This is a genomic window from Pricia sp., assembly GCF_041745955.1.
GTDB lineage: Bacteria > Bacteroidota > Bacteroidia > Flavobacteriales > Flavobacteriaceae > Pricia.
In genome coordinates this window covers 1-51,572 of sequence record NZ_JBGTHY010000204.1, presented here as the reverse complement: position 1 = coordinate 51,572, position 51,572 = coordinate 1, and the positions used below count along the sequence as shown (strand labels likewise).

At 46.2% G+C, this 51,572-nt stretch carries 25 protein-coding genes, 1 other RNA gene and 1 pseudogene; 18 read left to right on the top strand and 9 right to left on the bottom strand.

Translation table 11 applies throughout. From position 1 onward, the window contains the following. Together ACEW8S_RS07310 and ACEW8S_RS07305 are read left to right on the top strand one after the other, a co-directional pair. Positions 1-1,402: alkaline phosphatase family protein (locus tag ACEW8S_RS07310; RefSeq protein WP_373517508.1), on the top strand; the 1,402-nt coding region annotated here is incomplete at its 5' end. A 90-nt stretch (positions 1,403-1,492) separates the two neighbouring features. Then, the gene (locus tag ACEW8S_RS07305) at positions 1,493-1,846 is read left to right on the top strand and encodes a transmembrane 220 family protein (protein WP_373517507.1); all 354 of its coding nucleotides are present in this window, start codon (positions 1,493-1,495) and stop codon (positions 1,844-1,846) included. Positions 1,847-1,865: 19 nt separating this feature from the next. On the opposite strand, the gene ACEW8S_RS07300 is transcribed toward ACEW8S_RS07305, so the two are convergent. After that, on the bottom strand, positions 1,866-3,785 hold the full coding sequence (locus ACEW8S_RS07300) for a DNA polymerase III subunit gamma/tau (protein ID WP_373517506.1): 1,920 nt from the start codon (positions 3,783-3,785) through the stop codon (positions 1,866-1,868). Between the two features lie 99 nt (positions 3,786-3,884). Between ACEW8S_RS07300 and rnpB the strand changes: the two genes are divergently transcribed. Continuing rightward, positions 3,885-4,203, top strand: an RNA gene (gene rnpB, locus ACEW8S_RS07295) — RNase P RNA component class A. A 60-nt stretch (positions 4,204-4,263) separates the two neighbouring features. Here the strand turns inward: rnpB and ACEW8S_RS07290 are convergent. Then, positions 4,264-4,677 (bottom strand): annotated as a pseudogene (locus ACEW8S_RS07290) (RsmD family RNA methyltransferase); the annotation flags it as partial. On the opposite strand from ACEW8S_RS07290, the gene ACEW8S_RS07285 reads away from it, so the two are divergent. Beyond that, complete coding sequence (locus ACEW8S_RS07285) at positions 4,619-4,753, top strand: hypothetical protein (RefSeq protein WP_373517505.1); 135 nt, start codon at positions 4,619-4,621, stop codon at positions 4,751-4,753. The pseudogene ACEW8S_RS07290 and the gene ACEW8S_RS07285 sit on opposite strands and share 59 nt — an antisense overlap. Here the strand turns inward: ACEW8S_RS07285 and ACEW8S_RS07280 are convergent. Then, the gene (locus tag ACEW8S_RS07280) at positions 4,731-5,606 is read right to left on the bottom strand and encodes a DUF3822 family protein (RefSeq protein WP_373517504.1); all 876 of its coding nucleotides are present in this window, start codon (positions 5,604-5,606) and stop codon (positions 4,731-4,733) included. The two genes, ACEW8S_RS07285 and ACEW8S_RS07280, sit on opposite strands and share 23 nt — an antisense overlap. Further along, a complete protein-coding gene (locus ACEW8S_RS07275) occupies positions 5,581-6,234 on the bottom strand; it encodes a hypothetical protein (protein ID WP_373517503.1) in 654 nt (217 codons plus the stop codon). The genes ACEW8S_RS07280 and ACEW8S_RS07275 overlap by 26 nt, the downstream gene beginning before the upstream one ends. Positions 6,235-6,531: 297 nt before the next feature. Between ACEW8S_RS07275 and ACEW8S_RS07270 the strand changes: the two genes are divergently transcribed. The 12 genes from ACEW8S_RS07270 to ACEW8S_RS07215 all read left to right on the top strand — a co-directional run bounded on the left by ACEW8S_RS07270 (position 6,532) and on the right by ACEW8S_RS07215 (position 41,529). Beyond that, positions 6,532-7,971 carry an ATP-dependent RecD-like DNA helicase gene (locus ACEW8S_RS07270; protein WP_373517502.1) on the top strand — a complete coding sequence of 480 codons (1,440 nt, stop codon included), beginning with the start codon at positions 6,532-6,534 and terminating at the stop codon, positions 7,969-7,971. Positions 7,972-8,145: 174 nt separating this feature from the next. Then, on the top strand, positions 8,146-8,718 hold the full coding sequence (locus ACEW8S_RS07265; protein WP_373517501.1) for a DUF4126 domain-containing protein: 573 nt from the start codon (positions 8,146-8,148) through the stop codon (positions 8,716-8,718). Positions 8,719-8,782: 64 nt separating this feature from the next. Then, positions 8,783-9,496, top strand: coding sequence for a 3-deoxy-manno-octulosonate cytidylyltransferase (gene kdsB, locus ACEW8S_RS07260; protein ID WP_373517509.1), 714 nt, complete (start codon positions 8,783-8,785; stop codon positions 9,494-9,496). Then, positions 9,487-10,188, top strand: coding sequence for an HAD family hydrolase (locus tag ACEW8S_RS07255; RefSeq protein WP_373517500.1), 702 nt, complete (start codon positions 9,487-9,489; stop codon positions 10,186-10,188). Before kdsB ends, ACEW8S_RS07255 begins: the two co-directional genes overlap by 10 nt. Positions 10,189-10,192: 4 nt before the next feature. After that, on the top strand, positions 10,193-11,323 hold the full coding sequence (locus ACEW8S_RS07250; RefSeq protein ID WP_373517499.1) for an iron-containing alcohol dehydrogenase family protein: 1,131 nt from the start codon (positions 10,193-10,195) through the stop codon (positions 11,321-11,323). 7 nt (positions 11,324-11,330) lie between these two features. Further along, positions 11,331-11,867, top strand: a complete 537-nt coding sequence (locus tag ACEW8S_RS07245) for a 1-acyl-sn-glycerol-3-phosphate acyltransferase (protein WP_373517498.1) — start codon at positions 11,331-11,333, stop codon at positions 11,865-11,867. Positions 11,868-12,445: 578 nt separating this feature from the next. Further along, complete coding sequence (locus ACEW8S_RS07240; RefSeq protein WP_373517497.1) at positions 12,446-34,672, top strand: malectin domain-containing carbohydrate-binding protein; 22,227 nt, start codon at positions 12,446-12,448, stop codon at positions 34,670-34,672. A 282-nt stretch (positions 34,673-34,954) separates the two neighbouring features. Continuing rightward, positions 34,955-35,410, top strand: coding sequence for a hypothetical protein (locus ACEW8S_RS07235; RefSeq protein ID WP_373517496.1), 456 nt, complete (start codon positions 34,955-34,957; stop codon positions 35,408-35,410). Between the two features lie 2 nt (positions 35,411-35,412). Continuing rightward, the gene (locus tag ACEW8S_RS07230; RefSeq protein WP_373517495.1) at positions 35,413-36,771 is read left to right on the top strand and encodes a DUF5458 family protein; all 1,359 of its coding nucleotides are present in this window, start codon (positions 35,413-35,415) and stop codon (positions 36,769-36,771) included. A 310-nt stretch (positions 36,772-37,081) separates the two neighbouring features. Continuing rightward, a complete protein-coding gene (locus ACEW8S_RS07225; protein ID WP_373517494.1) occupies positions 37,082-37,906 on the top strand; it encodes a DUF4138 domain-containing protein in 825 nt (274 codons plus the stop codon). After that, positions 37,903-38,442, top strand: a complete 540-nt coding sequence (locus ACEW8S_RS07220; protein ID WP_373517493.1) for a conjugal transfer protein TraO — start codon at positions 37,903-37,905, stop codon at positions 38,440-38,442. Before ACEW8S_RS07225 ends, ACEW8S_RS07220 begins: the two co-directional genes overlap by 4 nt. Before the next feature lie 195 nt (positions 38,443-38,637). After that, positions 38,638-41,529, top strand: a complete 2,892-nt coding sequence (locus ACEW8S_RS07215) for a PKD domain-containing protein (protein ID WP_373517492.1) — start codon at positions 38,638-38,640, stop codon at positions 41,527-41,529. Between the two features lie 32 nt (positions 41,530-41,561). Here the strand turns inward: ACEW8S_RS07215 and recG are convergent, their stop codons facing one another. Next, the gene (gene recG / locus ACEW8S_RS07210) at positions 41,562-43,667 is read right to left on the bottom strand and encodes an ATP-dependent DNA helicase RecG (RefSeq protein ID WP_373517491.1); all 2,106 of its coding nucleotides are present in this window, start codon (positions 43,665-43,667) and stop codon (positions 41,562-41,564) included. A gap of 192 nt (positions 43,668-43,859) precedes the next feature. Here recG and ACEW8S_RS07205 point away from each other — a divergent pair, with 192 nt between their 5' ends. Together ACEW8S_RS07205 and ACEW8S_RS07200 are read left to right on the top strand one after the other, a co-directional pair. Continuing rightward, positions 43,860-46,022, top strand: a complete 2,163-nt coding sequence (locus ACEW8S_RS07205; protein WP_373517490.1) for a M1 family metallopeptidase — start codon at positions 43,860-43,862, stop codon at positions 46,020-46,022. Positions 46,023-46,137: 115 nt separating this feature from the next. After that, positions 46,138-47,049, top strand: coding sequence for a patatin family protein (locus ACEW8S_RS07200; protein WP_373517489.1), 912 nt, complete (start codon positions 46,138-46,140; stop codon positions 47,047-47,049). A gap of 58 nt (positions 47,050-47,107) precedes the next feature. Here the strand turns inward: ACEW8S_RS07200 and ACEW8S_RS07195 are convergent, their stop codons facing one another. The 4 genes from ACEW8S_RS07195 to ACEW8S_RS07180 form a co-directional block, all read right to left on the bottom strand. Then, positions 47,108-47,626 (bottom strand): hypothetical protein, encoded by a 519-nt coding sequence (locus tag ACEW8S_RS07195; RefSeq protein WP_373517488.1) that lies wholly within the window; start codon positions 47,624-47,626, stop codon positions 47,108-47,110. A 116-nt stretch (positions 47,627-47,742) separates the two neighbouring features. Beyond that, a complete protein-coding gene (locus ACEW8S_RS07190; protein ID WP_373517487.1) occupies positions 47,743-48,513 on the bottom strand; it encodes a hypothetical protein in 771 nt (256 codons plus the stop codon). A 222-nt stretch (positions 48,514-48,735) separates the two neighbouring features. After that, positions 48,736-50,469 carry a phytoene desaturase family protein gene (locus ACEW8S_RS07185; protein ID WP_373517486.1) on the bottom strand — a complete coding sequence of 578 codons (1,734 nt, stop codon included), beginning with the start codon at positions 50,467-50,469 and terminating at the stop codon, positions 48,736-48,738. A 54-nt stretch (positions 50,470-50,523) separates the two neighbouring features. Next, positions 50,524-51,213, bottom strand: coding sequence for an SGNH/GDSL hydrolase family protein (locus tag ACEW8S_RS07180; RefSeq protein WP_373517485.1), 690 nt, complete (start codon positions 51,211-51,213; stop codon positions 50,524-50,526). Positions 51,214-51,572: the final 359 nt, after the last annotated feature.

The window sequence follows — 51,572 nt, the reverse complement described above, 5'->3', positions numbered from 1 at the left end:
TTTTGAACAGCCCCCTAGAACCCTATTCATGAAAAAAACTGTAGTCATAAATGTGGTGGGCCTCACCCAACGCCTTATCGGTGAGCATACCCCCTTTATCGAATCTTTTTTGAAAAAGGGCAAATCCGCCTACATCCATCCCGTACTACCGGCCGTTACCTGTTCGGCGCAGTCCACGTATCTGACCGGCAAACTGCCTTCAGAGCATGGCATCGTCGGGAATGGATGGTATTTTAAGGACGAATGCGAGGTGAAATTCTGGCGGCAATCCAACAAACTGGTACAGGGGGAAAAGATTTGGGAAAAGCTTCAGAAGGCGGATCCCCATTTTACCTGCGCCAATATGTTCTGGTGGTACAACATGTATTCCACAGCCGAGTATGCGGTAACTCCACGGCCCAATTATTTGGCCGACGGACGTAAAATCCCCGATATCTATTCCCATCCTGCGGAATTGCGGGATACCCTACAAACGGAATTGGGCCAGTTTCCGTTGTTCAATTTTTGGGGGCCGAAAACCTCCATCAAAGCCAGTAAATGGATTGCCGATGCCGCCATACGCACCGATCAAATTCATAATCCGACCCTATCTTTGGTATATCTGCCCCATTTGGATTACAACCTGCAACGCCATGGTATCGATTTCCAGAAAATCAAAAAAGATCTCAAGGAAATCGATGGTGTGGTAAAGCAACTGGTCGAACACTTTCAAAAAAGGGATACGAACATCATATTATTATCCGAATACGGAATCACCGACGTTAAAAATCCCATTCATTTAAATCGGATTTTACGTTCAAAGGGCTTCTTGGCGATTCGTGTGGAAAGGGGATTGGAATTATTAGATGCCGGTGCTAGCCAAGCATTTGCCGTGGCCGATCACCAGATTGCACATGTGTACCTAAAAGATCTGTCTGTTAAACCAGAAGTAAAAGCCTTGCTCGAAACCGTTTCGGGCATAGAAAAAGTGCTTTCCGGCGAAGCGATCATAGCAGCCGGTCTGAACCACGAACGCTGCGGCGACCTAGTGCTGCTTGCGGATGCCGATTCATGGTTTACCTACTATTTTTGGCTCGACGATGCCAAAGCACCCGACTATGCCCGTATGGTAGACATCCATAAAAAACCTGGATACGATCCCGTTGAAATGCTGACCGACCCGAAAGATTATCTGGTGATGGCGAAAGTAGGGGGAAAGCTGCTAAAAAAGAAACTAGGTTTTAGGACCGTTTTGGACATCATCCCCTTGGATGCCACCCTGATAAAAGGTTCTCACGGGCGCGTCCCGGAAGACAAAGCCGATTACCCAATCCTGATTACCAACGACACTACCGCCGACTTTAAGGATGAAATCGATGCGACGGATGTTTTTGGAATTTTGGAGGCGCATATTGTGAAATAGTTGATCAGGTTAGACGATAATTTGCCTATATTCCGTGCCATAAACCAAAAGATTTTTTGATGGACCTGTAAGCGCTACAATTTGAATCCTATGAAAACTTTCTTTAAAATCTTCGCAGTCATTTTTACAATACTGTTCACGTGGTCAGGTTATCTGCAAAACAACGACCCCGATGCCCTGTTATGGTATACCATTTACGGGGTGGCCGCGCTGGGATCATTATTGTTCGTACTCGGTCGCTTGCCCCATATAGCCGCCGCCCTTTTATGCTTGGCCTATTTGATCGGAGGTTTCATATCATGGCCCGAAACTTTTGAGGGCTTTGAAATCGGTGCGGGGGATATCGTAAACATCGAACGTGGGCGAGAGGCTTGTGGGTTGCTCATTGCTTCTGCGGTGTTTTTGGTGTATGCGCTGAGGATTCGTTACAAAAAACGCTTTTAGCTTAACGTAACACTGAATATCACAAATCCAAATCAAAAGTCTGTCGCAACAGGTCAATAACGGGATTTTTCTCCCGTAATTTTTCATACTTCTCCTCGGGGGTAAAGGCGAACTTTTTGGCGGTCTCTTCGTTTACGGTAATACGTAGGGATATGAAGTGGTTTTTTAACTGGTGTTTGAGATGTACCATCAGGTCGTATTGTTCCCTTTCTACCTCTTTTTTCATGGTGTCGTTGGGCAGTTCTATCCAGATAGTGGTTTTGTCGAACATTTTGGGTACATCGGTGGTAAGGCTCGAAGCTAATATTTTCTGGCCATCGCCATATATTTTTTCCACGAAATCTGCCCAATGCTTTTGCATTTCTTCTTCGGTAAAGGCCTCATTGGGCAACTGACTTTCGTCGATTTTTTCGTCTTTTTTTGAGAGTTGATGCTCTTTTTTTGCTTTAAGGCTTGAAATGGATAGGGCCGAGACCCTCTTGGAAGCCAAATCAAGTTGTATTTTTTTTAGGGGATCGGCCTTTTTGATTTCTGTTTTTAACGAGGGTTCGGCAGTCTGAACATGGGATTCATTGAAAACATCTTGCGTGCGCTCTACCCGGATCTCATTAATTTGTTCCGACGTTTCATTGGCTGCAACTTCGGTGTGCTTTTCAGATTGCTCCGTAATTTGCGCTTGGGGCGCATTGACGGCAACTTCCTTGTCGTTTTTTTCCTCTTCCGTAGCTTGCTTTACCGATTCATTGGCAGCGATTTGAGTGTCTTTTTCCTGATTTTCCGCACTATTCCCATTTTTTCTATCTTTAAAATAGGAAGCGGGAACAATAGTGTCAACCCCAGAACCACCGGATGCTAGGTATTCAGGATTTTTTTTTTGCCCATCGAAATCGATGGAGGCCAATTTCATTAGCGTAAGCTCGACCAAAAGCCGCTGGTTCTTGCTGGTCTTGTATTTTAGGTCGCAATCGTTGGCCAGATCCAAAGCCTTCAGAAGAAAGGGGTTGGCGGTCTTCTTGGATTGCTCTAAATAACGTGCTTTGGCAGTATCGCCTACTTCCAGCAAGGCTATGGTGGCCTGATGTTGGCATACCATGAGGTCGCGGAAATGCGATGCCAGTCCGCTTATAAAATGGTGGCCGTCGAAGCCAAGGGACAAGGTCTTGTTGAAAAGTAATAATAGGTCGGGAATATGATGCTGCAAAATAAGGTCGGTCGCGGAAAAATAGGTATCGTAATCGAGTACGTTGAGGTTTTCGGTAACCGCTTTTCGGGTCAGTTGCTTTCCTGAAAAACTGACGACCCGGTCAAAAATGGAGAGGGCATCGCGCATGGCACCATCCGCTTTTTGGGCGATGATATGCAGGGCATCGTCCTCGGCCTCGACCCCTTGTTCCTTGGCGATGTATTTCAGGTATTCCGCCGCATCATTGACCGTAATCCTTTTAAAGTCGAATATTTGACAGCGGGATAATATTGTCGGTATGATTTTATGCTTCTCGGTGGTGGCCAAAATAAAAATGGCATGTTTCGGAGGCTCTTCCAAGGTCTTTAAAAAGGCATTGAAAGCGGATTGCGATAACATATGTACCTCGTCGATGATGTACACTTTGTATTTGCCGACCTGTGGGGGAATACGGACCTGATCGGTCAGGTTCCGGATATCGTCGACGGAGTTGTTCGAAGCGGCATCCAGTTCAAAAATGTTAAAGGCAAAATCCTCATCTTTTTTTTGCTCGGTACCGTCTTGGTTGATCTGTTTGGCCAAGATCCGCGCGCAGGTAGTCTTACCTACCCCACGGGGGCCACAGAACAGTAGGGCTTGGGCCAAATGGTGTTGTTCGATCGCATTGGTGAGGGTATTGGTAATAGCCTCTTGCCCCACTACATCCTTGAAGGTCTGGGGTCTGTATTTCCGTGCCGATACGATAAAGTGTTCCACTGGGCTTGTTTGTTGCAAATATAAAAATAGCCAGCCTTCTACAAGGGTATTTCAAGGGGATTAAATCCTTTTTTATCAACAATTGGGCTACCTTTGCCATAAGCAGGCCGCCCTATCGCGGTGACCTTAGCGGTCAACGAGGAAAGTCCGGACACCATAGTGCGGCATAGCGGGTAACACCCGTCTCCCGATGCTACATCGGGACGGACCAGTGCAACAGAAAGAATGTACAGGTTATGCTGTAGTGAAATCAGGTAAACTCTATGTGGTGAAACGTCATGTAAATCGGTGTTCGAGGGCTGCACGTCCGAGCCGATGGGTAGGCGGTTAGAGCCTTTGGGCAACCAAAGGCCTAGATAAATGATAGGGGCTACGCTCTCTGTGTAGCACAGAATCCGGCTTATGGCCTGCTTTTATTAAAAAAACTAAAAGAACTCCCCCCGTACTTTCGCGTCTCGCTAAAGTGATCGAGCCGTGACAGATCCATCCGGCTGGTGTGTTCTATGATCAAAGTGCCATTTTCCAGTAGCAGGTTCCGCTCGAATACCAATCCCACCATTTTTTCGAAATCCTTCTCGACCATATCGTAGAACGGGTCTGCAAAAATAATATCCGCTTTGGCAGTCGATTTTTCCAAATAATCGAAAACATCACTTTTGAAAGTCGTAATACCCAAGTCCATTTCCTCCGAAATACTATCGATAAAACGTATGCATCCCGAATCGGCATCCACAGTGGTGATATGTTCCGTGCCTCTTGAGGCAAATTCGTAACTGATGTTGCCAGTGCCTGCAAAAAGGTCGATGACCGAAATATCCGCAAAATAGTAGCGATTGTTCAAGATGTTGAAAAGGGCCTCCTTGGCCATGTCGGTAGTGGGGCGTACGGGCAGTTTTTTAGGCGCCGAAATGCGTTTACTCTTGAATCGACCGGATATGATGCGCATCAAAGGGCGTTTAGTACTGTGAAATCAATGCTTTCTTTGTGTGAATCCGGCAGAGAATACGCTAGGGCGTGAGGAGCGAAAATGGCCACGTTTCGTATATACTGGTAACACAGCTCATAGATATCGTCATCTTCCTCGATATCGCCGAAAAGTTTAACGGTGATGGACGCGGTATCAAGTTGCAGCTGCTCTAGGGTAAAGAGTAGGTAGTATAGAAAATCTTCTTTGGTGACGAAACTAAAATTGTTGTACAGCAGTAGTTTGTTCTGGCCGATGACGGTAACATCCATCTGTCGTTCGAAAACATACACATAGCAGACCGGTTCTTTGCCATGGACCTGCCTATCAGCCAGGTGAATCGGTTCGCTGCGCAACCGGGTGTGCTTGTTCAGCAGCGATTCAACCATTACGGTGCCGTGATGTTTAAAGGTAAACGCGCCGAAAAGTCCATAAATGTAATTATTGATGTTCACAAAGGGAACATATACATTGACAAGACCGAAAGGGTGTATTTCATCGTAGGCTATGTGGTCATTGGCCAGTATCTTGGTGTTGAACTTTACGTAGTTGGCCAATTCACCGGTATCAAAAAAATGCGCTGGCACGAACCCGAACAGGTTGTTCCGATGTACCACGACAATTTCAGGAAACTGGCTTTGGTCTATCTTATGCTCCTGAAAAAGCTGTTGCAATCGTTTTAGGATGGCATAAGGGGTAAGCTGTTTCGCAAAAACCACGCTTTCGGACTGGATCACGGTATGCCCGGTAGTATCCAGAATACAAAAAGAAAGTCCATTCAAGCTGACCTGAATGGACAATTTAGTATGATTTTCCACTGGGATGCCCCTATTATTGTTGATCTCCTCTTCCGTCATAGATAGGTGGCCAATTTCCGCTGGTACTGACTTCGGAAAGTGATCCGACCGTGATCCAGTTTCCGTTCACCTCGTCCACACCGATTTGTGAGTTTTCGTTATCCAAAAGGGTTTTGGGCTGATCGTATAGCACCACCTTTTTTTCGACCTTGGCCTCGAACACTTGGGCTTGAAAGCCACTTTTATTAACTACGTTGGCCTCCATTTGAAATTCTGCATCACCTTCCGCGCCAGGTACTTTGGCAAGGTTCTTATAACGTCCGTCTTCCCCGAAGAGGGAATCCTTTACGGACACCGTACCCAAGGTATCGATGAGCCTGACCTCCTTCAACATATCGATCTGATAGGTCTTGTCATATTCCATATATGACGAATCCCTTTGTTGGGTGATGGTGTAATTTGCCGTATCGATAAATTTGATCAGGCTATTGAAGTCTTTGGCATATCTTCGGTTGACCGTTTTGTAGGCTTCCTGAGCAGCACGGATATCCTTTAACTTTGCAATTACCTGCGCAAAACGCTCCTGTTTTACTTCATTAAAGCGGATGGGTCCTGTAACGGATTGATAGATAAGATAGCCCAAGCCTATACAAACTATCCAAAGTACGATTTGAATTACGGTTTTCATTTCTTAGTGTTATTAAATTTAGTGGTTAAGAGCCTACGTTGTAAAAATCGGGACGCACAATTCGTTTATCCCAATTTAATTTGCAACAGCCCCTAACACAAATCTACAATTTTTTTTCAATCGTAAAAGTTTTTGACCCAAAAATACCGATTGTGACTTTTTTCCGCTTTGGTACTGTCCTTAATCCAAACAGTTAAAAGGCGGATTTTTTGTTCCGATGACGCCCTTAAACTATGTATCGTTCCTTGCAAAGTAGGGAATATCGGAAGTCCGTCGGAGTTCATTATCTTTGCCGCTATGGCTTCATTGACCGAAACTTCTTTTTACAATATATTAAAGGATAAATTCCCCCATGAGCCTACCCCGAAGCAATCGGTGGCGCTACAAAAATTTGCGGGATATATACTTTCCAAGGATAAGGACAAGGTGTTTTTGTTAAAGGGATTTGCCGGTACCGGAAAAACGACCTTGGTCGGTACTCTGGTCAACAGTCTCTGGAAAACGACCCAAAAGTCCGTGCTAATGGCACCAACGGGAAGGGCGGCCAAGGTCATGGCGAACTACGCGAACAAACAGGCGTTTACCATCCACAGAAAAATATATTTTCCCAAAAAACAGCGGGGAGGGGCCATACATTTCGAGTTGGCGCCAAACAAGCACCGCGATACTATCTTCATTGTTGATGAGGCGTCGATGATTCCCGATGCGCCGAGCGATTCAAAACTTTTTGGGAACGGTTCCCTGTTGGATGACTTATTGATGTACGTGTACTCCGGTCATAACTGTAAACTGATTTTAATAGGGGATACCGCACAATTGCCTCCCGTGCACCTGGATTTAAGTCCTGCCTTGGATGCCGATAAGTTACGTCTGAACTATAATAAGGAAGTCATCAAACTGGAATTGGACGAGGTGGTGCGCCAAGCGGAAGACTCGGGAATACTGGTCAATGCGACCCTGCTTCGCGAGCAATTGCAAAATGGATTTTGTGAAGCCTTCAAGTTCGATGTCGATCCCTTCAAGGATATCGTCAGGTTGGTGGACGGTTACGAAATACAGGAAGCCATCGATTCTTCCTACGCTGAAAATGGGAAGGAAGAGACGGCTTTTATCGTCCGTTCGAACAAAAGGGCGAATTTGTACAATGAGAGCATCCGCAGCCGGATACTGTTTCTGGAAAACGAATTGGCCGTAGGCGATTATATGATGGTCGTCAAGAACAATTATTTTTGGTTGGAACCCAAGTCCGAAGCCGGATTTATCGCCAATGGGGATATTATCGAAGTCCTAGAAATTTTCGCCATCAAGAATTTATACGGATTCCGCTTTGCCGAGGTGCTTGTGAAAATGGTCGATTATCCCAATCAAAAACCCTTGGAGACCGTGCTGCTATTGGACACTGTAATGGCGGTTACCGCCTCATTGTCCTATGAAGACGGTAACCGATTGTACCAAGAAGTGATGATGGACTACGCCGAAGAGAAATCCAAATACAAAAAATTCCAATCCGTAAAGAACAATAAGTACTTTAATGCCTTACAGGTAAAGTTCTCGTATGCCATAACCTGTCATAAATCGCAAGGAGGACAGTGGGATACGGTTTTCGTAGAACAACCCTATCTGCCCAATGGGGTGGACAAAGAATACCTGCGCTGGCTTTATACCGCCGTTACCCGCGCCAAAAAACAGTTGTTCCTGATCGGATTCAAGAGCGATTTTTTTGTTGGGGGGGAATGATTTAAATTCGTGGATATTGGACATAAAACAAACGGAAGTGAATTATTCAAGGTTTAATTCTGCCTTTGGCAGGTTTAAAGTTCAATGAAAAAAATAATTTTGAACCTTAAACAGCTACGAAGTAGCGATTGAACCTTGAATTTGTATTTGATATTTGAATTTGAGTTTTAAAAAATGACCTCCGAAACTATTATCAGCATATTTTTAGGTATAGGCCTCGCCGCCTCCGTAGGCTTCCGCGTCTTCTTGCCCCTGTTCGCATTGAGCTTGGCCTCGTATTCCGGACTTTGGGAACTGAACGATAGCTGGCAATGGATCGGTAGTCTTGCAGCGGTCATCGTCCTAGGTGTTGCCACGGTAGTTGAAATTTTCGCCTATTTTATTCCTTGGGTGGACCATCTTTTGGATAGTTTTGCAGTGCCTTTGGCGGCCATCGCCGGTACGGCCGTCATGGTATCGACGGTAGCCAACCTCGATCCGGTAATCACCTGGTCGCTAGCGATAATCGCAGGCGGAGGCACGGCGACCGCCATAAAAGGAGCCAATGCCGCAGGCCGGGTTGCCTCTACTGCCACAACGGGGGGATTGGCCAACCCCTTGGTTTCCACCGTGGAGACCGGTACGGCCATTGTAGTTGCCGCCGCTTCCATTTTTGCGCCTATAGTTGCAGCGGTGTTGGTCATCATCATCCTGTTTATCATTTTTAGGATATATAGGAAAATAAGGCCGAGAGTGAATGGACAATGAACTGCAACCTCCAACCTATAATTATCAATCAATAATCAATAATTCCCCAGTGAAGATAATCGCCATGATTCCCGCCCGCTACGCGGCATCCCGCTTTCCGGCCAAGTTGATGCAAGATCTTTCCGGCAAGCCCGTGATTTTGCGTACCTATGAAGCCGCAGTTAGAACGGAACTTTTCGATTCGGTCTATGTAGTTACGGATAGTGCCGTAATATTCGATACCATAACCGAAGCCGGGGGCGAAGCCCTGATGAGCCAAAGGGAACATGAGTGCGGCAGCGACCGCATTGCCGAGGCTGTAGCGGATTTGGATGTCGACATCATCGTTAACGTACAGGGCGACGAACCTTTTACCGATCGTGCGAGCTTGGCAGGTGTTTTAGAGGTGTTCCGCAGCGATCCGAATCGGGAAATCGATTTGGCCTCCCTTATGGTAAAGATTACGGATAAGCAAGAAATCGCCAATCCCAATACGGTCAAGGTCATCGTAGATAACCGGAATTTCGCGTTGTATTTTTCACGCTCCCCGATCCCCTATCCCAGAAATCAAGAAATTGACGCTACCTATTATAAGCATAAGGGCATCTATGCTTTCCGGAAAAGGGCGTTGATGGATTTCCAGCGCTTGCCGATGCTGGCGTTGGAAGCTACCGAAAAAATCGAGGCCATCCGCTATTTGGAGTACGGAAAAAAAATCAAGATGGTTGAAACGAACGTCTCGGGCATAGAGATCGATACCCCGGAAGACCTGAAAAGAGCGCAAGAGGCATGGAAGTAGATTTTAGTAACATTAAGGTCATCGGGTTCGATGCCGACGACACCCTTTGGGTCAACGAAACCTATTTTAGGCAAACCGAGGAGGCCTTTGCAGCCCTGTTGGAAGGCTATGAGACCAAGAACACGATCGATCAGGAACTGTTCAAGAAGGAAATCAAAAATCTGGAACTCTATGGCTACGGCGTGAAGGGATTTATGTTGTCCATGGTTGAATCGGCCCTTGAAATCTCGAACAACCAGGTTTCGCAGGCAACGATTTTAGAAATATTGGATCTAGGTAAAAAGATGTTGGATCAGCCTGTGGAATTGTTGCAAGGGGTGCCCGACGTTTTAAGTACGTTGAAGGATAAATACCGGTTGATCGTTTTGACAAAAGGGGATTTATTGGATCAGGAACGAAAATTGGAACGTTCCGGTCTTTCCGAATATTTTCATCATGTCGAGGTTTTAAGCGATAAGAAAGAAGAAAACTACCTACATTTGCTAAACCATTTGCAAATCGGGGTCGGGGAGTTTTTGATGATCGGGAATTCCCTGAAATCCGATGTCCTGCCCTTGCTTGGTATAGGGGCACAGGCGGTACACGTTCCGTTTCACACCACGTGGAAGCATGAAGAAGTGTCAATTAAGGAAAACGGCTACAATTACTTAAAAATTAGTAGATTGCAGGATATACTGGCCTATTTGAAGTAAATTTATGGAGTTAAAAAGAGATATTGCTGCGATACCCATGTCCGTTCCAGGCACCAAAAGGAAGTTTAAAAACTTTCCAATGGTGCCCTTTGTGGTATTCGGTAGGGGATGTTTCGATCAGTTGGGAGACATCCTGATGTCCCAAAGAAAACATTCCGATGCCCCTTTTATTTTTTTGGTGGACGATGTTTTTGAGAAAAAGGAACTGGCCGCCAGAATTCCCTGCATCTTCAACGACCAGCTTATTTTTATCTCCGCAGATGTGGAACCAAGAACGACACAGGTGGATGCGCTCGTAAAAAAGATCCAAAACGATTTTGATGAACTTCCCTCCGGTATTGTAGGCATTGGTGGAGGTACCGTGCTTGATTTGTCCAAAGCAGTCTCCATCATGATGACCAATACCGGAAGGGCTGATGAGTATCAGGGCTGGGATCTGGTGAATAAACCTTCCCTATACCACGCCGGTATCCCGACCATCAGCGGTACTGGGGCGGAAGTGTCAAGGACTACGGTGCTATTGGGGCCGGAAAAGAAATTGGGTATCAACTCCGATTACACCACATTCGATCAGGCGTTACTTGACCCGGACTTGACCAAGGGTGTCTGCAAATCACAATGGTTTTACACGGGTATGGACTGTTTTATACACTGTATCGAATCCCTTAAGGGTACCTATCTCAACGCCTTCAGCCAAAGTTATGGCGAAAAAGCCTTAGAGCTCTGTAAAGAAGTCTTTTTAGAAGAGCTCGAACCGGCGGAAAGCCGCGATAAACTGATGATGGCCTCGTGGCACGGCGGCATGAGCATCGCCTATTCCCAAGTCGGTGTGGCGCACGCCATGAGCTACGGCCTTGGTTTTCTGCTGGGCGTAAGGCACGGAATAGGCAATTGCCTTGTTTTTCAACATCTGGAGGAGTTTTATCCCGAAGGGGTAGCCTTGTTCAACACGATGAGCCAAAAGCACAATATTGAATTACCAACGGGTATTTGCGCCAACCTCGACGACAATGAGTTCGATACCATGATCTCGGTCGCCATGGGCATGGTGCCGCTCTGGGAAAATGCCCTTGGTAAGGATTGGCGCAAAGTCATTACACCCGAAAAATTGGAAACTATTTACCGAAAGATATAGGTTTTCCATGCAAAAACTCGCCCGATTCACCTACTTCAAACTGCTGGGCTGGAAGTTGATCGGTACCTTTCCCGGCCACCTCGATAAATTCGTAATCATCGTCGTACCCCACACCAGCTGGATCGATTTTTTTCTGGCCCTTCTGATTCGGAAGGTCTGGAACGAACAGATCAATTTTATCGGTAAAAAAAGCCTTTTCGACTCCCCTTTCGGATGGTTTTTTCGATGGACCGGCGGCGCGCCGATCGATCGTAGCAAGAGCAGCGATACCGTTACCGCCACCGCCAAAATTTTTAAGGATAGGGAAAAATTTCGCTTGGCCCTGTCCCCGGAAGGTACCCGAAAAAAAGTGGGCCAATGGAAAACCGGATTCTACTACATCGCGAAGACGGCCAAGGTCCCAATTGTAATGGTTGCCTTCGATTTTGGCAAAAAACAGATTAAAGTATCGGAACCCCAGTATACATCGGACGATAAACCCTCGGATTTTGCGGTTTACGCAGCGTTCTTCAAAGGGGTACAGGGTAAAGTTCCCCGCCACTAAATCTTAAATTCCCCATTCAGGATTTCTTTGGATCGTATCTAAACGAATAAACACATCCCCTCCTACAGATCTTTTAAGAATTACCTCCAAGAAAGTTAATATTAGTTAACAATTAGTTAAAGAGTTCTTAAGTAGGGCGTGCAGTTCATCGATAAAATACTGTCAATGAGCGATTATGGTGATGGATTTCCATTGAGAGTTTCTATCATTAACCACGTATAAGTTACCAGAACACCCAAATTCTTACACTTTACTTCGTCTACCTGCTAATTTTTGAATTCGTGCCGTAACAGATAGGGTCCGGGTTCAAACCAAACCAACATTTTGAGTATGTACCAGCCCCACGTAGTTCTGTGGTGCGCTTTTTTCGGCGTACCCTTGCTTTTTATTTTCCAGAGTTTCCTTCTGAGGATTACACATCCTAGCAATATCCTGCATGCTCTTTTCAAATCGCTGTTTACCTCGCATTTTGTGTTCTGGCAAGTTCTAGGCATTCCCAAGATTTTAGACGGTTTAGACCATCCAAATAGAAAATTTATAAAAATTGCCCCCGCTAACCATGTTAATACCAACCGTATATGAGAAAAATTACCTTAATCTCGTGTTTTGCACTCTTTTCGTCCCTCGCATTTAGTCAAACCCCATGTTCCCCGGTAAGTCCGTTGGACTGTTCCGAAGTGGATGTAAATCTACCGGTCAATTTGAATTTCAACGGCACCGATGGAGGAATCCTCAACACTGGTTTTACAATGGTGGATCCGCCCTCGGCCAGGTTGGCTTCAGATGATGCCGGAGCAGATCCCGATATTCCGGGACTCTTGACGGCCAATCTTGCGGTTTCGGGAGGTTGGTTGGATGTAACCGCCACCAACGGGATAAACTTCAACCAACTTTCGGGCTCTCCGAGTAGTACCCTTACGAATTCACAGATGAACGCTTTGGGAGTGGGGTTCGGTGCCGGACCGAATGTCATCGACGTTTCCGCGACGATTGCACAGCCCAATTTTGCGACTACCACCAATAGTGGTTCGAACGGGTCGCAACAAGCGGGGATATGGTTCGGTCTCGACGAAAATAACTTTGTCAAATTGGTCGTGGTAAAGGCATCGGCAACCCAGCAGAAAATACAAATGGCCTTGGAGCAGACCGATCCCGGTAATTCGGCCAATCTGATTATTACGGAGTTCAATACGGCTAATTTCAATATAAGCGGAATCACCGATATTACCTTTAGGATATCCATTGACCCTACCGATAATTCAATCAGAGGATTTTATGCTTTGGATAACGGTAGTGAAGTACAAGTGACCGGGGGAACGGATTTCCTTGCGGCCCCTGATACTTTTTTTGACGGTGTTGACCACGACAGCAATATTGCAACAGATAGATTGGCCTATGCAGGTATAATGACCTCCACAAGAAGGTCTACTGGAGGCTCTATGGTCATCTCATATGATTCTTTTTACGTTCAGGAAGTCATAGCTCCTTTTCAGGCGCATGTTAACTTTCAAGACGAAGCCACTGTACCTCCATCAGGATATTCTGCCGATTTTGGTTTGGGCTTTCCTGCTGTTCCAGTACAGGGCGATTATGGCTGGAAGAAGGCTGATAATCTAACTTCAATTGATGTAAACGGGACGGAGAGCGCTGGAAGAAACAGAATTACGGGAACATATGACACAGCATCTCTCCAGAATAAATTAGAAGGTACATTAGTGCATTTTCAAGGAGATAATATTGCTAGCTGGGCCGGACAGAATAGAGGTAATGAACTTATCTGGGAGATGAAGGTGCCGAATGGCACTTATGATGTTACCGTTGGACTTGGAGATAAGAGCAGTTCTACCGATAGTAGGCATAGCGCTACCATTGAGGGATATACTATTATACCAGCTTTCGTACCAGCTTCGGGTCAAGTAAAAACCGAGACCATGACCGTCTCCGTTTCCGACGGTTTTTTGACCCTCAACGGGGTAGGTGGCTTCAATTCCAAGGTGACACATATTGATATTTTGGAAAGTACCGGTAGCCCGGTAAACGGTAGCCTGGCATTCGACCCGGCAGCGGTTAGTCCATCTTTGGCCGCGGGATCGACCGGAACCTTTTCCAGCAATCTTTCTAGCGCAGGAGCAGCGGGCGTTGCACTGACCATCGACGATAATATAGATGAAACCGGTTTTAACGATTGGATGAACCTACCGCCAGCTGATTTGGGACAGGTGGATTTCAATATGGATGCCACAAGTTTGGCTATTGGCGATACCAAAAACAGTTCTATAATTGCTACGGCCAAAGGTTCAACTCCCGCTATTTTGACTGCGAATTTTACGGTCACCGCTCCTGCGAGCACGGAGACCGAAATTTCGACCTTTGCGCTGGCCGAAGAGACCGCTGAGGCGATTATCGGTCCGGGCACAATTGATATCGAGGTGGCCACTGGTACTGATTTGAACGGGTTGGCACCAGCGATTACCCTTTCCGCTGGTGCCACCGTTACCCCGGCTTCCGGCGATACGGTCGATTTCAGTGCCGGTACGGTAACCTATACCGTGACCGCCGAAGACGATACGACTACACAAGATTGGGCGGTGACCGTTACCGAGTCCGTCTTGGCTAATTCGGCACCGACCATAACCAGTGCGGCAACTGCCAGCGTGGCCGAAAATCAAACCTCGGCCATCGATGTCGATACCAGCGATGACAACGATTCTGAAGGGTCCGGACTTCAATATTCCTTGACCGGCGCGAACGACGATGCCCTGTTCGAGGTAGATGTTGTTACAGGTTTGGTCACCTTTAAAACGGCTCCTGATTTCGAATCGCCGAACGACGCTGATGGAGATAATAGCTTCGATATACAGGTAACGGTAATCGATTCAGGTGCTCTTTCCGCTCTTCAGGATATCACAATTACGGTAACCGATGTTCCAGAGGCGGATACTGCTCTGGTCATCAACGAAATTATGATAAATCCTGCTGCGGTTACCGATACTGCGGGTGAATGGTTTGAACTTTACAATCCCGGAACAGAGGATGTAAATATTAATGGATGGATTATTAAGGACAATAATGCCGACTCTCATGAAATTACTTCGGATGGCGGTCAATTGCTTATTCCCGCATCGGGCTATTTGGTGCTGGGCAATAATTTGGAAGTTGGTACCAACGGCGGGAAAATTGTGGATTATCAATATAGTGGCTTCATATTGGCAAACACTGGTGATGAAGTGGTATTGGTCGATGACGCCGACAATGAGATAGACCGCGTTGATTACGATGGTGCTACCTTTCCTAATCCACAAGGGGCCTCTATTGCTTTAAACGCACCGACCGAAGACAATGCTATTGGTAGCAATTGGTCTGCCGCTACCGCAGTGTTCGGTATTGGTGATTTGGGAACTCCGGGTATTGCTAATGTGGGGAAGGCCAATGAATCTCCCGTCATTTCCAGTTTGGATGCTCTTGAAGTGGAGGAGAACCAAACCGCTGTTCTTGATTTGGAGGTAGCCGATGATTTGGATTCCGAAGGTTCCGGAATCACATATTCGTTAAGTGGAGGTGTTGACGATACGCTTTTTGCTATAGAAGCGGACACAGGGGATTTGACCTTTTTGGTCGAACCGGATTTTGAGACCCCTACTGATGTTGGAGCTGACAATATCTACGATATTCAGGTTACCGTTACGGATTCCGGTACTCTTACAGCAACACAGGATATCGCCATTACTGTTACCGATATAGACGAAATAACGCCGTTCCTTGCCTTTATAAACTTCCAGAACAATCCTTCCAGTACTGTACCCCCTACGGGCTATTTACCGGATTATGGGAAGGATTTTGGGAATGCAGCTGTCACCGTAAATGGTACGGATTATGATTTTGGTTGGAAACTTTTGTCAGATAATAGTCCGTGGGATGCTTCCGATGAAGCTCCTAGTAATTCTTCTGGAGTTGGAAGAATGCGATTAGCGGATATTGGGACCTATAATGGTGCGGATATTCCAACAAAATTAACAGGTACTTTGGTTCACTTCCAAGGGGATAATATTGCTGGATGGGGAGATGGAGAACCTCGTAAAAATGAATTGTACTGGGAGCTAGTTGTTCCAAACGGTGTTTATGCGGTTACCCTTGGACTTGGAGATAAGGCGTCTAACAATGTAGACAGCCGCCATACGGCAACCTTGGAAGGCTATACGATTATCCCAGCATTCCGTCCTGCTGATACAGAGACTAGGGTAGCGACTATTATCGTAGAAGTTACCGATGGGGCTTTGACCATGAACGGTCTGGGCGGATTTAATTCCAAGATCACACACATAGAAGTTGTGGAGAGTACAGGTACTCCGGTAAATGGAATATTGGCCTTTGGACCGAATACGGCCAGTGAAACTTTAGAAGCAGGGGTAATTGGTTCTTTTACAAGTACGCTATCAGGAGTAGGTGCCACCGATATCACCTTGAATATAGAAGACGATCCTATCAATGTTGAAGCTGGAAATTCAAATGACTGGTTAAGTCTACCGGCAACGGATGTGCCGGGGGAATTTGTTTTTACAATCGACGCTAGTACTTTAAGTGCTGCGGATACAAGAAACAACAGAATCATAGCAACTGCTACGGGCTTTACCCCGGCCATCTTGGATGCCGATCTTACCGTAACGGAGGCTCCTATTGTATTTCTTTCTGCTCCGTTCCGTATGAACGTTGCAGGTACAGAGTATACCAGGGATGCTGATGTATATCAGGCAGAAGACTTGTCTTTCTTGGTAGAAACCCAAGTAACAACAGTTTCTAGCACTGCGTATAGCCCATATACAGTGCCCGGAGGACATACTGACCTGTATTACCCAAGAAGATATGGGCCTGAGTTCAGTTATAATTTTCCTATTGCCAACGGTAACTATACCGTAGCTGTTCATATGGTCGAGAATTTCCAAACAGCTGCAAATGCGAGAATATTTGACGTTTCCTTTGAAGGGGATGTACTTATAGATGGTCTGGATCTGTTTGCAACTTATGGCAAGGGAGGTTTAGCTATATTAAGTTTTGATGTTGAGGTTATCGATGAAGAACTTAATATTGACTTTTTAGCTTCCGTAAATAATGGTATCGTCCAAGCTATAGAAATTTTACCTGTGGCACAAAGTAATGCGACTGATATATTGACTTTTGTATTGGACGGAGTTCAAACGGGTGCTGCTAGCATAGATACGGATTTAGGCGCTATTGCCATAGAAGTGGCCAATGGTACCGATTTGACAGCACTTTCTCCTACAATCACCCTATCGGATGGGGCTACTATACTGCCAGCTTCTGGAGAAGCGCAGGACTTTAGTACTGGTGCTGTTCCGTATACGGTCACCGCTGAAGATGGGACTATAGAAGTCTATAATGTAACGGTAACGGAAGCATTGCCGCCTGTAAATACTCCTCCCGTTATTACGGCTAATCAGGTTTTTTCCATAGGGGAGGCTTCTGGTTTAGACGCTGTTGTAGGTACCGTGGAGGCTATAGATGATGATGATGCTCTTACTTATAGTATTACAGATGGTAATACGGATGGCATTTTTTCGATTGGAGAATCTACCGGTGAAATTACTATTTCGCAGCTTGTGGATTATGCGGCGGCGCAACAGTATACGCTTACGGTAGAAGTAAGTGATGGGGCGAACGCTGTTTCGGATCAAATCACCATCGATGTTTTAGATACTATATGCAACCCATTAAGCAGTTTGCCCTGTGATCAGGTAGCAGTACAGACGCTACCATTGAACTTAGATTTTACGGTTGCCAATGGCAACTTATCGCAATCCGGTTTAACGACGGTCTTGGCACCTAGCGCCAGACTTGCTGGTGATGATGCTAGTATTACGGATGCGCGTATACCGGGTTATGCGCCAGATCTAATAGCACAGGATGCCAATGGATTGACCATTACCAGTACTAAGGGTATTTTCTTTAGTCAACTACAAAATATAGGGAGGATCCCTAGTAGTGCCAATACCAATTCACAGCTCAATGCCATGGGTGTTGGTCTAAGTGCACCTGCTTCTACTTTTAGTGTGAGCACGACGCTAGTTGTTCCCGATTTTTCTGCCAGTGCAGGAAACAGTTCGCAACAAGCAGGTATTTGGTACGGTTTGGACGAGGATCGCTATGTAAAACTGGTTCTTTCAAAAACGGGGGCCACGAGCCAGAGAGTACAGCTGCAAGTAGAGGATCTAACGAACAACCCAGGATCTATCGTGGAGGTGAATATGGACGGTTTTTCATTTACCGTTGGGGAAGCGCTAAAGTTGCGATTGGAATTTGACCCTATAGCCAATACGGTACAAGGGTACTATACCTTAGGAACGGGAACGGAAGTGTTGGTGACCAATGGTAGCGCAGATTTCATTGCAGTCCCCGAATTTTATTTTGATGGTACATCCTACGATACGGCGAACCCTACTGCCTTATTGAATTTTGCTGGGATCTTTACCACGCATCGCAATGCGGCAGCGGACCAAAGCCTCGATTTCTTGTTTAAGGATTTTGCTATTGAAGAGGTCACTGCTCCACTGAGCGATCAGGCGGAGATCTTAACTTTTGCGATAAACGGGATAGATGGTACCATAGCGTCGACCGGGACCGATACGGGTATAGTAGCTTTAGAGGTTCTCAATGATGCAGATCTTGCAGTTTTAATGCCTATCATAACGGTATCTGATCTTGCGGCAATTGCTCCTGCATCAGGAGACGAGGTTGATTTCACGAATCCGGTGGACTATGTAGTTACGGCAGAGAATGGTGCTACCAAGACCTGGACCGTGACGGTAACTAAGGAGGATCCCCAGACTGATACCTTCGCTTTTATTGAAAATTTCGATTCTTATACACCTTCCACAGGTGATTTGGATGCCATCTCCAATGGAGATTGGGTGAAACAAACTGGCGATGAAAATTTGGAAGGAATTCCGGTGCTTAATGAGGGACTTACGCCTGGTACTTCCTTCTCGCTGGAGATAAACAATACAAATGCTATTGCCGTACACGATTTTCAAAAGTTGATTGATGCACCTGTTTCTTTACAGGCGAATGTGCCTTTCTATTATGGCACCTATTTTAACATAGCAGAATTAGGTGGTAGCGAAGGAAATCGGATCCGGGTCGCTATTAGGGTGGATGATGATGGGGGAGAAGCTACGGCTTGGGTAAGACATATCATTGGACGCTATGGAGGGAATATAAATGCTCGATTAGGACTTGGAGGTTCAAATTCCAATAGTGGTGAAACCACTATTGGTCCAGACCAGTTATTTCAATTCGTAGTAAAGGGCGTATGGGATGGCGTAGATTCTATTTCTTATGAATATACTATTGCGCCAACACTAACCGAAGGCGATAATGTCTGGATACCAGCTTCCGATACACAAGCGATAAACGGCACTCCTAAGCTGGGAAGAATTTTTATAAGCTCTACCAGTACGGCGAATAATGGCAAAATAGGCCCGATTCGTCTAAGTACAGATTATGCTCAGGTGGTAACAGAAGATATTATTGAAACTCCTTCCCCTTGTAGTCCATTCAGCACTCTGCCTTGTGATCAAATTGTTACAAGCACTTCTGTCGACTTGAATTTTGATGGAACTGGAGAAGGCCTTAGCAACACTGGCTTTACAATGGTAGATCCCTATTCGGGAACGCGAGTTGCGGAAGACGGTGCACCTAGTAATACGGATGTACCTGGATATGAGCCAGGAAACCTATCCGTTTCAAGCGGCAACCTAGTAATTACAGCAAATAAAGGGATTGCCTATTTAGATAACAATGCCCAAATAAATACAGTTGGGCTTGGTTTACAAAATATCAATTCCCCTATTACAATAGAAACAAAATTACTTGGTATTACAACTGGTGGTAATTCTGCTCAGGCAGGTCTCTGGTTTGGTATTGACGATGACAACTTTGTGAAGCTTGATGTAAACAATAATAATATTGAACTTCGAGTAGAAAGAGCTGGCGCTTCTGCAAATAATACAACAGATCAGCTTCAAGTAAATGCGACTGCTTCTACGCAAGATGTTGTTTTGGAGATGGTCGTCGATCCAACGGCCCTATCGGTAGAGGCTTTTTATACGGTAGGAACTGGATCGAGGACTTCTTTAGGAAGCTTATTGATTCCTTCAAATTATGTTACGGGAAAAGAAATTAATCCGGAAGTAGGAAACGCGAGCTTTGCAGGAGTATATGCTACGTATCGAAATGGCACCCCTCCTGGAGCAATATTCGATGCCACTTTTGACTATTTTAGAGTTTCGGAAGAAGCTTCCCTCTCTTTTGACGTTGCAGAATTAAACTTCTCAGGAGAAACTGGAGAAGTAATTCCTTCACAAACGGTTACTTTATCCGCAAGTTCGGGCACTCCTACTGTTATTTTAAGTGATGACCCAGATGCGGCTTCTTGGTTGATATTGCCAACAGACCCGGTAATCGGAGCTTTGGCATTCGGAATAGTAGAAAACTTGCCCCCAGGAAACTATAGTACTACGATTTTTGCCATTGACCAGCCTGATTTAGGGTATACCAATGGTGAACTGCAGATAAATCTTGAAATTACAGAACCCATAAATGATTTTGCGGTGAATATCAATTTCTCCGATCCAGCAACTCCTGCCCCCGAGAATTATGAAAAAGATGCAGGTGACACGTACGGTGATAGGGGTAATGGTTTTGCCTATGGATGGTTGGATGCCAATACGTCGGCACCCGCCAATCTTACATTGAACGGAAGAAATAGGGAGGTAGCAGGAGTTAGTGTTTTGAACAATACGCTTAGCCATATGCAATACGGGGACGTGTCCACAAATGCTGCCAATGGATACTTACCGGATGCCAAATGGGAAATTGAGGTTCCAAATGGAACTTATTTGGTGACTGTATTCGTTGGAGATCCGAATGTTGATAATCCGGCAGCCAATATTCCTGCCCATCGAATCAATGCAGAAGGTATAAATGTGGTGGATAATTACATACCAACTGGTGTTGTAGGCGCGAGTACAAGATTCACTTCTCAAAGTGCCACCATAGCGGTTTCCGATGGTAGATTGACTTTAGACCCCTTAGGAACAGGTGGTAAGAATACCAAAATAAATAGTGTACAGATTGTAGCCACTACGGGTGGTGTTCAAACCCCAAGAGTAGCAGGAGTTACTCCAGTCGATGGTGCTACAGGAGTACCTGTGAATACGAGTATTTCTGCGAATGACCTGGTTTTGCCAAATGTTGACGATTTAGGTAACGCAGGGGTAGACAATAGCACCATAACAAATAATACGGTTAAATTGATCAAGGTTCAAAATGGTAACCAAGTATTGGCCAGTGTTAATGGAACCGGGGGTGGTGATGCCATTAATTTGGTCCCTACTGCACCTTTAGAGGCCAATACGGAATATAGATTTGAGATTGATGGCGTATTGGACTTAGTAGGGGAGCCTTTTGAGGTCTTTGCTTCTACCTTTACTACTGGAAGTGGTAATACCGGACCTATAACGGACTTGGACAATGTTTCCTTTGCCAATGCAGGGGCAGTGGCTTCAGGTAGTAAATATTCAACACTTACGATTGGCCCAGATGGAAAATTATACGGCCTACAGATAAATGGCGATATCGATAGATGGTCCATAGAAAGTGATGGTACACTATCTGGTTTAGAACAATTGGATGCTTGGAAAGCCAATTATAATAACAACCGTACTTCAGTGGGCTTGACATTTGACCCCGACGCTACGGCTCAGAATTTGATCGCCTATATTTCCCATAATTCTGGTGGCCTGAGTGGTGCCCCTGCCTGGGATGGTAATATTTCAAGACTTACTGGAGCGAACTTAGAAACAGAAGCTTTAATAGTCACTAATTTACCAAGGTCTAAAAAAGACCATTTAACCAATAGCATCAGCTTTAAGCCAGGAGAGCCCAATGTGCTCTATTTCAATCAGGGTAGTAATAGTGCTGCCGGTGCTCCGGATAATGCTTGGGGAAATAGAAAAGAACGATTACTGTCTGCTGCCGCTTTGCGTTTAAATCTAGACCTTTTGCCGGAAGGCAACTGGCCTTTAAATGCTAAAACCACGATGGACCCAGCAGCAATTAACAATGTTGATGTGAATTCATCGACTTTGGTTTCTACTGTGGGCACCTACACTGAGGACGGAGAAACATTTACGGATAATGGTACTTATAATCCTTTTTACGTAAATGCCCCATTGACTTTATTTGGCACAGGAATAAGAAATGCCTACGATTTAGTCTGGCATTCTAACGGCCAATTGTATATTCCAACTAACGGAACTGCCGGAGGAAGTAATGCCCCAGCCTCCATAGATGATACAAGAAGACCAAATGGTAGTTTTTACGATCATGATGCGGTAAGTGGTAATTATCCGATAATTCCGGCTTCCAATAATAACAATGTCCAAAAAGACTGGTTGTTTAGATTGAATCCTGCCAATCCTCTAGGGTATTATGGACACCCGAACCCTTTACGAGGCGAGTTTGTGCTAAACCGCGGAGATGCGGATGTCAATAATACGGTTTATAATGGCGTTGTGGCCGATATAAACTATCGAGGCGATGCTTTCGATTTTGAGAATAATAAGTCTCCAAACGGGGTTATTGAATATAGCAGTAATGCGGAGAACGGAAACCTTACAGGAGCTCTGTTGGTTGTGCGCTATAGCGGTGGCAGTGATATTATTGCCTTGGTTCCAGATGGCCCAAATGGTGATATTGCCACATTTAAGGAGGGTATCCCCGGATTTACCGGTTTCGGTGATCCCTTAGATTTGGTGGAAGATGTTACCAACGGAAATATCTATGTTTCAGATTATGGCAGAAGCGAAATAGTGCTTCTGAGACCTAATGCTCAGGCAGCGCCAGAAGCCTTAATTGTTTTAGATACAGAAGAGGTAGTTGGGGATGCGGTGACGAGTAGTGATTATAATCAGGAGATCTTATTATCAAACCTTGGTAATGCTACCTTAACTGGTATTTCAGCTCAGATTACAGGTACTGATAGCGGCCAGTTTCAAGTAAGTGGTTTACCGCTCACTTTAAATGCTCAAAATTCCGATGCCTTCAATATTATTTTCACACCTACTTCCATTGGGCCCAAGACTGCCCAATTGACTATTTCGGGAACGGGTGTTGAAGACGTAATTATCCCTTTAAATGGTTTAGGAAAGCTAGGCTTAGGAGGTTCTAATGAACCATCCTTACAATGGCTTTTAGATACAAGATTGGGTAGCGGAGCCGTTGATGTTGGCGATGAAAATGCTGCTACAAATGTGTTTGATGTTAGTGGCCTTACTGTGGGTAGTGATGCTTATAAAGCAGCTCTAAGCGGAATGTTGGGCGATGAACTTGATATTCAAAGCTTTGAAAGAGCAGTAGATGCTCCGGTTACTTTGGAATTGTTAAGTGTTTATGGTCCAACTGGTTCAAATCCTGTGGTTGCTTTTGGGTGGTATGACACTGGTAATGCTTCCGCTCTTAACGAGCTGATTACGGTAACCAACGATCCTACAAGCAATGGACAGCGACTAAATCCACCCTTAACGGGCCTAGGTCAGTTTGATCCTGGTACCCAAAGCTTTGGTTTCTATAGTGAATGGCCGTTCTTTGGTAATCGTAAGTTGTTCAGTGAAGATGCATTGAATACTTTTCCTGACGCGATTCCACATCATGTACGTGTATACGCCATGCCAGACGAAACCGATGCCTATATCATAGCCACAGAAGAACATATAAGTGGATTTGATTATCAGGATATCGTAGTCATTGCGAGAAACATTAAGCCTGCTGGTGAGGATCAATTGGTAGCTTGTTCTCCAATTAGTACCTTGGATTGTGAAGAAATTACGGTGACGCTTCCATATAGTCTAGATTTTGATGGAACAGAGGGCGGTTTATCCAACACTGGCTTTACCATGGTGGATAATCCATCGGTTCGACTTGATTTGGATCTGCCTATCTCAAACCCTGATGTATTAGGTTATGAGCCAGGCAAAATAAGTCTGGGCAATGGCAATCTTGTTTTAGAAGCTAATAATGGTATTGCCTTTAGAACAGAGGGTGCTGGAAACACTCAAAGTACAGATGTCAATTCCCAGGTGAATACGTTAGGAGTAGGATTTGATGCGGATACCTACGGGAATTTCAGCATTACCACTACCATAGTGAATCCATATACGGATGGTAGCAATAATTCGGAACAGGCCGGACTTTGGTTTGGATTGAATGAGGATAACTTTGTAAAACTTATAGCAAATGGTAATGGACAATTAGAGCTAAGATCTGAACTAAACGGACTTTCAGAGAATGTTGATCAGGTTATTGCAACGGTAGAGAATTTAAATACCAGTACGGTACAATTGCGACTGTTTGTTGATATGGATAACAATGCACTAGTGGCCTCCTATACCTTAAACAGTGGATTGGAAGTGGAACTTGGAGGTCTGCCCCTGCCCTCAGAATATCTAGCCGGAAATGCCTCCTATGATAATCAAAGTTTTGCCGGGATCTTTGCTACAAAAAGACGTGAAACATCGGCCAATGTGGTCTATACTTTTGAGGATTTTGCTATTGCTCCGGAGAATCCGGTTGCTTTGGTAGCTACTCGAATCAATGCTGGCGGTACGGCGACTTATACAGATGCTCAGAGCAACCTATGGGAATTGGATGAAACATTCTTGACCGGTAATTCAGAAGTATCATTTAAGACATTTGATGTTGCAGGCACAGCCGAAGATCCATTGTTCTTGGAATATCGTTTCTCGAATGATGATGCCGGACAGCCAGGTACGCCTTTCGGATACGCTATTCCAGTAACAGGCACAGGTCCTTATACCGTTAAACTATATTTTATAGAACCTTTCTTCGGTATCCCGGGAGGTGGACAAGGAGGTACAGGAAGTCGTGTATTTAATGTCGCAATAGAAGATGGACAAGCTTCACTTACTAATTATGACCTAAACGCACAAGCAACCCCAGGTACTTTGATTACGGAGACATTCTCCGATATTGCCGTGACAGATGGTAATTTAACGATTGACTTTACAGCCGTTACCAATAATGCAATTATTTCAGCAATCGAGGTTATCGGTTCCGAATCTATCGCTCAGCCTTTCTTCGCCAACGTGAATCCAGCGGACAATGCCACCGATGTGGCCATCAACGATTTTCAGATTACGGTAGATGTGGTGGTACCCGTTGGATATGAGCTGGACAAGGCTACCTTGGTCGGAAACGTCAACCTTTACGAAATCGTAAACGGTAACGAAGTATTGGTTCCCTCCAATTCCAATGATACGGGCGGTGGCGATGCCATTACCTTGACCCCGCTTAGTCCACCGAAAGCCTTCACCAATTATCGGTTTAAGCTAACTAGCGGCATCGAGGCGAACCGGTTCGGTGACCTTAACGATCGCTTGCCGTTCGTGGCTTTTGAGTCCGATCTGACGACCGGTGATGAAGAAACCGTGACCCCGCTCGACCTAACTGGAGTGGAGTTCACCAAAATTGAGGGTGGCACCGTCTTGGGCGATGGCACGCTAGACCAAAGGTTCTCCAGTCTGGCCGTAGGTCCCGACGGCAAATTATATGGCAGCACCATCGGTGATTTTGCCTCCGATGGAAAAATATACCGCTGGGATATGGCGGCGGACGGTACGCTTGAAAATCTGCAGATACTTTCCCCGGTACTCCAGGGTGCCCCGCATCCGGTTAACGGCGCTAGGAACAATAACGACCGCCTGATCATCGGTTTTGCCTTCGACCCCGCGGCGACGGCTGATAACTTGATTGCCTATATCACCCATAGTTTCGCTTCCGAAAGTAGCGGTCCGGAATGGGACGGGGTACTTTCCCGTCTGAGCGGCCCCGACCTTAGCGTAGTGGAGGATCTGATCATCCACTTGCCACGATCTTCAAAAGACCATTTGACCAATAGCATCACTTTTGACCCACAAGGCCAGATGTATATCAACCAGGGCAGTAATTCCGCCGGGGGCCAGCCCGATGGCAGTTGGGCCTTTAGACCGGAACGTTTGTTAACGGCGGCGGTCCTAAAGCTGGAATTGAATAAATTGCCTTCCAACTTGCCTTTTAGTGCGTACACCACCGATGATATTGGGGTCATAAATGCAGCTTCGTCGACGAGTTTAACGATGAGTGATGGTACGTACAACCCGTATGCTACCAATGCGCCATTGACCTTATTTTCTACTGGGGTACGCAACGCATACGACTTGGTATGGCATAGTAACGGCTGGCTGTACGTACCCACGAACGGTACGGCCGGCGGTTCCAATACCCCTGCAACGGCAAGCTACCCGTTGGCGAGAAGGATAGATGGACTTACAACTATTCCTTCCGCACCGGCTACAAATAGCAACGAGACCCAAAAGGACTGGCTCTTCAAGACCAAGGGAGGCTCGTACCACGGACATCCGAACCCGTATCGCGGAGAGTTTATTTTGAACCACGGCGGTGCCCCTTACAGCGGCGTTCCCGGCCAGCAGGAAGCCAGCCATACCGATGTGGCCAAATACCCCGATAATTTAGGTCCTGACCCAAATTACAGGGAACCGGCCTACGATTTCGAGTTTAACAAATCGCCCAATGGCGTCATCGAATACAAAAGCGATGCCTTCGGAGGCAAGTTACAGGGCCTTTTGATGGTCGTACGTTTTAGCGGACAGGACGACCTGCTCGTCATGCAGCCCGAAGCGAACGGCAATATCGGCAACGTGAACGGTGACGTACCCGGAATGGGCGGTTTTGACGATCCGTTGGACGTGGTCGAAGATCCCGAAACCGGTAATATCTACGTTTCCGAGTACGACCGTAGCGGTAACGGCACGCCGAGGCTGACCTTGCTAAGGGCCACTGTACCTGCAACTACAGGGCCTAAAATTGTCGCTGCCCCGAACGAACTTATTTTCGAGACCACGGTAAACAACGAAGGCAACAACACCGATACCAAAACGGTAGAAGTGACCAACGATGGCAACGAGGTACTCAATATTTCGAGTGCTTCGATAACTGGTTCGTTCGGCGATCAGTTCGAAACAGTACAACCAGCCGGAGCTATAACTATCAATCCCGGGGAAAGCCAAATATATACGGTGACCTATGCCCCGGATTTGGACAATACCGACCTGGGTTATCAGGAAGCCAGTTTGACCATTACCAGTGACGCTACCGAAAATCTGACCTTCTCGGTAGGTCTGCATGCCCTCAAAAAACGCGGTTTCGAGGGCGGTGAGGAACCGGCCTTACAGGATGTTGTCGATGCCTTGGGTATCGGTATCGATGTAGGATGGACTTCCCTGGCCAATGGCGTGGACCCGAACCCAGTAGGTGACGAGTCGGAGGTGGAACTGTGGATCAAGGCCAACGATGCGCCTATCAATGTGACCCCAGTAGGACGCTATTCCCCCGGAGAAACGCTTCCTTTCGGATGGTATACTAACGATAACGGCATAGTAGCGACGAACGAAGTCGGTATTTTGGCGGACGGTATCGAGAATGCACAGACCTTGTTCCCACCCATCGGTTCGGGAGAGGCTTCTTTCGATCCGCAGGGTTCCGTATTCGGTTTCTATGTGGAATCGAATACCTTCAACAGGTTGAGCTATACCCAAGATGCGGTCAATGCCACGCAAACCGGCGGGGTAACGCACAGAACCCGAATTTATCCCATGGCCGATAGAAACGGTAATCCGATAGAAAACAGCTACTTGATTGCCTTTGAGGACGCTTCCAACGGCGATTATCAGGATTACATGTTTATTATAGATAACGTAATTCCTTTCGAGAGCGGTCTTTTGGCCTTGGAATTTAATAAAGGGGAGGTAGATTTTATCGCTTCCATTAATCAAGAGGATATTCCAGTTCAGCAGGTAATCCTATCCAGAAACGGAGGCATAACCGCGGCCGGAATCGAACTGGAAGCCTCGGAGGCATGGGTCGTCGTTCCGGAGAATTTCGAACTCGGTACTTCCTTTGATATCGGTGTGGATGTGTCAAGCTTGTCCATAGGTTCTTACCAAGCGACTATCACCGCAAAAGCCCCGAACTATGAGGATGCCGTGGTCAACGTAAGCTTGGAAGTTACCAACGAACTGGTCTATACCTACCAGTTCAATTTCCAGGATCCCGATGACCTAGAAATTTCCCCCGCTGGCTATATCGATGATATCGGAATGCCTTACAGTGTTCAAAGTACGGCCAACTTGGGCGACCTGACTTTCGGTTGGGTATTACCCGCCACCTTGACTCCTGCAGATGCCGGTGTGAACGGAAGGAATAGAAACACGGGCACAAATGATGATGCCCTGTCCAAAACCTTTACCATAATCGGTCACCGAACGGCTGCCGATTTCCCCACTAGGGATTGGGTGGTAAACCTTCCGAATGGCACGTACTCCGTCAATATGAGTGTCGGGGGAGATCCGCAGTTTTCCGATAGCAACCATGTACTGGATGTCAATGGGGTAACCGTGGTCGACTATGACCAACAAAGTATAGTGCCCGAAACCTTCGAAAATTTCGAGAATACCAAGTTCGTCGACGTGACGAACGGTACGCTCCGATTGGCATTGGCCGCTGGCGGCGAAAATGCCAAGGTAAATTACATCCGTCTGGCGCCGATAGACGCCTCCCTACTTCCGCCGACCATTATCGCCACTTTTGACGGCAATGAAAGTGGACCCGATATTTACAGGGGTACGGTCAACATTACCTTGGAAGCCACTGACAACAGTGAAAGCGGTGGAATCGCCAGCTTGGAATATGCGCTGGACGGTAACACTGCCGTAAGCTACGACCAGCCGATTTCCGTAGGGGGCGAAGGGCCGCATAGTTTGGTCGTAACGGCAGAGGACAACAATGGAAACCTAATTGAAAAGACTTACGATTTCAGCATTGAGGCTCCGACAGGTGCCCTCTTGGCCATCGAGAATATGACCAAGGTACCGGGCACGGACCGAGGTTTCCCTGCGGATGACTATTATACCTTCCACCGATTGGGCAATCCCGGTGAGGGCCTCGTTCACGATGCCAACGTCATGCGTTTGAACAATACGGGAACGGGCGACCTGATCGTTACCGATGCCATCGTATCCGATACCAACGATTATACGGTTGAAGTACTGGACAACACCGGTGCCTTAGTCGCATTGCCGGTTACGATAGCCCCCGGAAGTTTTGCCGATCTCGACATCACCTTCATCGGAACCACCGGCAACGGTAACAACGGAATTTTCGTCGAAAACATTGAAATCGTTTCCAATGCGGACAATGCGCTTGAAAACACCGCGGTGCTACACGGAGCCTATTCCCCACAACCGGAAGGTGGCGACGAAATCAATGCACAGGAAGTTTTTGATGCCTTTGGTTTCCAATCCAGCATGTTGAGCATTGTTAATGATCAGGGCAACATCACCCCGCCTAACGATATTCGGTTTAGGCCGAGTTCCAACTATCCCGATCCGGCCAATATCGATGCCGGTTACGAAGGCGATATGATTCTGTCATCGACCTTCGTTCAGGCCGATCCCAACAAGCCGGTCATCGGAATCCAGATTTCCGCCCTACATGGCGGGCCCGGATCCAACGGTGCCAGATTTGTGGCGGTCAATGGTACCGGTACGGTCGGGGGAATCAATTTCTCCCACGATGCCAGGTATTACCAGACCCTGTTGCCCAAGACTGGGGCAAACATCAATTTTGATACGGCCAATTCGATCAACGGTCCGTTTAGGATCGCCGTTTCTAACTACTTGAGCAGTGGTGGTAACGATATTAATGGTAACCGACCGGATCTTTTGGGCTTACGAATCTATAAGGTCATCGATCACAAAGGCAACGTCGTCCCGAACGAGTATATCGTTTTGCAGGATTTCGTACAAGGGGGATGCGGTGCCGGATCGGCCAACTGCGACTGGAACGATAATACGTTCTACTTTATCAATATCCGTCCCGAAGGCGTGCCTACCGCACAGCCTACCGAGGCCTATTTGGCCAATGTGGGAGAAAATCTCGATTTGGATATTGCGCAGTATTTTGACAAGGGATATCCCGGGAACAGTTTGACGATCACAGCATCCGTAGCGAACGGAGGCCTGCCGACTTGGTTAACGTATAACACTGTTGACGGAACGCTGTCCGGTACACCACCGGCCGATACGACCGGTAGCATCGAAGTGGATTTTGATGCCGTAGACCCGAACGGATTGACAGCTTCCACCACTTTGATCATCAACATCAACGAGCCTCCGGTAGCGGTCGACGATGAGGTGACCACGACCCAAAATGTGGCCATCCTCCTTGACCAGTTGTTGACCAATGACTCCGAGCCGAACGCACAGGATATCCTAATCACGACGGTCGACACCCCTCAAAACGGTACGGCCGAACTGCAGGTGGACGGTCTGTCCATCCTGTACACTCCCGAAACGGACTATGTTGGTTCCGATAGCTTTACCTATACCATCGAAGATGAATCCGGATTAACGGCATCTGCCAACGTTTCCATCACGGTTACGCCCGAGAACCAGGCACCGACCGCTCTGATCGTCACCAATGTCGACGGAGGTCCCGCCGCCCTGTTCGTAGAATTTACGGGCAGCGGTTCTACGGATGAAAATCCCGCTACGCTGCAATATGAATGGAATTTTGGGGACGGCGTAGGAAGTGCTTCAGATGCCGATACCAGCTATACCTTCACTTCCGCGGGAGTGTTTACGGTAAGCCTGACGGTAACCGATGACCAAAGCCTTTTCGATGTCGCTACGACCGTGATTACGGTTTCCGCACCGCCGAACACGGGGCCTACCGCAGTAGCCAGTGCAACACCAAACAACAGCAATCCGTTGCAATTCGGTTTTGATGGCAGCGCATCTACCGACACCGAAGGTGCGGTCAGCTATCAGTGGAATTTCGGGGACGGCAATTCCTCTTCCGAAGTATCCCCGAGCCATACCTACGCCCTGGCCGGTACCTACGACGTAAGTCTTACGGTTACCGATGAAGGAGATCTGACGGATGCCGTCACCCTTCAGGTGGTTGCCGAAGAGCCGGTAACCAACGATTTTGCACTCCGTATAAATGCGGGCGGACCACAGGTCGTACACAATGGGGAGACTTTCTCCGCGGATCAGAATTTCGTAGGGGGTAAAGTGTACGTGAACACCAGTGCACAGGTGCCTGCGTTATACCAGACCGAACGTAGCGCTTCGCCGCCGACCTTTGGTTACAACATTCCATTGGACAATGGAAGATATCAAGTAAGCCTTCATTTCGCGGAAATCTATCATGGTGCTACCGGTGGTGGTACGGGTGGAAACGGAAAACGTGTTTTCGACGTGACCTTGGAAGGTGATATCGTACTGAACGATTATGACATCAATGCCGATGTCGGAACTCAGACCATCGTAACAAAAATATTCGAGATAACTGTCGAAGACGGTATTTTGAACATGATTTTCGATGCCGCAGGCAGCGATGGGGTCGACCAACCGAAACTATCGGCTATAACGGTACTGGGTATCGACGATCCGATTGTGGAATGCGAGCTTCCCGAGGAATGGGCGAACTCCGACATAGGCGCAGTAGCTGCCGATGGGGAGACCTGTTATGATAACGGCCGCTATGAGGTCAGTGCCTCCGGTGTCGATATCTGGGGCAGCGCCGACGAGTTCCATTATGTGTATCAACAACTTGAGGGGGACGGTGAAATTATTGCACAGGTAGTAAGTTTAGATCCGACCAATATTTGGGCCAAAGCGGGCGTGATGATGCGCAACGACTTGGACGCCAATTCCGCTTCGGCGATGATGATCATCGCGCCCGATCCGCAAAGTTTGGGCGGACCGGGACACAGTTTCCAGCACAGGCCTTCAAAAGGCGCAGTGATGGGCGGGGCCAACTTCACCACTCCGGCATTGGTGCCGGGCGGTTTCCCCCATTACGTGCGAATGGTGCGTTCGGGCAATACCTTTACGGGATATATCTCCGAAACCAACGGAAACTGGACTTCAGTCGGTTCGGTGAACATACCCATGAACGAAAGTATCTTCGTAGGTCTGGCGACGACATCCCATAATGATGGTACCTTGACCAATGCCGTATACGAAAATGTCGAAGTGATCGATACCGCTATATCCAACGCTGCTCCGTCGGCAGTGGCGGAAGCTACACCCTTGAGCGGTGAGGCTCCCTTGCAGGTAAGTTTTACGGGCAGTAATTCTACCGACGACGGAAACCTTGGCGAACTATCCTATGAGTGGACGTTTGGCAATGGCGATACCTCCACCGATACAGACCCGGTTTACACCTTTGACACTCCGGGTACCTACACCGTAACACTGATCGTATCAGATGCCCAAGGCCTCGAAAGCGAACCTTCTTCGGTTACCATAGAGGTGGAACCGGTAACGGTGAGCGACTTTGCCCTACGTATCAATGCCGGCGGACCCGCACTCGTCCATAACGGCGAGACTTTCGTTGCGGACCAAAATTTCGTTGGCGGAAAATCATATACCAATGTGAACGCCACCTTGCCGGTGCTTTACCAAACGGAGCGCAGTGCTTTGCCCCCGAACTTTGGGTATGAAATTCCATTGGAAAACGGTACTTACAAGGTTACGCTGCATTTTGCGGAACTATTCTGGGGCGCCAACGGTGGCAAGCCCGGGGGAGTCGGCACGCGTATTTTCGACGTGGTTATGGAAGGTAACACGGTACTCAACGATTACGATATCATAGCCGATGTAGGGTCGCAGACCGCGGTAACCAAAACCTTTGATGTGGTTATTCAGGACGGAACCTTGAGCCTGGCCTTGGATGCCGCAGGTAGCGATGGAAAGAACGAACCCAAACTATCCGCTATCGAGATTGTCAGTGTTGGAACTACCAATGCTGCACCGACGGCAGTGGCCAACGCCGATACCGATAGGGGTGAGGCGCCTTTACAGGTCAGTTTCAATTCCAACGGTTCCGACGACGATAAGGCTATTGTTTCCTATCTATGGGATTTCAAGGACGGTACGACATCGACGGATGAAGATCCGCAGCATATCTTCGAGACCCCGGATGTCTACACTGTAAGTTTGACCGTTTCGGATGCCGAGGGCGAAACCGACGAGGCCATCGTTACCATTACGGTCGATGAACCTGTGATCAACGATTTCGCCCTTCGTATCAATGCGGGCGGGCCACAGGTCGTACACAACGGCAATACTTTCTCCGCCGACACCAATTTTGTGGGCGGTAAGGTATACGAGAACAATAGTGCTACCGTACCAAGCTTGTACAAGACGGAACGAAGCGCGTTACCTCCCAACTTTGCATATAATGTCTCTGTTGACAACGGTAATTACCAAGTGGTACTCCATTTTGCCGAAATCTACTGGGGCGCCACAGGCGGTGGTACCGGAGGTATCGGAAAACGGGTGTTCGACGTCGCCTTGGAAGGCAACACGATATTGAACGATTATGATATCAATGCCGATATAGGTCCGCAGACCGTGGTGGTCAAGACGTTCAATGTTGCAGTAACCGATGGGGTTCTGAACCTGGCTTTCGACGCGGCAGGTAGCGACGGCGTCGACCAGCCCAAAGTATCCGCCATCGAGATATTGGGTGTGGGATCGCGCAAACTGGATCCCGTAGTGGACGCAGGTGCCGATTTCGAAGTCACTTTACCGACCAATGTCTTTATCGTGACCGGCAGCGGTAGTGACCCTGATGGCGGGTCTGTAACCTATCAGTGGACTCAGGTCAATGGACCGGATACGGCTTTGCTCGGTAATGACGATACGCTAGAAATGACTGCAGAGGTACTTGTGGAGGGTAGCTATACCTTCCGGTTAACAGTAACGGATGATGAAAATGTCAGTGCCTTCGATGAGGTTACCGTAACGGCCGTCAACCCGAATCTTGAGGAGGTTTGGTTAGAGGCGGAATGTGCCATCGTAGGTTCGGGTTGGACCACAGTGAACGATGGAAGCCAATCGGGCGGACAGTATTTGTCCCCACCCTCGAATTTCCAGTCCTCGCCCTCGAACAATGCCAGTTCCATCGTAAGCTTTGACTTTTTGGTGACTGCGGGTACGTACAAAATATTCGGACTCGTAAAAACTCCGAGTGGAACCCAAGACAGTTTCTGGGTGCGTGTCAACGGTGGTGCATGGGTAAGATGGAACAGTATTCCACCAAGCAACAATTTCGCTTGGCACAGGATCCATCTCAACGAACAGTTGAGCCAGCCGCGGAGCTTCGAATTTGTCGAGGGCGTAAACCGAATAGATATCGGTCATCGAGAAGGCGGGGTAGGGCTTGATAAGCTGTACGTTACGCAAACCGACGATATCCCTACAGGTTTGGGCGGGGCATCGACAAATTGTGGGGAAGTTAACCCATCGTTTGATTCCAACGTGATCGCCGGTAATTCGGGCAACGCTAATAAAACGGTGCCTGTAGCGTATAACGATCCGATTCCGAACGAGGTAAGCATGTATCCGAACGCCGCGGTGTCGAGTACGCAGATCACGATGTCGAATCCCGAAGCGGATATCACCAAGCTCTATGTCTACGATGTTTCAGGCCGTCTCATACGAAGCTATGAGGGCTTGGAACTCGAGACCAGCCCCGGTGCCTATGTACTTCAGGTCTCGAATCTCAATAACGGAATCTATCTCTTAAGAATGATGGCCACTGACGGCAATATCTTTGACGAAAAGCTGGTGGTACGACATTGATATAGTCCACATTAGAATTACCAAGCTATACCAGGGAAGGGAGCAGTTTTTACTGCTCCCTTTTTTTGCTCCCTACATCCAAAACCATCATTTTAAGAATTTTACCACCGGCATTACCACCTTAAATCTACTGGTGTTTTATCGATATTACGTACACATTGCTAGAATAATATACAATACAAAGCAAAAAAAACAGTTATAGACTGGTAAAACCATAAATTGTAAAATTTGATGCGGATTGCCTATTTATTTTTTACGATTAAAACTTAAACTGTAAATATTATGGCTATTGACTACGTAGGTATTGGCGGTAATGAAGTGAAAGGCGATGCTAGCGAAGCCTTGAATGACATACCTCAGAACAGAACCCTGATTGCAGGAAAACTTACCCCGAAGGCTCCGGTAAAACCCGAAGTAGTAGAAGGACTTCATACGGTAGAAGATGTTTTCGATCATTTTGAACCGGAACTTAAAATACCCTTTGAAAACAAAGATGGGGGTACAGTTAACGAAAGCCTTAAATTCAGGAGTTTAGGCGATTTCGGCAAGAAAGGCATTATCAACAACAGTAGTTTTTTAAAGGAGCTTGAAATTGAGAGTGACCAGTATAAAAACATTATCAAACAATTGAAGACCAATAAAATCCTGAAGGCCGCTCTTGAGGATGCCAATGCCAAAAAATCTTTGGTCGATACTATTGATGCCCTAATCGAAGAAATCAAAACCAATAAACTATAGAAATGGCAGACGCACAGAATATACAGCAAACCGCACAGTTAAGCGATAGGCCCTACGCGGAGCAGATAAAGCAAAAATCGAATGAATTCGTAAAATACGGAGGCTTCGATCTTTTGGAATCCGCCATTGACGGGGTACAAAATTTGAATCCTGATAGAAAGGCCCGACGGAAAATGTTTCTTTCCGAAAACAGTAAAAAGCAAGAGCGTAGCGAATTGCTTAAAACCTTACAACTTTGGTCCGATACCCTAAAATCAGGCAAAGATATTATCGACTTGGTACAGGCCGCCGATGATAAGGCCCAAGAGTCGCAAAAGGTACTTACCAAAAACCTAAAGGCTGCTCTTGCGGAAACAAGGGAACTCGAAACTTCGTATCGGTCTGTAGCCCTTTTTTATAAGAATACGGATATGCCTTCGTTGAAGAACGTATCCATTATGAACGCCGAGCTAGAGCAGCTTTCGGATTTGGACAATACACGTTTCATCGATCACATTCGTGAAGAACTGGTCGATAAATATGACCGTTTGGATCTTAGGGAAAATTACGGTCTCATGGTTTTGCCCGGCTATTTGGGCTCAAAATCCGTTGTTGATAAATGGGCAAAGATCGCCTATGAAAACAAAGTGACCTTGATTACCGATTTTGCACATTTAGATGAACCGGACGATGTCATGGAAATGTTCGAAAGTGCCAATCTTGCAAGTGGTGACGTGTTCCTATCCAATACTATCATGACCTGTAACTGGTTGGTAGGCCGTGGCAAACACGACGAAGTGGGTGAAGAGGAAGATGTGCACGTTCCGCCATCCGGCGCTTTGGCCGGTAAAATTTATAAGACCTTGATGTCTCAGGTAACCGCCGGCAAAAAACATGGTGGCCTTAGTGAGGTTGATGGTGTGTGTTTCGATTTGAGAAAAAGTGAAATTGCCAATCTTGAAAATCTCGGACTTGTGCCGATGGTCAACGAATATGGTAAGGTTATGGCCTTTTCGGCCAAAACACTTTTCAACGGTGACAACCTTGGCTTACAGACGTACTCCGTTGTACGTGTTTTCGACTATGTCGCCAAAGTGTTGATGGACTTTTTGAACCGAAGGGCTTTCGAAAATTTCAACACAAAGACAAGAAACGAGATACAGGCACAGATCGTACGCTTTTTAGATAATATTACCGGACCTGATAAACTGATCGAGAATTTCGAGATCCGTAGATTCGAGCAAGATCAGAATCAGAAAGACCGTATTTATATGGACATTCGTCTTAAACCTTATTTTCCCGCCAAAAACTTTTTGATCAAAATGGACGGACAAAAAGGCGACGAAGGTACCGATTGGGATACGGAGTATGCACAGGCCTAGATTTTATAGTGTTTTGCGGCATTAGCTGTAGAAGTCATATTTTCAAATTATATAAAGGGATTTACTTTCTAGCGTTTATAATCGTGAGAAGTGAAATCCCTTTTTTAGTACCATAAATTTCGGTTATACGTAGAAAAAACCTGCCGCAGGTCGTCGTAAACTACATCCCTTTTGACTAATATTAATACTATTAAGTAGGTTTTTTGGTTTTATAATAATCATGAAGAGCAGCTTTATTTTCTACCTATTAAACATATGCTTTTGTTTTGGCTCCTTTGGCCAAGATCAAAATGCAAAACCCATTGCACTATTGGCGAACGAGCATGCCACGACAACCCTATTTTTTCCGGCCGCTATTTCCAAGACCATTGATCCCGCCGCGAATTTCAAGTTCGAATATCAGAACGATGACCTTAGTATTGGCCTTCTAAGTGGCAAAAATGGCAGTCCCAGCAATCTTACCGTAATCACCGATGATGGATATATTTATTCATTTGCCCTTCAGTATTCCGAAAAAATAGAAACTTTTAATTTTATATTGGCCATCGACATGGCAGTCGGGCGCATCCCAAACCGTACATCACACTCTGTAGATAATGAAGATAAAGAGGTAAAGCTGGATTCCCCTACAGAAGCAGACGATGAACCCTATGAAGAAACCGAATATGACACCTTAGGGTCAAGCAATGGCGAAGGCGACCTGTATGATGTCGACAGAGAAGAGTACTACCGTATATTTTGTGAAAACAACTATCTGCAAAAGTCCATCTTCATGCGTACTTTCCGCCAGAACAAAAGAGTGGTGCTCAAGTTGAATAATATTTTGACAGACAACGACGAAATCTATTTTGTGCTTCAGGTCGAGAATAATTCCCGAAAGGAATACGTAGTAAACGGATTGAGTTTTTTCCGTAAAACAGGTGTCGGACAGTTACAGAAAATAATAAATCCAATATACGTTTTCAATCTTCAGGATAAAATCGACCCCCAAAGCATCAACGAGGTAGTATTTGTTTTTAAACGATTTACCATTTCCAGCAAAGAAGAGGTATATGTTGTTTTAGATGAGCTGGAAAATGATAGAATGGTGATGCTGCCTTTGGACAATACACAAATAAACGCCCCCACAAATTGAAGTCACAAGCCTACTTTCTGATTTTGTTTCTTTTCCCCCTGCTTGCCATTTCCCAAAGCTACTCCAAGACTTTTTCGGTGAACGGTGGTATTTTTGGCGAAGGCTACGGCGTTGGGATTACGTATAACACAAATCTTAACGAAAACACCTTTACCCAAATCGGCCTTGAGGTCTCGATGGCCGATTATAAGTCCGGGGAAATCAGCGTACCCTACTCAAGTTTTACGGCGAGCTACTCCTATTTTCTTACCGTGTACAGTAGAAACCGGAAGATGCAGTCTTTAAGCATAGGTGGTGGTGCCATTGCCGGATACGAACTGGTAAATAACGGCAATAACGATATATCAAAGGTGGTTTCCCTTGACGGTAATAGCAAGTTTATTTATGGCGGAGTGGCCACTATCGACCTAGATATCATTCTTAGCGAACATATTTCTTTGATCATAAAATCTTCCCAGTTTTATCATGTAAACAGTGATTTCGGAAAGTTGACCAATTTCTCTGGGTTAGGGCTGCGGTATTACTTTAACCTTTAAGGATTAAAAATCCAATCCTCTTTTTTCAAAATGGGGTACGGATTACTTACCGTGTTGCCCATGCATTACCACCGACTTATATGGTCTCTTTTTATTGATTTCTGTCGTTTACATCGCAAAAGCAAGTGCTTCAACCAAAATCCGCACTAAAACAAAGCTATTATCGGTTAATACCTAAACCCCTAAGGTAAACCGATGAAAAACCTTATTCGAACTACAGCTTTTATCTTTTCGATTTTCACTATAATCTTCGCCTGTACCAAAGAAATAGAACTTAAGACCGAGGTTGAGTTCAGCGTGACCGAGCAGCACAAGGCCGAAGGTTATATCAATGAAGACCTACTTACCACGATAACCGTGGTACCCGAAGAAATACTCGAAGAGTTTTCGTACTCCTATTCGTACTCCGTTTCGAAGGGTGAGGGTCATTTTCGGGATAGATCAGGCTCTATTTTTCCCAAAAATGAGAACATTCCATTGAACCCGTTTTCTGCTTCGATGATGTATGTAGGCACTAAAGCTGGAGATCACCTTGTAAAGATTGTAGCAACGGACAATTACGGTTTTACCGAGGAAGTAGAAATCGATTATATCGTAGCAGCAATACCGCCCATGGTATGGACGGCTACGAGTCCGGTGAAACGGGTCGAGTTGGTCAACAGTGCACAAATCACGGTAAACTTTGAAAAATCAGATGCCAATACCGACGTGAACTACGAGAGGCGATATCGTGTGGTAGCAGGTTCGGGAAGTCTTATCGAAGGGTCTACCGAAGTAGAGGTTGAGCTCAATGAATTTCAATCCATTCTTCCGGGTACGTACATCTTGAATTTTACACCACGAGAACTGGGAGTTATCGAACTTTTCTTTGATTTAAAGGGAGATGATGGCAAAGAATTTACGGCCGAACTCAGTTTTGAGGTATTGGAGGAAATCGTGGATACCGTAATTCCCGAAATTACCATGTTGGGAGACAATCCCTTTACCGTTCAAATCGGCAGTAATTATAAAGACCCGGGAGCCCAAGCTTTGGATGATGTGGATGGCGATATTTCTGGTGATATTTTGGCAGATACTTCCGAGGTCGATATGTCGCGATCGGGCACATATACGGTCACCTATAATGTCAGTGATTCATCCGGCAATGCAGCTGTTGAAATTGTACGAATGGTGGAGGTGATTACTGGAGACAACCCGCAAAGTCCGGAAAACGATATTTTGTCCTTTGCAATTCCTGGACAGCAAAAAACCGCAAATATTGATGCAACTGACCATACGGTTACGCTCAACGTTCCTTCAGGGACAGAGACTAACGTGTCGCCGATAGCGTTAAGCGTATCTCCCGATGCCAGTGTATCGCCTTCGCAAAACGAACCCCAAAATTTTAAAAATCCGATAACCTATATAGTAACGGCCGAAAATGGCGACCAACAGGAATGGACTGTTGAGGTCAATGTGGCCGCAAGTGCGGACAAATCCATTGAAAAGTTCACAATAGCAGGTGTAGAGGGAGCTGTATCCGGAACGGAAATCTCAGTAACGCTTCCTGCCGGTAGCGATGCCAGCTCCCTAACGCCGTCAGTCCAATTCATCGGTACCAGTTTGAGCCCACAATCCGGTACTACTGTCGATTTTACATATCCAGCAACTTACACGGTCACCGCCGAAGATGGCAGTACACAAGAGTATAGGGTAACGGTAATTATCGAGAAGAGTGGTGCGAAAAACATAACGGATTTCGAAATCGATGGAATTGCAGGAGTTTTCAACGGTACAAACATTAACGTAACACTGCCGGCCGGTAACGATGAGAAATCCCTTTCACCAACAATCGGTCATACAGGAGAATCGATTAGTCCGGATTCTGGATCTGTAATAGATTTTACAAACCCGGTGACTTTTACGGTAACTGCCGAAGATGGCACTCAAAAAACCTACAACGCATCCGTAATCGTAAGCGGCGATAGACCGACGGCCAATGCTTCTGCGAACCCAATGACAGCTTTCATAAATCAGGATGTGAATTTTACGGGAAGCGCATCTACTGACGACGTAAATCTCGTCAGCTATGCTTGGAATTTTGATGACGGAAATACTAGCACTTCCGCTAATCCCGTTCATAGGTATACCGGCCAGGGAGATTATACCGTAACACTTACGGTGACTGACGACGGAGGGCTGACCGATACGGCTTCCTTGCAGATAGAAGTTCCCAATCAGGCCCCGGAGGCGGTAGGCAGCGCCAATCCAACAAATGCCGATACCGGTGAAACGATAAATTTTACGGGAAGTGCCTCTTCGGACGATGCTGGCATTTTTTCTTATCTATGGGAATTTGGGGATGGAAATACAAGCAATGCCGCAAATCCGATGCATAGTTACGTGGTAGAAGGTAATTATTCGGTAAAACTTACGATCACCGATAATCAGGGATTAATGGACACCGCAAACATAAACATAACTGTAAAGGTTCCCAACCGGTCACCGATAGCCGTAGCTTCTTCTGACAAGACAAGCGGCCCCAATATACTTACCGTGAATTTTAATGGTAGTGGATCAAGCGATCCGGACGGAGACACTTTAAGCTATATTTGGAATTTTGGTGATGGTAACACCTCCAACCAAAGGAACCCAAGCCACGATTTTGACGTAGCCGGTAACTACAACGTGAAGCTGTCCGTTTCGGATGGCCCGTTCACCTCGACGGACAACGTCTCGATTAGTGTAAGTGCGTTTAACAGGGTGACCGGTCGCTATAGTGCCCCTGTGGGATCACTGGTCACCGTAAAGATTACCTCCATTGGCGGTGGCAAGGGAAGTGCAAATCTCCAAGCACATGCCGGCAGTGGTCGAACAGGAAATGAATTCATGAGTTTGAACACGAGTTGGAACGGAGTGGATGAAGGTTCCACGTTTCTCGATGAGGACGAAAATAGTTTTATAGTGCCTTCAAGCGGTTTCATTTACTTTTATGGACGGCATAACGATGTGATCTATGACTCCCAAACCTACGTGACATTCACCAATAATCAAGCTGCATATAGTGCAAACGGTTTTTTGCGGGAAGATTCTGTTATCCAAGAATGAAGATTCTGCTATCCAAGAATAGGGCGGTAAGATTAGCTAATATAATTCCAAATATCCGTATGCTTGACTAATTGCCCATACGCATGCCGAACGACCAAATTGTCGGGATGTTCCAGCCCCGGATCTTCCTTCAGCAATTTTATGGCATAATGGCGGGCAGTTTTCAAGATATCATTATCCCTAACAATATCGGCGATTTTAAGGTTGAGCACACCACTCTGTTGCGTACCCATTAAATTGCCCGGACCGCGCAGACGCAGGTCGACTTCGGCTATTTCAAAGCCATCGTTGGTAGCGACCATGGTCTGTAGGCGGGTCTTTGCTTCGGAGGATAGTTTATGGCTGGTCATCAAGATACAATAGCTTTGATCGGCACCCCGACCGACGCGGCCGCGTAGCTGGTGTAATTGCGATAGCCCAAAGCGTTCGGCACTTTCGATGATCATTACGGAGGCATTGGGTACGTTAACACCCACTTCGATTACCGTGGTGGCGACCATGATCTGGGTTTCGCCTTTAACGAAACGTTCCATCTCGTAATCCTTGTCCATAGATTTCATCTGGCCGTGTACGATGGATATTTGGTATTCGGGTAGGGGGAAATCCCGAACGATACTTTCGTAACCGTCCATGAGATCTTTGTAATCCATGGCTTCGGATTCCTGTATTAGGGGATAAACGATATATATCTGCCTTCTTTTTTTGATTTCGTCACGGATAAATTGGAACACCTTAAGTCGGTTAGAATCGTATCTATGTACGGTCTTAATCGCCTTCCGGCCCGGCGGAAGCTCGTCGATTACTGAAATATCGAGATCCCCGTATAGGCTCATGGCCAAGGTTCGGGGAATGGGGGTGGCCGTCATAACAAGTACATGTGGTGGAATCTCGTTTTTATGCCAAAGCTTTGAGCGCTGTGCCACTCCGAAGCGGTGCTGTTCGTCGACGATCGCCAAGCCTAGATTTTTATATTGAACTTTGTCCTCAAGCAGGGCATGCGTGCCGATCAGAATTTGAAGTTCGCCATTTTCCAGTTGTTCGTGGATGGGTCGGCGGGCGGATTTCTTAACGGAACCGGTCAACAAGGCACAGGTAACGCCGGTACCTTCGAGCAATTGGCTTATGCTGTTATAATGTTGGTTCGCCAAAATTTCCGTGGGTGCCATCAAGCAGGCCTGAAAACCGTTATCGATGGCGAGCAGCATGATCATTACGGCTACAATGGTTTTTCCCGAGCCGACATCGCCCTGTAGCAGGCGGTTCATCTGGGCGTTGCTTCCCAAATCGGATCGGATTTCCTTAATGACCCGTTTTTGTGCATCGGTCAGTTCAAATGGAAGATGATTGGCATAGAAATCGTTAAAAAGTTCCCCGACCTGATCAAAATTAAAGCCTTTGATCTTCTGCTTCCGCTGCATTTTTTTAGAAAGTAGCTGCAACTGGATGTAAAAGAGTTCTTCGAGTTTTAAGCGGAATTGCGCCTTGGCCAACAACTCCTGATTTTTTGGAAAGTGGATGTTGAACATCGCCTCGCTCTTCGGCAGCAGTTTCAGCTCGTGCAAAAGGGTAGGGGAGAGGGTTTCTGAAAACCGTCCCTTGGTCTCCATGAACAGTTGCTGCATCAGTTTATTGATCGCCCGATTGGTAATCCCCTTATTGCTTAGCATTTCCGTGGAAGGGTAGACGGGCTGCATGGCGATCTTGAGTCCCTGTTCGTGCTCGGTCAGCAATTCCATTTCTGGGTGCGCCATGGAGAATTGGCCGTTGTACCAATTGCATTTACCGAAGATGACATAGGGAGTATTGAGCTTTAGATTTTCCCGGATCCATTTTTGGCCGCGGAACCATACCAGTTCCATTTCACCGGTTTCGTCGATAAAGGAAGCGACCAATCGCTTGCCTTTTTTCTGTTCGACGGTTTTGATGTGGACGATTTTTCCGAGGATTTGTACATCGGCACTGCTGCGCTGTAGCTGGGTAATCTTGTAATATTGGGTCTTGTCGATGTAGCGGTTGGGAAAGAGATTGAGAAGGTCTTGAAAGGTCTGAATGTCCAGTTCCGACTGCAAGGTTTCGGCGCGGTTCGGGCCTACACCTTTGAGGTACGCGATCGGGGTCTGTAGCAAATTGGCATTCATAGGGCTAAAATAGAAGTTCGGCAATTGAAACGCAAGTATTAAAAGCTCGCCTCATTCCAAAAGAGGGTGGACGCCTTCCTCCCGGTCATGTTTCGCTCGTTGGAGGCAGGTAAAAAAGAGGTGAGCTTTTAAGTATCCGATATCTAGGACAATTGTTGTAATTTTCGGCTTAAATGCCGGTATCTTTGCTTCATGAAATTTTTTCTTTTCCTTTTACTTCTACTTGAATCCATTCCAATAAATGCCCAGCATCAAGATAAGGTAGATTTTGTCAGGGGCGAGGTTTCAATAACACCCCTTCCCAAGCAAAAAAGGATTATGGGTGAAGTAGCGTATACTTTTGAGGTCTTGGCGGATGTGGATTCCGTTTTTCTGGATGCCCAAAATATGAGTTTTTCGACCGTTAAATTAAATGGTGCCAAGGCCAAATATTCCAACACGGACAAAATTATTTCCATTCATAAAAAGTTTAAAAAGGGGCGGTCGTATATCCTTTTACTTGATTATTCGGCGACCCCGAAGCAAACGGTCTATTTTCTGGGATGGGACGATGACCTTGTAGATAACGAGCAAACCGCGCCATTGGTGAGGCAGTCGGAGCCAACCGGTAGTCAAGGCCTTCCATCAGGGAAGCAAGACGTGCCGTCCGAAAAGCAAGTATGGACCCAAGGACAAGGCAAATACACCAGCCATTGGCTTCCCAGCTTTGACGACATGGAGGAAAAGGTGGAGTTCGACCTGAATATCACCTTTGATGATTCGTATGAAATCATTGCGAATGGAAAGTTGGTATCCGCAAAAAATAATCGCACAGGGAAAAAAACCTGGCATTTTGATATGCAGCAACCTATGAGCAGTTATCTCTTGGCTTTTGTAGTAGGAAATTACGAAAAACAAGAGCTGGTTTCCAATAGTGGCATCCCCATAACCAATTATTATTATCCGGAAGATAGCCTTCGTGTCGAACCTACTTATCGCTATACCCGGCGGATTTTTGATTTTCTAGAGGATGAAATAGGGGTCAAGTATCCGTGGCAGAACTACAAACAGATTCCCGTTCAAGACTTTTTATACGCGGGAATGGAAAATACGGGCACTACCATGTTTTCGGATGGCTACGTTATCGATTCCACCGCATTCACCGACAAAAACTATGTCAACGTCAACGCCCATGAAATGGCGCATCAATGGTTCGGCAACCTAGTTACGGAAAAGGATGGCAACCACCATTGGCTGCATGAAGGTTTTGCTACATACTACGCCTATCTGGCAGAAAGGGAACTTTTTGGCGACGATCATTTTTATTGGAAATTATACACCTCTTTGATGCAACTTCAGGGCTTGGCAGAAAGAGGGGAAGGGGAAAGCCTGCTCAATCCGAAAGCCAGTAGCTTGACTTTTTACGAGAAAGGGGCTTGGGCACTTTTTATGCTCCGGGAACAGCTCGGTGACGAGGCCTTCAATACTGGTATTCAAAATTATCTACAAAAGTACAGCTTCAAGAATGTCACGGTTTCCGATTTTTTGGAGGAAATGGAAAAGGCATCCGGCAGCTCTGTATCCGATTTCAAAAAAGATTGGCTGGATAATAAAGGTATCCTCCTCAACGACGCCAAAGAAAAACTTTCAGGATATTCGCCTTCCTTGCAGCTTCTTTTTGATATGGAAGCGGAGTCGAAAAAGACGAATAACGACACTATCGACTACGGAAAGTATTGGAACGGGAGCCCATCCATCCATCTTAAAGAATATATCCTTGAAACACATCGGAATGGCCTTCCCGAAGAAATCATAGAAAAGGCATTTGCCTCCGATACTGTTCCTATTCGGCAAGCCTTGTCCATGGCGACCGATGTCAAAAAATATCCAAAGGAAGCCTTTGAATCCTTATTGAACGACAAAAGCTATGTCACCGTAGAAAATGCGCTGTTCAAACTTTGGGAAACCTATCCTCGGGACAGAAAAGTATATTTGGATAAAACGAAGGAACTCATTGGACTCCCCAATAAAAATCTACGTCTTTTGTGGCTGACCTTGGCCATGCTCACGCAGGAGTATCAAGGAAGCCAAACCAAAGTGTATTTTGATGAACTAAGTGGCTATACCGATGCCCGATATTCCTTTGAGGTCAGGCAGGGCGCTTTTTTTTACCTGAAAGAAGCCTTTGGGCTTACCGACCAAAACCTGAAGGATTTGATCCAGGCCGCAACCCATCATTCTTGGCAGTTCAAGAAATTCGCACGGGATACATTGGACGAATTGTTGAAGGATCCGGACTATAAAAAACGGGTTCAAAACCTTACAAACGAACTAAATGGTGAAGAATTACGTTATTTGAATAGTATTGGGTATTAAGTCATATGCCCAAGGTATTACGACTATTATTTTGCGTTTGCCTATCCATTTGAAAAATATCGGACGTCAAACTTGAACCCGTATCCAAATAACTAGTAACCATGTACAAATTCCCATGAGAGCATTGGTAATTTCCGGCGGCGGCAGCAAGGGCGCTTTTGCAGGCGGTGTCGCTCAGTATCTAATGCAGGAGCTGCATCATACCTACGATCTGTTTTTGGGTACCTCTACCGGAAGTCTGTTGATTTCGCATCTGGCCCTGCAAAAAATCGATAAGATCAAGCAAGTCTATACCTCTGTCGATCAGGAAAGTATTTTTAGCAACTGCCCCTTTACCATTCAAAAAAAGTATGGCGTGAACACCATTGGTATCAATCATTGGAACGTACTTAAGAATCTTTACAATGGGGGAAAGACATTTGGAGAGAGCCACAATCTTCATAAACTCATAAAAAATACGCTGACCCGCGAAGAATTCAAACATTTAAAGCAAGGCCCCATGGAAATTATCGTGACGGTCTCGAACCTTTCACTGAACCAAGTGGAATACAAAAATATCAACGATTACGGTTACGAGGAGTTTTGTGAATGGATCTGGATTTCCTGTAACTACACTCCCTTTATGAGCCTAGTGCGTAAAAACGGATGCGAATATGCCGATGGGGGACTGGGGAATATGGTGCCTATTGAAGAGGCCATCAAACGCGGTGCGACCGATGTCGACGTCATCGTACTCCAGACGGAGGTCAGTCATTTGAACCGACTGCCCTCAAAGAACCCTTTTTCGTTGATGACCACCATCTTCGAGTTTATGCTTGATCGTATTGAGCACCAGAACGTCCGTATCGGTAAATTCGTGGCAAGCCACAACGACGCCATCATCAATTTCTATTATACGCCAACGGTACTTACTACGAATTCCCTAATTTTCGATAAAGAAAAAATGACGGCTTGGTGGGAGAGTGGATTCAATTTTGCCAAGACTAAAAACACGGAACTGAATCAGATAAAACCGGAAGTGGAGTAGTTTAAGGGCAACCCATAAACTTTTTGAGTTTGACGTTAGTGTTCGAGTTTGAACTTCCCTACCAAAGATTGCCGATTTCTTTCTTCACGAAAGACAAGGCCGTGGCGGAGGGTGAATCCTTTTCCATGGTTTGGGTGAGAATATCTTCGCGCAATTTGTCCGCCGAATCGGTCTGGCTCATGGCTGCTTTGCGGATCATCTGTACGGTCGCACTTTTGGCGGCCTTGATAATGTTCCAGCACTCGTCGGTCATATAGATCTGTTGCGAAAGGTTATGATCGAACTCGATTTCGATACTTTTTATGAGTAGGGCCTCATAGGCATTTTTATCCGATGATTTCGGCGCTACTCGAACGACAAGGCTGGCTATGGCTATTCGTTCTAAAAATAACGCCATTCGCTCATAAGCCTGTAATCGGATAGGGAGTGTATTTTTTTGGGTGTCCTTATGAAGTAGGAACCGTCGACGGCCTTCCTCGTTTTTCGTGTGTAGCTTAAAAAAGTGAAAAGCGACAACGCCTGTTACGACCGCAGGTAGCAAAAAGCCGAATAGTTGTAAAATTCCTTCTCCAGACATAATTTTTCGAATTGGTTACTGGATGTAGAACGAACGATTCCTGTAAAAATTATATGGAACGCGCTTGATTCGGACAAAGTTTTGCTGTCCTCCGCAACTGCGACCGCCAACTTTTTTTAGTTTTTCATTTCCTCCCGCACCATCAAGTAAAAATCGCTGAATTTCGGATGAATTTTCATTTGGACACCTTCTTTAAGGTTTCCGTCTTTGCCTATGGTAGTAATGCGCTCGGGTGCTATCGCAAATTTGCTTTGTAATACGGTCGATAAAGCAAGGGCCTGCTGTGCGGGTAGGTTCAGGTCGCCGGTCATACTCAGTCCTTCAATATCCAGTGCTGTGCTAGGGTTGGCTTTTAAAACATTCGCTATTTTTTCTGCCCATGCTTCCGCTTCGGGGGTCAATTTGGTGCCAATATCACTTCCGTAAAGACTGGTCAAATCTGAAGAAACTACGATGGAACCATTCGATACGGCAATTTTGGCATCTTCGCCCAAGGTCTGTTTTACGTTGGTCAAGACCACGATAATAGTCGAATCGTTACTGGCAATGGCATTTTTGATGGACCGTAGTTTGCCCTCTGTTGCCTGTAGACTCTGGATGGCACTGTTCGCGATATCGGAATTTTTGTTCGAAACTGCGGTAAAATTGGTGATGTTCGACATCAGCGTATTGTTCGCCGCTTGAAGGTCCGACACTTGAGCCTCGAAGGAAGTCGCCCTTGCCTGGGCTACTTTTTCGTTTTTTCTGGCGTCTAAAACTTCTGACTTCACGGAATCTAATTGTGATCTCAGGCTTTCTATTTTTTCGATCAGTTCGCTTTTCCTTTGGGCCTGTAAGGTCGTGGAGGTACATGCAATAAGGAATAGGGTTGTTAGGAACGTCTTCATTGGTTTATTGATTTTAGGGGATATTTTTAGAATAATTTTTAGTTGGGACTACGTATCAGAAATCCGCGCAAAAGTATAGCATTCTTTTTTCTTGTGGAAATATTCGCTATCCGAGTAGGGACACTCTTACAATTTAAAGTGTAGATAAACCGCGGTGTCCCTCAAAGGGTGCTATCACCGATTGGAACGCTCAAAGGTGTATAGTATTGTATGCAACCTATTTTAAATTTGCTCTTTTATGACTTTGGAAAGTGCCCTGGCCCGTTTCACCTCTATTTTTCTGACCATCCAATCCGGGTAATCGGAGGCATCTTCGGCTTCGTAGATTCTTAAATGTTGGTCCTCCATAGGGGTTTTCAGTTCATCGGGATGGCATCCTAAAATCTGTGCAGCGGTATCGACGCCTGAATGGGAGGCACCGGCCACTCCGTGAGACAAAATACTGGCCCCACAGAGATACAGGTTCTCGATCTCGCTTTTGGCCTTGAAGGCAAACGGACCAATATTTTTTAAGCTTTTTTCGGTACCATATACGTTACCATCGGTAGTGTTGATGTAGTATTCATTAGTGATGGGCGTGCCCAAATCTTTGTGTACGATGTGATTGCTTACTCCAGGCACTGCCTTTTCAACACCTCTGATCATTTTTTGCGTAAGGCGTTCTTTGAAGTCCTGATATTCTTGGGAGCGTTGCGCATCCTCATTTTTGTATATTTCGAAAGCTTTGTAGTCGATAAAAGTAATGGCCTCGATATTGTGGTGTTTTCCGTCAAAACTTGCGGGATCTTTAAGGGTGGTACAACTGATGAACATAGCCTCAAAAGCCTCGCCCTTATCGATATCGGCGTTGAGAATCTGTTCGAAAGGGTCATTGCCATCGGCTTCGGGCATCATCCAGATATTTCCGGAATCCAATCCTGCTTTCCGTACGTCCATATCCACCGTCAAAAAAAGCATGAGCGAGGTACAGGAATATTTGGTCTTGCCGAGTTTCTTCTGCAATTTCGGACTTAAATTATTCCTTCCTATCAATGAATTGTAAGTAATTCCGACATCGGCATTCGATACGATGCGGTCGGCAAAAAGTTGCTGTCCGTTTTCTAGCGTTACCCCGACCGCCCTCTTTTGTTGTTCGCCTTCTACGATAATTTTGCTTACGGCAGCGCTGGTCCGTATTTCGCCGTCATGTCTTTTCAGCGCATTGGTCATGGCCTTAATCAAAGCACCGCCACCGCCCATGGGGTAATAGCCGCCCTGATAATAGTGGTACATCAGCGCACTGTGCAGCACAAAGGGGACTTTGGATGGTGATACCCCATGGTCGCCGCACTGAACATTGAGAATGTTTTTCAGTAGTGGGTCTTTGATATGCCATCCGATAACACGGCGCAGGCTGAACAGACCGTATTTTCCAAAATGCCTCGTGCGGTACGGCAAGGTCAATTTTTGCCAAAAACCTTTGATATAGGGAAGCGAATAGAGCTCCTGACTGACCTTTCGGGTCAGGTCAAGGTATTTGCGGATATTTTTCTTTTCCTTGGGAAAACGAGCGGACAACCGATTGACTAACCCATCAAAATTCGCCGGATAATCGAAACGTTCCTCCCCGATACGAACGTGTTCATAGGCATCGGGATTCATACGGAAAAAGACCAGGTCGTTGGCGATACCCAAGCCCCGATACAGATCGCTAGTGGATTCTCCCTCGCCCAAAAGTCCCACATAATGCACGCCTGGCGTGAATCGATGTCCGTTCAGGTAAAAACTATGGCACCAGCCTCCGGGCACGTCGTGTTGTTCGAGTACCAGTACCTTTTGACCGGCGCGTGCCAGACAGATAGCGGTCGCCAAGCCCCCGGCACCGGCACCGATAATAATGGTATCCCACTTTTCAGGAGTATCGGTATCCGTAGTAAGGGTATCGTCATTTTTTGGATGGTTTTTTTGGGAAGCCATTTGGGTTTTAAATTTCTGAAATTCGAAGGTAGAAATAAAAATTCAGCACCAGACCTATTTCTTCAACGCTTCGTCAATCGCCTTCTCGACCAAAGGTTCCATCACTTTATAGCCTTCGATGGTGGGGTGTACTTCATCGTCCGCGTATTTTTTGGGTAGTCCGTTGCGGTCATCGGCCATGGCTGAAAAGTAATCGAGATAGATATGTCCCTTTTCCTCGGCGTATGCTTTGATCATTTTGTTCAGTTCCATAATTTTGGGAGCCGGCTCCAAACCCGGTTTCCACGGATAGTCGAAAGCGGGCAGGGTAGACGAAAGCACTACTTTGATTCCGTTCGAGTGGGCGATTTCGGACATGGATTTTATGTTATCGGCAATCATCTCCAAAGTCGAAGGTCCCGTATTGCCAGCAATGTCATTGGTACCGGCAAGAATAACGACCACCTTAGGTTTTAGATCAACGACGTCCTGTTGAAAACGGAGTAGCATTTGGGGTGTGGTCTGGCCGCTTATCCCTCGGTTGACGTATGGTTTTCCCTCGAAGAACTCGGGTCTTTTGTTCAGCCATCCTATGGTGATGGAGTTGCCCATAAACACCACACGATCCTCATCGGCAGCGGGTGCGTCTAGTTTTTGGTTGGTTTCCTGAAACTCCTTCAGATTGGGCCAGTCCTGTCCGTAAATACCCTCTACAAGACCGAGGCCTATTAAAAATGCGAGAAAAGTGGATTTTAAGTTTTTCATAGTTCACACCAGATTATCGAATTGTTTTTGTTCTTCCAAAGTCAACGGTAACTCCTTCATAATTTTTACTGCCGTTGGCCGCTGCACGATAAGATAAACGATCAAGGCTATCGCAATGACCAAATATAAGCGATTCCCGCTTCAAAAATAAACCATCAGGGCCAAAAGCCCCCGGTCCTTCCAAAAAGGCGTACCTGATTAGCGATGCGACTTGATATTTTCAATATTTCGCACTTTTTCCCTTCGCCAAAGTCCGTTCGATAAACGCCCGGATATCGTTGTTGGATTTTTCGAGATCTTCGCGTCGCAGATACATCATGTGGCCACTGCGGTAGCCCTTGAACTCAAAACGGTCTTTC

Bases quoted from the DNA above. Each gene is read 5' to 3' on its own strand.
- kdsB (WP_373517509.1), top strand. From the start codon at position 8,783: ATGATTCCCGCCCGCTACGCGGCATCCCGCTTTCCGGCCAAGTTGATG.
- recG (WP_373517491.1), bottom strand. From the start codon at position 43,667: ATGAATGCCAATTTGCTACAGACCCCGATCGCGTACCTCAAAGGTGTA.
- ACEW8S_RS07200 (WP_373517489.1), top strand. From the start codon at position 46,138: ATGAGAGCATTGGTAATTTCCGGCGGCGGCAGCAAGGGCGCTTTTGCA.
- ACEW8S_RS07250 (WP_373517499.1), top strand. From the start codon at position 10,193: ATGGAGTTAAAAAGAGATATTGCTGCGATACCCATGTCCGTTCCAGGC.
- ACEW8S_RS07195 (WP_373517488.1), bottom strand. From the start codon at position 47,626: ATGTCTGGAGAAGGAATTTTACAACTATTCGGCTTTTTGCTACCTGCG.
- ACEW8S_RS07275 (WP_373517503.1), bottom strand. From the start codon at position 6,234: ATGAAAACCGTAATTCAAATCGTACTTTGGATAGTTTGTATAGGCTTG.
- ACEW8S_RS07240 (WP_373517497.1), top strand. From the start codon at position 12,446: ATGAGAAAAATTACCTTAATCTCGTGTTTTGCACTCTTTTCGTCCCTC.
- ACEW8S_RS07185 (WP_373517486.1), bottom strand. From the start codon at position 50,469: ATGGCTTCCCAAAAAAACCATCCAAAAAATGACGATACCCTTACTACG.
- ACEW8S_RS07180 (WP_373517485.1), bottom strand. From the start codon at position 51,213: ATGAAAAACTTAAAATCCACTTTTCTCGCATTTTTAATAGGCCTCGGT.
- ACEW8S_RS07270 (WP_373517502.1), top strand. From the start codon at position 6,532: ATGGCTTCATTGACCGAAACTTCTTTTTACAATATATTAAAGGATAAA.
- ACEW8S_RS07305 (WP_373517507.1), top strand. From the start codon at position 1,493: ATGAAAACTTTCTTTAAAATCTTCGCAGTCATTTTTACAATACTGTTC.
- ACEW8S_RS07190 (WP_373517487.1), bottom strand. From the start codon at position 48,513: ATGAAGACGTTCCTAACAACCCTATTCCTTATTGCATGTACCTCCACG.
- ACEW8S_RS07235 (WP_373517496.1), top strand. From the start codon at position 34,955: ATGGCTATTGACTACGTAGGTATTGGCGGTAATGAAGTGAAAGGCGAT.
- ACEW8S_RS07245 (WP_373517498.1), top strand. From the start codon at position 11,331: ATGCAAAAACTCGCCCGATTCACCTACTTCAAACTGCTGGGCTGGAAG.
- ACEW8S_RS07205 (WP_373517490.1), top strand. From the start codon at position 43,860: ATGAAATTTTTTCTTTTCCTTTTACTTCTACTTGAATCCATTCCAATA.
- ACEW8S_RS07230 (WP_373517495.1), top strand. From the start codon at position 35,413: ATGGCAGACGCACAGAATATACAGCAAACCGCACAGTTAAGCGATAGG.
- ACEW8S_RS07215 (WP_373517492.1), top strand. From the start codon at position 38,638: ATGAAAAACCTTATTCGAACTACAGCTTTTATCTTTTCGATTTTCACT.
- ACEW8S_RS07255 (WP_373517500.1), top strand. From the start codon at position 9,487: ATGGAAGTAGATTTTAGTAACATTAAGGTCATCGGGTTCGATGCCGAC.
- ACEW8S_RS07265 (WP_373517501.1), top strand. From the start codon at position 8,146: ATGACCTCCGAAACTATTATCAGCATATTTTTAGGTATAGGCCTCGCC.
- ACEW8S_RS07280 (WP_373517504.1), bottom strand. From the start codon at position 5,606: ATGACGGAAGAGGAGATCAACAATAATAGGGGCATCCCAGTGGAAAAT.